Origin of the sequence: Leisingera sp. ANG-M1 (assembly GCF_000813745.1) — a bacterium.
Lineage (GTDB): Bacteria > Pseudomonadota > Alphaproteobacteria > Rhodobacterales > Rhodobacteraceae > Leisingera.
Genome location: NZ_JWLC01000030.1, coordinates 1 through 56,810, shown reverse-complemented (window position 1 = coordinate 56,810; position 56,810 = coordinate 1). Strand labels below are relative to the sequence as shown.

Sequence of the window (56,810 nt, the reverse complement as noted above, 5' to 3'; positions counted from 1 at the left end):
TGAATAAGTGGTCATTTTGAGCCCCAGTTTAAAATTCACATCGTTCTGCTGCCCCGTCCCTGCTTCAAGCAGAGGCGCATTTGGCACACCCATCCATAGGAAAAAGCAGAAGCATCGCGAAAATTCCTAGTTAGGAACCCGGCAAGCTGGTTTTCAGACCAGTCCAAGCTCCATCGCCAGCGCCAGAGCGCTTTCATTGGTGGGCATGCCCAGCTTGGATTTGGCCGACGTCAGATGCCTGGTCACCATCCGGTAGGAGATTCCCAGGTCGAACGCGATCTGTGCAAGCACCCGGCCTTGCTTCAGCAGCTTCAGAACCTCCAGCTCGCGCCCGGACAGCCGCAGCAGATCATGGGTCTGCTCATGCTCCACCAGGCTGAAATTTGCAGCCGAGAAGATTTTTGCCAGCATGCCGAAACTTTGTATCTGCGTCCGGGAGAAATCTGCAACGGCCTTCTCCCCGGACACCGTGAACACTGAAACCACCTGATTATCCGGAGAGCTGCTGGTGAAACTCAGCAGCGTGCGCACCTTACCCGCTGCCGCAGCATTGGCGAAATCCTCCAGAGCACCCCGGGCCCGGAACCGTTCCGGCTCTGGCATCTCCCAGAATGTCTGCGGGACTCCGGCCAAAGCATTTTGCGCAGATGGATCGTACTGGTACCAGCCTTCGTCAAAATAATGCTTCCAAAAATCCCTTGGATCAAAAGAGCTTAGGAGAAAGTCCTGTTTGTCTTTCTCCAACCTGCAGGACCCAACAGTCAGCGAGTTCGCGCCAAGGTGCAGAACCGCCTCATTCAGCATTTCCCACTTCTTGCCGGTATCCGTTTCCAGGGCCAAGCCTACTGCGAATGCCCCCGCGTCAAACAAGGCTCAGCTCCATCGCCAGCGCCAGAGCGCTTTCGTTGGTGGGCATGCCCAGCTTGGATTTGGCCGACGTCAGATGCCTGGTCACCATCCGGTAGGAGATCCCCAGATCGAACGCGATCTGGGCAAGCACCCGGCCTTGCTTCAGCAGTTGCAGGATTTCCAGCTCGCGTCCGGACAGCAGAAGCAAGCGGCGGGTTTTCTCGTGGCCAGCCATGTCGAAGCGCAAAGCAAAAAACAAGCCGGCCAAAGCCTTTAGGCTTCGCAGCTGTTCCTCGCCTACATCCGCAAGCTGCTGATCGCACGTGACGGTGAACCCAGAGACCACCTGATTGCCGGAGGAGGCAGATGTAAAACACAAAAGCGAACCGGCACCAAGCGTCTTCGCTGATCCAGCGAAGTCGTCCAGCTTGCGAAGCGCACGGAACCGCACCGGATCTTGAATGTCCCAAAACGTTTCCGGCATCCCCGCAACGGCGTTTTGCGCTGACGGGTCAACCTCATGCCAGGACTGCTCCATGTAATCGTCCCAGAATTGCCCCGTACCGAAAGAACCCAGGAAAAAGTCAGGGGTATCAGCGCCAATTCTGGACGTTCCGACTGTCAGCGAGCTTGCCCCCAGCCGATGCACCTCCTCCAGCAAAATTTCCCTTTTGCGAGCAGTATCCGGCTCCAGCGCCAAGCGCAGTGCGGTTTCGCTTTCCAAAGTGCAATAACGGTGCATCGGGGTAATCGGAAAATTTTGAAAAATGACAGTTAACAGAATGAAAGTCTCCACTAACTGGGTCATAAAATCAAGATTTCCATCGCTTCCAGGAAATCTGAAGATTGGGCATAAACCTTGCGCGGCAATTTCTCCGGCCCTGCAACCGGAAATATTCGCAGCAATTCCTCCAATATGTCTTTTTTCAATCCTAGCAGGTCTAAAAGCGGATCGTGGCAATGCCGCAGAGATCCGGGCAGACATCTGCCCTTGTGCCGCAACACGCGGCAACACGGCGAGGGAAGGTCAGATTGCCGGCCGCGACAGGCAAGCAGCCCAGGTTCGCTGACACCCGGCCGCGCTCACGTTTTCTGGTTTCCATTTCCCTGCAAAGCGCTGACCACGCGCTTCTGGAGCATGCGCCTGGAGAGCTCTAACGGCGAGGCGGGCGCTGCACATCATAACTGGAGTTCCCGGGGGCAAACCAGCGTCTTGCCCTGCGAACCATCAATCCTTGCCCCACAAGGACAACCTGCATCTTCCAATGGCAGGCAGCCGCGGGGTGCTTGCCGCAGCAGTTTGGCAGCCGTTTGTTATTTGAGCCTGAACCGCTGGATTTTTCCGGTCTCGGTTTTCGGCAAGGCTTTCGTAAACACCACAGAACGGGGGTACTTGTAGGGGGCGATTTCTGATTTCACATGGTCTTGCAGCAGCTTCACCAGGGCGTCGGACGGTGTCTGCGCCTCTGCCAGCACCACATGCGCCTGCACGATCTCACCGCGGGCCTCGTCCGGGGCGCCGATGACCGCGCATTCTGCGACAGCCTCATGCGACAGCAGAGCAGCCTCCACTTCCGGACCTGCGATATTGTAGCCCGCCGTGACAATCATGTCGTCATTGCGGGCGGCGAAATGCAAGTAGCCATCCGCGTCGCGCAGGAAACTGTCGCCGGTGATGTTCCAGCCATCCCGCACATATCCCGCCTGCCGCTCATCAGCCAAATACCGGCAGCCTGTCGGCCCCTTGACCGCCAGCCGCCCGACCTCACCGCGCGGCGCCTCATTGCCGTCCGAATCCAGCACCTTGACCTGATAGCCGCCGACCGGTTTGCCGGTGCAGGCGGGGCGGTGGTCACTGAAGCGGTTGGTGATGAAGATATGCAGCATCTCGGTGGCGCCGATCCCGTCCAGCATCGGCTTGCCCGTCTTCTGCATCCACTCGTCATAGACCGGCGCGGGCAGTGTCTCGCCCGCCGACACTGCCGCACGCAGCGAGGACAGATCCGCACCCTCCTCCATCGCCCGCAGCATCACCCGGTACGCCGTCGGCGCAGTGAAGCAGACGGTTGCCTTGTACTTCTCGATGATCTCGATGAGGTTCGGCGGCGTGGCGCTCTCCAGCAATGTCGCTGCTGCGCCGAACCGCAAGGGAAAGATCGCCAGCCCGCCCAGGCCAAAGGTGAAGGCCAAGGGGGGCGAGCCGACAAACACATCCTCGGGCTGCACATCCAGCACCTCGCGGGCATAGCCGTCAGCGATGATCAGCAGGTCGCGGTGGAAATGCATGGTTGCCTTGGGTGAACCGGTGGTGCCGGAAGTGAACCCCAACAGCGCCACATCATCGCGTCCGGTCTTCACCGCCTCATAGGTCACCGGCTTCTCCAACGCCAGCCGGTCCAGCTCGGCGTCATGGTTGGAGGTGCCGTCAAACCCCACAACCGTGTTCAGAAACTTCGACTCCTTGGCGCAGGCCACCAGTTCGTCCTTCAGGCGGGTGTCGCACAGCGCATGCGTAATCTCCGCCTTGTCGACAATCTTGGCCAGTTCCCCCTTGCGCAGCAGCGGCATGGTGTTGACCACCACCGCCCCCGCCTTGGTCGCCGCCAGCCAGCAGGCCACCATCGCCGGGTTGTTGGCCGAGCGGATCAACACCCGGTTGCCCGGCTTCACCCCCAGATCCTCGCTCAGCACATGCGCCAGCCTGTTGGTCCAGTCCGCCAACTCCTTGTAGGTGCGGTAGCGGCCGTTGCCGATCAGCGCCGTATGATCGCCAAAGCCCCTCTCCACCATCGCATCAGTCAGTTCGACTGCCGCGTTCAGGTATTCCGGATATTCAAACCCCTCCAGCAGGAATTCCGGCCACTGATCCGCAGGCGGCAGGTTGTCCCGGGCAAAGCTATCCACATGGGCCGAAGGTCCCAGCATCTCAATTCCCTCCCTGAAAGGCGCCCAGCGCCTGGCGCGCGATCACCACCCGCTGCACATCCGAGGCGCCCTCATAGATGCGCAAGGCCCGGATATCGCGGTAGAGCTCCTCCACCTTCTGGCCGCGCCGTACCCCGTCGCCGCCGTGCAGCTGCACCGCCTTATCGATGACGGCTTGCGCCTGGTCAGTCGAAAACAGCTTGGCCATCGCCGCCTCCCGGGTGACCCGCGCCGCCCCGGTATCCTTGGCCCAGGCCGCGCGGTAGACCAGCAGTGCCGCGGCATCCACATCCAGCGCCATATCCGCGATATGGCCCTGCACCATCTGCAGATCAAACAGCGGCGCGCCCTGCACCTGCCGCTTTGTCACCCGCTGCAGCGATTCATCCAGTGCCCGGCGGGCAAACCCCAAAGCCGCCGCTGCCACGGTGGAGCGGAACACATCCAGCACCGACATCGCAATCTTGAAACCCTGCCCCGGCTGTCCCAGCAGCGCTGATTTCGGGATCCGGCAATCGCTGAACCGCAAGGTCGCCAGCGGATGCGGCGCAATCGTCTCCAGCCGCTCGGCGACCTCGAACCCCGGCAGGCCCGCAGGCACCACAAAGGCACTCAGCCCCTTGGCCCCCGGCGCCTCGCCAGTGCGGGCAAACAGCGTGTAGACATCGGCAATCCCGCCATTGGAAATCCAGGTCTTCTCGCCGTTCAGCACATAATGGTCACCGACCTCCACCGCGGTCATAGTGGAATTCGCCACATCCGACCCCGACTGCGGCTCTGTCAGGGCAAAGGCGGAAATCGCCTTACCCGCCCGGGTCAGAGGCAGCCACTCCTGCTGCTGCGCCTCAGTCCCAAACAAAGAAATTGCCCCGGTGCCCAGCCCCTGCATGGCAAAGGCAAAATCCGCCAGCCCGTCATGGCGCGCCAGGGTTTCACGGATCAGGCAGAGCGTGCGCACATCCAGCCGCTCCCCTGCCTTCGCCCCGGAATGCTGCGTCCAGCCGCCTTCGCCCAGTGCTGCTACCAGAGCCCGGCAAGCGGCATCGGTGTCAGAGTGATCAATCCCCGCCAAGTGTGCTGCAGCCCAAGCTTCCAGCTCCTCTGCCAGCGCCCGGTGCCGGTCTTCAAAAAACGGCCAGCTCAGAAACGTCCTGTCCACCATGGCGCGGCCCTCCCAGTTTCATCTTTCCCAAAATACTCCCGCCGGAGGCTCCCGCGCCCTCCTCCGGCGCAGGCCCCAGCGGTGTCACACCTCAATCGCCTTCAAACACCGGTTTTTCCTTGCTCACAAAAGCATGGAACGCGCGTTCGAAGTCCGTAGTCTGCATGCAGATCGCCTGCGCCTGCGCCTCGGCCTCGATCGCCTGCTCAATCGACATCGACCATTCCTGCGCCAGCATGGTCTTGGTCATCATATGGCCGAAATTCGGGCCAGCCGCGATCCGCGCCGCCCAGCTCTGCGCCTCACCCGCCAGTTCATCCGCCGCAACCAGCTTGTTGTGAAAGCCCCAGGCGTGCCCCTCTTCGGCACTCATCGAGCGGCCCGTGTACAAAAGCTCCGCCGCCCTGCCCTGACCGATAATCCGGGGCAGAATGGCACAGGCCCCCATATCGCAGCCCGCCAGGCCAACCCGGGTAAACAGAAACGCGGTCTTGGCCTCCGGCGTGGCGATCCGGATATCCGACGCCATGGCAATGATCGCCCCAGCGCCCACGCAGACCCCGTCAATCGCAGCAATCACCGGCTTGCCGCAATTCACCATCGCCTTGACCAGATCCCCGGTCATCCGGGTGAAAGCCAAAAGCTCCTTCATGCTCATGCCGACCAGCGGCCCGATAATGTCATGCACATCGCCGCCCGAGCAGAAATTGCCGCCGTTGGAGGCAAAGACCACCGCCTTGACGCTGTCGTCATAGTGCAGATCGCGGAACCAGTCGCGCAGCTCCGCATAGCTCTCAAAGGTCAGCGGGTTCTTCCGTTCCGGCCGGTCCAGCGAGACTGTCGCCACACCATCCTCGACCCGGCACAGGAAATGCTTGGGCTCCCGGTTCACCTTCATGCCTTGCCGCCTTTCTCCAAACGCCGCGCCACCGTTTCCAGGCTTTCGGCAATCCCCTGCGCCTGATCCGCCGTCAGCCCGTCAAACGCCGCATCGATCCAGCCCTCATGCGCCTCGGCCTGGCGCGAGAACTCAGCCTGGCCCGCTGCCGTCAGCCGCACCAGATTGGCGCGCCTGTCGCCCTCGACCTTCTCGCGCTGCACATGGCCGTCCTCGACCAGCCGCTCAACGATGCCGGTCACATTGCCGTTCGACACTTTCAGAACCCCGGACAACTCACTCATCTTAAGGCCTTTTTTGTGCTGCATCAGGGCCGCCATCACATCAAACCGCGGCAGCGTGGTCGCAAAGTCCTTCCGCAGGTTCTCGCGCACTTCGCTCTCCACCGCCTTGGTGGCCTTCAGCACCTTCAGCCACAGCCGCAGCCGGTCTTTTGATGTCGTGCTCAAATCTCTCCTCCCGACACGCTCATCGCGTGCCCATTGACCGAGGCCGCGCCTTCGGATGCCAGAAATACCGCCGTCGCCGCCACTTCCTCCGGTGCGATCAGCCGCTGCATCGGATTGCCGCTAACCACCATTTTCAGCGCCTTCTCCCGCGGGATATCATGCCGGGCCATCAGCCCGGTGATCGCAGTCTCGGCCATTTCCGTATCGACAAACCCGGGACAGACCGCATTGCAGGTGATACCGCGCTTGGCCACGCTCTGCGCGACTGAACGCACCAGCCCCAGAACCCCGTGTTTAGAGGCCGCATAGGCCGGGATATAGGCGCCGCCCTGCAGAGATGCGGTTGAGGCGATGGCAATCAGCCGCCCGCCCGGCCCCATGCCTGCCCGCAGCGCCGCCCGGAAGGTCAGGAAGGTTCCCGTCATATTGACCGTCAGCGTATGCTGCCAGTCTTCCAAGGACACGTCCTCAATCCGGGCCGCCACGCCGGAGCCTGCATTGGCGACAACCACATCATAGGGCGTCTCAAACAGCGCTTCCACCTGCGCCTCATCGGTGACATCCGCCGTGCGGATCTCCAGACCCAGCCCTTCCGCTGCCGCTTCCAGCGGCGCCCGGCGGCGTCCAGCGATGGTGACCTGGTAGCCTTGCGCGGCAAAGGCTTGGGCTATTGCCTTGCCAATCCCTGTGCCGCCGCCTGTGACCAGAACCCTTCGTGTCATGCCCGGATTACCTCCGCTTCCCGGTCCGCCAGCCGCCAGGCCTGATCCCGGCCCGCATGATAGGGCAGCGGCCAGCCGCCGTGCCGGTCGCCGATCCGCGCCGCCTCATGCAGGGTCCAATAGGGATCGGCCAGATGCGGCCGGCCCACACAAACCAGATCTGCCCGCCCGGCCATCAGGATCGAATTGGCGTGATCCGCCTCATAGATGTTGCCCACCGCCATAGTGGCAATCCCGGCCTCATTGCGGATGCGGTCCGAGAACGGCGTCTGGAACATCCGCCCGTAAACCGGCTGCGCATCGGTTGAGGTCTGCCCGGCAGACACGTCGATGATATCCGCTCCCGCCGCGGTAAAGGCTTTGGCGATCTCCACCGCCTCCTCCGGGGTGACCCCCTCATCCCCCACCCAGTCATTGGCGGAAATCCTCACAGACATGGGTTTCTCCTCCGGCCAGGCCGCGCGCATCGCCTGGAAGACCTCCAGTGGATAGCGCAGACGGTTTTCCAGAGAGCCGCCGTACTCATCCGTCCGAATGTTCGATTTCGGCGAGATGAAGGAGGAAATCAGGTAGCCGTGCGCCGCGTGCAGTTCGATCATGTCAAAACCAGCACGCCCAGCCATTTCCGCCGCAGCCACGAACTCCGCCTTGATGGCATCCATTTCCGTCCGCGTGATCTCCCGCGGTGCCGGGTTGTTCGCCGACCAAGGGATCGCCGAGGCCGAAACCGTCTCCCAGTTCCCGTCCGGCAGCGGCGCGTCCATTTCCTCCCAGCCCAGCTGGGTCGACCCCTTGCGGCCCGAGTGGCCGATCTGGCAGCAAATCTTGGCTTCGGTCTCGGCGTGAACAAAATCCACCAGCCGTGTCCATGCTGCCTCATGCTCAGGCGCATAAAGCCCCGGGCAGCCTGGCGTGATCCGGCCTTCGGCACTGACACAGGTCATCTCGGTGTAAACCAGCCCGGCCCCGCCCTTGGCGCGTTCGCCGTAATGGATCAGGTGCCAGTCTGCCGGGCAGCCGTCCACGGCCTTGTACTGCGCCATGGGGGAGACCACTATGCGGTTCTGCAGCTCCATCCCGCGCAAGCGGAACGGGGCAAACATCGGCGGACGCACCGGCGCCTCCTCGGACGCGCCGGCTTTGTCCTGAAACCACTTCTCGGCGCTCTGCAGCCACTTTGCATCGCGCAGCCGCAGGTTTTCATGGGAAATCCGCTGCGACCGGGTCAGCAGCGAGTAATTGAACTGCACCGGATCCATATCCAGGTAGCGTTCGACCTCCTCGAACCACTCCAGCGAATTGCGCGCAGCGGATTGCAGCCGCAGCACATCCAGCCGCCGCTCCTCCTGATAGCGTTCAAACGCACGCTCCAATGTCGGCTCGGTGCTCACCAGCTCCGCCAGCGCAATGGCGCTGTCAAAGGCCAGCCGCGACCCCGACCCGATCGAGAAATGCGCAGTGGCCGAAGCATCGCCCAAAAGCACCACATTCTCGTGGTACCACTTCCCGCACAGCACCCGCGGGAAGTTGATCCACACCGCCGCCCCGCGCAGATGCGCCGCGTTGGACATCAGCCGGTGCCCGCCCAGGTGATCGGCAAAGATCTCTTCGCAGGTGCGGATGATCTCCTCCTTGCTCATCCCCTCAAAGCCCCAGGCCTCCCAGGTCTCGGCCGAGCATTCGACGATCACCGTCGCGGTGTCGGCATCGAACTGATAGGCGTGGATCCACATCCAGCCGTGCTTGGTCTTCTCGAAGATGAAGGTGAAGGCGTCGTCGAATTTCTGATGCGTGCCCAGCCAGATGAATTTGCAGGGCCGCACATCGATTTCCGGTTTGAAATGCTCCGCAAACTCATTGCGAACGCTGGAATTCAACCCGTCGCAGCCGACCACAAGATCATAGTCTTTCTGATATTCCGAAGCCGGTTTCGCAGCGGTTTCAAACTGCAGGTCGACGCCCAATTCACGCGCCCGGTCCTGCAGCAGCAAAAGCATCTGCTTGCGGCCGATGCCCGCAAAACCATGGCCGCCCGACACGGTGCGGGTGCCATTATGGACAACCGCGATGTCATCCCAATAGGCAAAATTCTCGCGGATCGCCGCGGCGCTTTGAGGATCATTGGCGCTCAGGTTCTCCAGCGCGTCATCCGACAGCACCACGCCCCAGCCAAAGGTATCATCGGACTTGTTGCGCTCGATCACCGTGACCTCGGCCTCCGGCTGGCGCAGCTTCATCGAAATCGCAAAGTACAGGCCCGCAGGCCCTCCTCCCAGACAGGCGATTTTCATGATCATCCTCTCCCGCTTTGCGCACGTCTCTGCAGATCAGGATAAGCAGGCTTCAAAAAACTTCAAGTATAAAGTTTTAAGCTTGAAGCAAATCAGCACAAGAACCCGGCACGGCCCCGCTCCGGCGCCGCTTGCACCCCTTGAAGACAAGAAAGCCCCGCGCCGCCCAGGCCCGGGGCCGGCACGTTACAAACGGCGGGTCACAGCCCGCGCAGATACTGCATCACCGCAGGGCGCACCGCCTGGTCACCGCGGTGGCGGGCGTCCGAGATGATCTTGCGCAGCTCACCCAAGTCGACACGCAACAGCAGCGATTTAACCGGGCCGATCGAGGCCGGGCGCATCGACAGCGTGCGGATCCCCATGGCCGCCAGGCAGACGGCCTCAACCGGGCGCCCTGCGTCCTCGCCGCAGAAGCTGAGCGGCGTGCCGGAGATCGCGCAGCGCTCCACGATGCGCTCGATAAAGCTCAGGAAGCTGACATTCAGCGTGTCATAGCGGCGGCGCACCCGCTCGTTCTCGCGGTCGGCGGCAAAGAAGAACTGCTTCAGGTCGTTGCCGCCAATCGAGATAAAGCTCACCTCGTCAAAGAACTTCTGCGGCGCATAGGCCAGCGACGGCGTCTCCAGCATCGCCCCCACCTTCAGTTCGGACGGAAGAGCATGGCCCAGGATACGCTCGCGCTCAATGGTCTTGTCCAGCTCCGCCTTGGCGGCCCTGTATTCCTCGAACTGGGCGACAAAGGGGAACATCACCGACAGCGGCCGCCCATCGGCCGCGCGCAGCAGCGCCTGCAGCTGCATCCGCATCACCCCGGGCTTGTCCAGGCCAACCCGGATCGCCCGCCAGCCCAACGCCGGGTTCGGCTCATCGGTCGGGGCCATATAGGGCAGCACCTTGTCCGAGCCGATGTCCAGCGTCCGGAACACCACAGGCTTGCCATGCGCCGCATCCAGCACCCGCTGGTAGAGCGCCACCAGCTCCGAACGTTTAGGCATTTGGTTCCGTACCAGGAACTGCAGCTCGGTGCGGAACAGCCCCACCCCTTCGGCGCCGGAACCGTCCAGCGACGGCAGATCCGCCATCAGGCCCGCATTCATCACCATGTTGATGCGCTGGCCGTCCGTGGTCACCGCAGGTGTGTTGCGGATCGAGGCATAGCGCTCCTGCGCCTGCGCATGCATCGCGATCTTGTCGCGGAAGGCGCCAACCACGGTCTCATCCGGGCGCAGATGCACCACCCCCTGATCGCCATCGACCATGATATGGTCGCCGTTCAACGCCTCGGTTGTGATCCGCTTGGCATGAACCACCAGCGGAATCGCCAGCGCCCGCGCCACAATCGCCGCATGGGAACCAACAGAACCCTCTTCCAGCACAATTCCGCGCAAGGACCGTCCGTATTCCAGCAAGTCGCCGGGGCCAATGTTGCGGGCAATCAGAATCGGGTTTTCCGGCAGTTCAGCACCGGTGTTGGCGCCCTGACCGGTCAGAATCCTCAGCAGCCGGTTGGACAGGTCATCCAGATCGCTCAGCCGCTCACGCAAATACGCATCCTGCACCTGGCTCATCCGGGTGCGGGCCTGGGACTGCTCCTTCTCCACCGCCGCCTCGGCGCTTAGGCCGCGGGCGATGTCCTCTTCCATCCGCCGCATCCAGCCCTTGGAATTGGCAAACATCCGGTAAGCTTCAAGGACTTGCAGCTGTTCCTTGTCGCCGTTGCGGGAAACCTCCAGCATCTTGTCGACGCCCACCCGCAGCTCCTCGACCGCGCCGTTCAGCCGCTCCAGCTCGCGAGCCGGATCATCGGCAATCGGGTTGGTCACAATCACCCGCGGCTCGTGCAGCCAGACATGGCCCTCGGCCGCGCCCTCCTGGGCCGAGCCGCCGTGGATCAGAACCGCTTGCTGGTGCAGCGGCGAGAGCGCAGCACCCTCGCCGACAAAGGCGCCCAGCTCGGTCATCTCAGCGATCACCATCGCCACCACTTCCAGCGCATAAACCGCATCCGCGGAAAACTCGCGCGCTTCCTTGGACTGCACGACCAGCACGCCCAGCATCTCGCCCAGCCGCTGCACCGGCACGCCAAGGAAGGAGGAAAACCGCTCCTCCCCCGTCTCAGGCATATAGCGGAAGCCCTTGGCATTGGGCGCATCCGGCGTATTCACCACCTTGCCGTATTTCGCCACCCGGCCCACCAGACCCTCGCCGATGCGCATCCGGGTCTGGTGCACCGATTCGAGATTCAGACCCTGGGTCGCGCACAGCTCCAGCGTCTCTTCATCGCGGAACAGATAGACCGAGCACACCTCGGTCCCCATGCTGTCGGCGATCAGATGGGTGATCTTGTCGAGCCGCGCCTGGCCGGCATCATCGCCCGCCATCGCCTCCCGCAAGCGAACCAGAAGCTTCCTGCTTTCGGATTCCGTCGTCTCAGCCATAGTCACCCTTTCCCGGGCAAAGTCCCTGTACGCCGCCGCCCTGCAGCCCTGGGCGGATACCGCCCAGAGTAGTGCGCCAGCGCTCTCTCCTCATCCACTTGTCCCACCCCGGCGGAAAAAGTCCAAGTGTTTTTGCAGTTTTGCCCGCAATCAGCCCGCCGTGCCGCAGCTTTGGGCAGAAACTTGCCCGCCGCCCGGCAGACACGACAAAGGCGCCTGAAAGGCGCCCTTGCAATTCACAGAAATCTCTTTTTCGGCGGGCGCTTACGCGGCCTTGTCCAGTTCGAACGCATCATGCAGCGCCTGCACGGCAAGCTCCATGTACTTGCGGTCGATCAGCACCGAGATCTTGATTTCCGAAGTGGTGATAACCTTGATGTTGATGCCCTCGTCCGACAGCACCTTGAACATCTTGGCAGCCACGCCCGACTGCGAGCGCATGCCGATGCCAACCACCGACACCTTGGCGACTTCGTTGTCGGCCAGCAGTTCGGCATAGTTGATTTCGCCCTTCTCCTTGATGCCGAGCAGCGCCTGCTCGGCACGTGCGACCTGGTCGGTCGGGCAGGAGAAAGTCATGTCGGTGCGGCCGTCTTCCGAGACGTCCTGCACGATCATATCGACATTCACGCCCGCATCCGACAGCGAGGTGAAGATGGTCGCCGCGATGCCGGGGCGGTCCGCTACCGACTGCACGGTCAGCTTGGCTTCGTCACGGGAATAGGCCACACCGGCCACAACATTGGATTCCATGATTTCCTCCTCGGCACAGACCAGCGTGCCGGCCTCGTCACTTTGTTCCTCGAAGCTGGACAGCACGCGCAGCTTCACCTTATAGCGCATCGCCAGTTCAACCGAGCGGGTCTGCAGCACTTTCGCACCCAGCGACGCCAGCTCCAGCATTTCTTCAAACGCGATCTTGTCCAGCTTGCGGGCCTTGTCGCAGATCCGCGGGTCGGTGGTATAGACGCCGTCCACGTCAGTGTAGATATCGCAGCGCTCAGCTTCAAACGCCGCCGCAAAAGCCACTGCAGTGGTGTCCGAGCCGCCCCGGCCCAGGGTGGTGATACGGCCTTCGGGGCTGATGCCCTGGAAACCTGCAACCACGGCCACCCGCATGCCTTCGGCAAACTTGGCGTTGATGTTTTCCGGCGGGATCTCCTCGATCCGGGCCTGGCTGTGCGCCGAGGTGGTCTTGAGCGGAACCTGCCAGCCCTGCCAGCTGCGTGCCGGGATATCCATCTCCTGCAGCGTCAGCGCCATCAGGCCTGCGGTCACGTTCTCGCCCGAAGACACCACGGCATCATATTCGCGCGCGTCATACAGCGGCGAGGTCTCGTCGACCCAGCCCACCAGCTCATTGGTCTTGCCGGACATCGCCGACACAATGACGATCACGTCATAGCCCTTGGCCACCTCAACGCCGACGCGTTTGGCGGCGCGGCGGATGCGGTCCAGGTTGGCGACTGACGTGCCGCCGAATTTCATCACAAGTACGGGCATATGGAACGGGTCTCCCTGCCTTGCGGGTTTCGATCCTGTGCCTCATAGGCGAGCCGCCCCCCAAGGGCAAGAGCGCGCAGGCCTTCAAGGAAAGGAAGCTGCGGCTTCGGCGCTAATTACAGCGCGGCAAACCGCCACAAGCCACCGCTTGCGCAATTTCCGCCAATCCGGCGGCTCAGCCGCGCCAGAACCGTACCGTGAGGATCGCGTAAACCGCCATCAGCTCCAGCCGCCCGATCAGCATCGCCGCGCTCAGGATCCACTTGGCCGGATCGTTCAGCGTCGAGAAATTGCCGGCCGGCCCGATGGTATCTCCCAGCCCGGGACCGATATTTGCCACCGTCGCCGCCGCCCCCGATACCGCGGTGATGAAATCCAGCCCGGTCAGCGCCAGCGCCCAGGCCACCACGCCCAGGGTCACAATGAAGAACATGAAGAAGGAAATCACCGAGCTCAGCACCTCGGCGTCGACCGGCCGCCCCTCGTAGCGGGTGATGAACACCCCATGCGGCGAGCGGATCCGCTGGATCTGGCCGCGGATCGAGGCAAAAAGCAGCTGGTAGCGGAAGATCTTCACCGAACAGGCGGTCGAACCCGCACAGCCGCCGATCAATCCGGTGAAGAAGAAGATCATCACCAGGAAGCTGCCCCACTGCATGTAGTCCGCACTGGCATAACCGGTGCCCGACATGATCGAGGTGATGTTGAACAGCGCCGAGCGGAACGACGCCTCTGCTCCCTGCGAATGGCTGTAGTACAGGACGCCCGCCGCGATCAGCACCAGCAGCCCCAAGGTCAGCATGAAGCCGCGGATCTGGCTGTCCCGCAGCATTGGCGTGCCGTGGCCGTTGATCAGCTGCACATACCGCACAAACGGCAGAGCCGCGAGGATCATGAAGATCGCAGCGGCATATTCCACCGGCCCGGCAAAGGCCCCGAAGGAGGCGTCGTAATTGGCGAAACCGCCGGTGGCGATTGTGGTCATCGAATGCACCAGCGCATCAAACGGACCCATGCCCATCACCATGTAGACCAGCATGCAGGCCATGGTCAGGGACACGTAGATCAGCGAGATCTGCTTGGCGATTGCCTGCGCCCGCGGCAGGATCTTGCCAAAGGTGTCAAAGCTTTCCGACTTAAAGATCTGCATGCCGCCGACCCGCAGCTCGGGCAGGAACACCATCGCAACAACAATGATGCCGATGCCGCCCAGCCATTGCAAGATGCCGCGCCACAAAAGCAGCCCGCGCGGCAGATCGTCCAGCCCCGAAATCACCGTGGATCCAGTTGTGGTCAGCCCCGACATCGCTTCGAAAAACGCGTCGACAAAGCGCAATTCGGTCGCCCCCAGCATCAGCGGGATCGCCCCGAACAAGGGCAGCGCCAGCCAGACGGTGGTGGTCAAAAGGAAGGTTTGGCGGATGCTCAGCCCCTCCTTGACGCCATTGGCGCAGCTCAGGGCCAGCAGGCCGCCCACCAGGATGGTGAAGACCGCGCTTTCAAGGAACACATGCCACTCGCCGCGGCCGTCCAGCAGGTCGACCACAAGCGGGAACAGCATCATTGCTCCCAGAATGACGACCAAAAGGCCAATGACATATCCAACCGGACGGAGATCCAACATGCGGCGCAGCGTTGGCCCTGCGCGCCGCAAGTGTCAAGACTGCGGGATCAGTCCCCGCTGCTGCTGGTGCCACCAGCGTTGCGCGCAGGCATCTGCGGCGGGCTGGAGGGCTTGCGCGGACGCTTGGCGGCAGCCTCCGGTTTGCCGTCCGGCTTGCCCTTTGCGGATGTTTCCTGCACAGGCGCCTTGGCCGCAGCAGGTTTCACCGCCTGGGCCTCCCGGGCAGCTGCCGGCCTGGCCGTTTCCGCCCGGCGCGCAGAAGCCCCCCGGAACTCCGCAGGCTTTTCCCCCGCCGCATTCCCGGCTGCTGTGCCCTGCTGCTGTGCAGGCTGCCCTGCCGCCTGGGCAGGCTTTGCGGGTTTAGCGGCCTCCTTGGCGGGCGCCGCGGGTCGCGGGGCTGCCGGGGCTGCCACCGGAAAAACCTCCTTGACCGGAACTGCCTGCGCTGCCGGTTTTGCAGCCGCACGCGCCGGAGCCTTGCGCGCAGCAGGTTTGCGGGGCGCCGGTTTGCGCGCCGCGGGTTTCTTGGCGGCAGCCTTGGCCGCTGCCGTCTTCCGGACCGGAGCCTTGTCCCGCGGCGCCGCCTTGGCCTCAGCTTCGGGAGCCTCCTGCTGCGCAGGTTCTTCCGCAGCCGCCGGAGCCGCCGCCGCCAGCATCCGCCGCTGCGCTTCCGCCAAGGACTGCACCAGCCGCATCTGTTCATACGGCGCCTGCAGCGCCGCCTCGGCCGCCTGGCGCCAAAGCTTCAGCTGCATGCCTGCCGCAAACCCCGCCCATTCATGCGCCCTGGCCGTCAGCCCGGCCATCTGGTGAAAGCTCGTCATCTGATACTCCTTAGGTCCTGCACTGGTCTTGCTCCGGACACCTGCTGCATTGTGCGGGCAAGAAACACGGGGAGCTGGCGCCGGTGGCTCGCCGGGCCGGATGCAGCGGAAAACGGGCCGTCAATAGCAGACACCTGCGCACAAGCTCCCTCCTCCCCCGGGAAACTTCCCTGGGGATTCGCCTAGCAGGCTAACATGCGTTTCTGCACAGCAGCGTGAAAAATGCGGCAATGCAGAAATTGCCGCAGTGCGAACGGAACCCTGCCCGGAATTCAGGCAGGCCTGCCCGTTTCCATTACCCCTGGTGGATCAGGGTCGAGAACAGTTTCGGGTCCAGGCTCATCGCCTTGAACAGCTCGCCCTGCGTCAGCACGCTGACCGCATCGTGGCTGTGCAAGCTTTCCTGATGGCTCGCAATCACCCGGAAATCGCCGATCCGCGCGTCTGCCTGCAGCGCCTCGCAGAACAGCCGTGCCGCGTCCTCGACAAAGATCGGGTTGGCGGCGTTGAGCTCGGCAAAGGCCTGCTCGTCCTCGCGCTTCACCATCACTTGGGTCTCGGTCGGCACCGCCTTGCGGCAAAGGTCGATCAGATCCTCGAACCAGAGCTTGGCACCGCCCGGCACCGCCTGCACAGAAATCCGCGCAACCGAGCGCTGCGAATGCGGCGTCGCCAGCTGGCCGCGCGCCTGGCGGGCGTGTTCCGACAGCTCCAGCGAGCACGGGCAGGTCGAGGAATAGACATAGTCCAGATGCATGATCTTCTCACGCACCCCGTCATGGTCCACTAGCTCCAGCGCAAAGTCGTAATACTGATAGCCGCTCAGCCCCGAGCGCAGGCTCTCCACCCGCGCCGGGAAGGAGAACCGCATCTGAATGCGCGCATCCGGGCTGTCCAGATCGCTCAGGTAATCATCCAGCGCCGCTGCCATCACCTCATAGCTGAAGGTACGCTCGGCGTGCTTGTAGAAGGTGCGCATGATCCGGGACATGTTGATGCCCTTCTTGCCCGCGTCCAAGGACACCGTTCCGGTCACGCTGGTCTCCAGCGTCAGATCGCCGTCGTCGCGGGTGTGAAAGCGGATCGGCAGCCGGAAGTTCGAGATCCCCACATGCTGGATCTGCTCCTGCGCGCCGCGGATCAGGCTGGTCGGCCCGTTCTGCAGGTCGGGCAGCGTCGCGCGGTAGGCTTCGTCCGACTTGAAATCCTCGGGGTAGTGCCGCGACAGATCCGGGTAGTTACCCACCTCGCGGCCAGGCAGCAGCCGCGCCACCGCCGGATCCAGCTGGGCAATCTCGGTCTCGGTCACAGTGCCGGCCCAGGCCCGCAGCACATCCAGCGCGGCGGCCGCAGCCTCGCGGTCCGGAGCCTCTGCGGCGTCACGGGTGTGAATGTTCATCGGCGTTTCCCCCAAGTCATACGGGCCCCATATAGGGTCCGGCAGGCCTTCCCCATATACTGTTACGCGGCAAAATTCAAAACGGATCCGCCATATGCGGCAGGAATCGCCCCTTAACGGACCCCCAGCGCCTCTGCAAGCGCTCTCAGCCGGCGCGAGCGCGACTTGTAATGCGCCGTGATCAGCACATAAGGCCGCGGCATTTCCAGCGCCGGGCCTTTCAGCCTGTGCAACCGGCCGGTCCCGATTTCACCTGAAACCACCTGTTCCGGCAGCAAAGCAACGCCCAGCCCCGCCTGCACCAGCGACACCGCGGAGGGCACCGACGGCGCGACAGCCGCCGCTGGGTCCTTGCGAGGTATCCCGTGCTGGACAAAATACTGCCGCCAGCCGGGAACCGAGGTGATGGTCGCACCCCAATTCACCTCCACCAGCGGCGCCGTCTGCAGATCGGCGTCGGGTTCGCTGCCCACCGGCACTAGATGATCGGTGAACAGTTCCTGCGTCCGGTAATCCGGATGCTCGCCGCCATAAGACAGCCGGGCATCGATCCCCGCCGCCTCCAGCTCGATGGTGTCATCCTCGATCCTGAGCTGCACCGGCACATCGGGCCGCGCGGCAGCAAAGGCTTTCAGCCGCTCCGGCAGCCATAGCTGCGCCAGCGCCGGAGTTGCCGAGACCACCAGCGGCCGCCGCTTGCCGCCTTCGGTCAGCGCCTGGGTGAAACTGGCAATCTCAGCCAGCGCCATCGCCGCCTTCTGGTAATAGTCCCGCCCCGCATCTGTCAGCCGCACCTGATTGGCCCGGCGGGTGAACAGCTTGAGCCCCAGCCAGTCCTCCAGGTTCTTCACCTGCATCGACACGGCGGCCGAGCTTACCCCCATCTCCGCCCCCGCAGCCGAGAAGCTCCCGGTGCGGGCAGCGCATTCAAAGGCGCGCAGGGCGTTCAAAGGGGGCAGTTTCATACCCGCACACTGCAAGATTTTCTTATGCTCGCCAAGATATTTTGTAGTGGTCAGATCCCCGCCCAGCGCGCAGGTTTCTTGAGAAGACCCGAGGCAAAACCAAGGACAACAAAATGCACGACATACTGGATCTGGAGCGCTACCCCCTCGACCGCCCCGGCAGCGCCGAATGGCAGGCGCTGGTGGACCGCTGCCGCAAGGAGCTGGCCGAAGACGGCATGTTCAGCCTGGATGGATTGATGAAGGCGGAGGTCGCCCAGGGTGCCGCCGATGCGCTGAAGCCCAAATTCGAGACCGAAAGCTTCCGCCACGAGCGCGAGCACAACATCTATTTCAAGGACGAGATCGACGGCCTCGCCCCGGAGCACCCTGCCCTGCAGCGATTCAAGACGTCAAACCTGACGCTCTGTGCCGATCAGTTCGCAGGTTCCCCGGTGCTGCAGCTTTATGAATGGCCGCCCTTTGTCGAATTCCTGGCTGCCACCATGGGCAAGGAACAGCTCTATATCATGCAGGACCCGCTGGCGCGGGTGAACGTGATGTCCTACGGCGAGGAGCAGGCGCTGAACTGGCACTTCGACCGCTCGGAATTCACCACCACAATGCTGCTGCAAGCCCCCGATCAGGGCGGCGAGTTCATCTACAGCCCCGAGCTGCGCAGCGACGACGATCCAAACTACGACGGTGTCGAGCGGCTCTTGAACGGCGAAGACCCCAATATGCGTTCGGTGACCCTGTCGCCCGGCACCCTGAACATCTTCCGCGGCAAGAACTCACCGCACCGGGTCGGCACTGTCAAAGGCGAAAAACACCGGGTGATTGCGGTGTTCTCCTTCTACGACCGGCCCGGCGTGATGTTCTCTGCCGAAGAGCAGATCGGCTTCTACGGGCGTGCCGCATGACCGAGCTGGCTGTATTCAAAGACGAGCGCAAACGCACCTTCCTCAACGCGGAAGGGGCAGACAAACCGCTGAAATCGCCGCTTGGCCAGGACGTGCTGGACCGCGCCCGCGCCTTCCGCCTGCAGCGGCTGCGCGATGAGATGGCACGGCAGGATGTAGCAGGCCTCTTGCTCTACGATCCAGTCAACATCCGCTATGCGTTTGACTGCTCCAACATGTCGATCTGGACCGCCCACAACCCGATCCGCTACGCGCTGATCCTGAACGGCGGTCCCGGCATCATGTTCGAATTCAAGGGCTGCGAGCATCTGAACGACGGCCTGCCGGGGGTGGATGAAATCCGCAACGCCATTGGCTGGATGTTCATGTGCGCCGGCGACAAGGCCACCGAGCGCCTCGCCCCCTGGGCCGCCGAGATCGCGGATCTGGTCAAGCAACACGGCGGCGGCAACATGCGCCTCGGCGTCGACCGGATGGAGCCCGAGGGCGTTCATGCGCTGTCGGAGCACGGCATCCAGGTGCTGGACGGCGGCCAGATTACTGAGACCGCCCGCGCCATCAAATCCGCGGATGAGATCGAACTGATGCGCTGGACCATCCGCGTCTGCGAGGCTGGCATGGCGCGGATCTATGAGCACTCAGTCCCCGGCGTGACCGAACAGGAGCTGTGGGCGCATCTGCACTTCGAAAACGCCCGCTCGGGCGGTGAGTGGCTAGAGACCAAGCTGCTGACCTGCGGCCCGAACACCAACCCCTGGTACAAGGAATGCTCCGCCCGCGAATGCCGCGAGGGAGAGATGATCTCCTTTGATACCGACATGATCGGGCCTTACGGCTATTGCGCGGATCTGTCGCGCAGCTGGACCTGCGGTTATGTGCCGATGAGTGACACCCAAAAACGGCTGTATTCCGCGGCGCGCGAGCAGATCGACCACAACATGGCGCTGCTGCAGCCCGGGCTGAGTTTCGCGGAATTCGACGCTAAAAGCTGGCAGATCCCGGAACCCTATCAGCCTTACCGCTACTCCTTGGCGGCCCATGGCGTCGGCATGGCGGATGAATGGCCGGTTGTGCCGCTGCATGTCGACTTCGACGGCGCCCATGGCGGGCAGTTCGAAGAGAACATGGTGATCTGCATCGAAAGCCTGATTGGCGAGAAGGGATCCGAGTCGGTCAAGCTGGAGACCCAGGTGCTGGTCACCGCCGACGGGCCGGTGCGGCTGGACAGTTTCCCCTGGGAAATGTGATTTCATGAAAAGAGAGAGGGGGCTGTCTGCCCCCTCTTGAGCCTGCGGCTCAATTCACCCCCGAGGATATTTTCAGCCAGAAGAATACTGGATCCTCTGGCTCGGGCCGGATCAAGCCTGTGAGGCCTCCAAAGCCGCGGTCAGGTCACCGATCAGGTCGTCGGCGTCTTCCAGGCCGACCGAGAAGCGCACCAGGCCGGGGGTGATGCCCAGCTCGTCCTTCTGCTCATCGCTCAGGCGCTGGTGGGTGGTGGTTGCCGGGTGGGTAGCGATGGATTTGGCGTCGCCCAGGTTGTTGGAGATCACTGGGATGGTCATCGCGTTCAGGAACTTGAACGCCGCCTCCTTGCCGCCTTTCAGGTCCAGCGAGAACACGGTGCCGCCCTTGCCGTCCAGCTGGGTCTGCACCAGCGCGTTCTGCGCGTGGCCCGGCAGCCCCGGGTAGATCAGCCGCTCCAGCGCCGGGTGGCCCTCCAGAGTTTCGGCAATCTTCAGGGCGCTGTTGGCCTGCGCGTTCACGCGCAGGGTCATGGTTTCCATGCCCTTCAGCATCACCCAGGCATTGAACGGGCTCAAGCTGCCGCCAGTGTGCTTCATATAAGGCTCAAGCGTGCCGCGGATGAAGTCCTTGGTGCCCAGCACCACACCGCCCAGCGCCCGGCCCTGGCCGTCGATATGCTTGGTGGCGGAGTAGATCACCACATCGGCGCCCTGCTCGATCGCCTTGGAAAACACAGGGGTCGAGAACACATTGTCGATCACCACGGTAGCGCCGACGGAATGGGCGATCTCGGACACCGCCTGGATGTCGATCACTTCCAGTGTCGGATTGGACATCGATTCAAAGAACACCGCCTTGGTGTCCGGGCGCATGGCAGCCCGCCACTGGTCCAGGTCGGTGCCGTCGACAAAGGTCACCTCGACACCAAAGCGGGCCAGAATGTTTTCCAGGATGTAGAGACAGGAGCCGAACAGCGCCTTGGCGGAAACCACATGGTCGCCCGCCTTCACCAGCGAAGTCAGCGCGCCGTTGACCGCAGCCATGCCGGACGCGGTGGCAAAGGCGTCCTCGGCCCCTTCCAGCGCCGCAATGCGCTGCTCGAACATCGCCACGGTCGGGTTGCCGTAGCGGGCATAGATGAACTCATCCGGGCCGGTCTGGATAAAACGGGCCTCTGCCTGCTCTGCATTCTCGTAGACAAAGCCCTGGGTCAGGAATATCGACTCGCTCACCTCGTTGTACTGGCTGCGGCGGGTGCCGCCATGGACCAGCTTGGTGCGCTTTCTCCAGTTCTCGCTCATCTTCGGTCTCCTCGCGCCCGCGGCGCATAAAAAAACTCCCGTCCGGCCAAGCGAAAGGGAGTCCTTCTCGTCCTGACCTCTTTAGCGGCTTGTTTATCGTGGCCCGCAATCCGGTTACAAATCACTCACGCCCAAGGCGGCAACCCTCGGGAATTCAAGACCTGGAGAAAGCGATTCAGTGATCGTCGTCCCCAGCAGGACCTTTGCCACGGTCCCCGTGTATTTTCCTTCCAGCTTGGGTATGCCCGAACAACATGAAGGACTGATCGGAAATACGGCAAAAAAGCCCCGCAAGGCAAGACCGAAGACGGCTTTGAGCGCCAAAACTGCTGCCGAACAAGAAAACCTGGTTCTAAACATCAGCCCGCGCCCTCGGTTCGGCAGGACCGAAACCTGTCCCGCTCGCGGGCGCAAAGCAGCCGCGCGCCGCGCCTGCCGGAAGAGCAGTTCCCAAGGTCCTTTGTGCACAGAACGCAGCCAGAATCTGGCCTGAGTGCGAATAATTCGAAAACCCGGCAGCAAGCCCGTCAGCCGCTTTGGCCAAGTGCCAGATCTTCGGCCGGGAGAGAAACGCTCATAGATGGGAAGGGCACCGCCGCGCCCAGGTCCGGGCTTGCGGCAGAGCCGGCCAGCGCTGCGATCCGCCCCAGCGGCGACACGAAATCAAAGGTCTGATTCTGCATTTCGACTGTGACCACCGGCGTATAAGGCCCGCCAAGAAACCCAAGGTTCGGATCATAGCTGTAGCTGAACGAAAGTGTTCCGATAGTTGCGTCCCTTGGCATTGATCCGCGGATCAGGTCCCAGATTTCAATTGCTGTGGCGCTTGCAGCAGAACCGCTGCAGGTTACGGTGCCTGCATCCAGGCAGATGTCCGGGCCTGCCCGGCAGGAGGTGCCGAACCCCGCCAAAGTGCCACTGCCGGCCGGAGCGCGTTCGTGAACCTCCGGGACGCCCTCGCAGACAGGCGGACGCACCGCGGCGACCCTGGCGGCAACATTCATCGCCCGCTCAGCAACCACATAATGAAACGCCATGCGCCCGAAATCGATGATCGACATGATCAGCAAAAGAAAGACGGGCAATGTTATGCCCAGCTCCACCAGCACGCCCCCGTTTTGATCCTTGCGGAACCGGGACAGAAGGAGTTTGAGCCTGGTCCGCTTTCTCATGTGCCAAACACCCTGCTTTGATCGGTAATAACTGTATTGATCGCGGGCCGGCTTCCGCCGGTGAGCGTGAAAACCCCTGCAAACGGGAAGGTCATCGTCAAGCGGGCCCGGACTTCTACAACCGGTGAAGGCGAGACCCGGTAGCTGCCGGCCTGGCAGGTCAGGCTGGGCGCCACGGAGGTCACGATCAAGCTGGAGGGAAACAGCGTATCCCCCTGAATGCTGTCCCGCACGATTGCGGTCAACTGCGGTGCGTATCCGGAAACGGAACCGCCGGACGCGCAAATGTCCTGCGGCGCAACCCGGGCCAGATAGCGGGCCGCGTCACGGACGCCCGAAATGGCCGCCTGATAGGACCACATCATCCGCCCGCCCTCTATGATGACCGCGAAGATCAGCAGCATCACCGGCAGCATCAAGGCAAACTCGACAAGGATTGCGCCGCTCTCCTGCCTGCGGAAAGAAGCCCAGCCAGTCAATCTGTCCTGTGGCTCCCGCATCCTGATCACCGGTACAACTGGACGACATCGCGGAAAATGCCCGCATCGCCGGTGCCCGCGCCGCCGCCGCCCGCGCTGCCCAGCACCTCGCCCCAGATATCCAGCGTCGGCGGTGAAGCGCCGTCATCCCCTACCGGCTCGGTCAGGAACACCCGCACAAACTCTTCGACCGGCACACCGCTGGCCGAGCCGCTGACCGGATTGGCTGTGCAATCGATACCAGCCGCAATCACCACACGCCGGTTCACATCCACGCTCTGATGCGGCGAGCAGATCGGGCGCCCGGTTTCAGACAGTCCGGACAGGATATCCCCGCTGCCGCCAGGTCCGCCTGCGGCATTGATTTCCGCCAAATAGTACTCGAACCGGGTGACTGCACCGGGGTGCGGGTCCACACCGCCGTAGTTGGTGTCGACATACGCGATCCGCCCTGCTGTCCAGTTGCCATCGCCAAAACGCGAGCATGCGCCGCTTTCAAAGCAATCGTCCCGCGGCAGGCCCAATGTATCAGGCGACTGCCTGTCCTGGTTTCCGATGCAGCTGCCCTTTTTCCCTTTGGGAACAATCCCCTTGATGACGTTTGGCGCCGCCGGGTAGTCCGGGTCGTTCCGCTTGCCGTTCATGATGGCCTTGTAAATATCGAAGCGGACATTGAAGATCGCATCCCGGATCCCGACCTTCTGGCCCGGCTCGATATCGACGCCGCGCTGACTGAAGCATTGGGTGATGCTGCCTTCTGCACCCAGCAGGCAGGCATCCAGCTGAGCCCCGTTCAAACCGGCACAAGGGCCGTCCTCATCCACCCGGACCTTGTTGGGATCGAGAAAACCGAAATCGCCCGGCCCCCAAGCCGCCCCGTTGCCGCCGGAGCGCAGAAGGATCATTTCTCCAACACTGGCATCCGCGGAAAACCCCGGCGGAACACAGAACATCAACGGAGTGATATCGCAGGCATATTGCGTAAACCCGGCCACGGAAGACGCCCGCGCCAACTCGTTCGGCCGCTGGCGGCCTGTCAGTGCCGAAAAGGCTGCGCCGAATGTCGCGCCCACTGTGCTGGGAGTTGCTTCGGCACGCACAAAAATGGCTTCCTCCGGATCGGTTGTGACTGCAGTGATCGCAACTGTGTCGTCGTCCGGAAGTTCGGAATAGAACGTGAGGGTGTAGTCAGTATCGCCGTTCAGCACGCTGCCGCCGCTGCCGAAAGTTTTGCGGTCGCTGATCAGATTCCTGGCCGCCGAGCGGGCCCGGGTGATTGCATCCTGCCTGCCGTCCAGCTCGCCTGCGGCCGCTAGCGCCACATTGTCCGTATAAGCTTGCAGCTCGCTGCGGGTAATCCCCACGCGCCCCAGATCAAAAGACATTGCCGCAATCCCAAGGAGCACCACAAAACTCAGCCCCCAGGTCACCAGCATGGTGCCGCTGTTATCGGTGGAAAACTGCCTGAACTTGTTCCTCAGATCCATCAATCCGCTACGCTCCTGACGGCAGGGCCGCATACCAAGGACCCAGCCTGCCCTCAGGCTAAGCGGTTGGAACGCCGCCCAGCATCCTCTCAAGCGGCCAAAAATTCTCCTCAGAATTGTATTTATTAACCCCGGCTCTGGGTCTTCCGGTAGCCCCTGGCCATCTGATGCACCGCCGGAAACCGCAGAATTGCCAGCCCAGTGCAGTGGCAACCCGAACGTAAAAGCTCAATTGCGAGCGAGAAACGCCGTAACCATAAGGTCAGCTGCAGCAGCGCTGAGCGCCATCGGGATGTCATGCATGATGGCCAGCCGGGTCAGCGCCTGCAGATCGACATCATAGCCATGCGACGCCATCGGATCGGCAAAGAAGATCACCCCATCCAGCTCGCCGGTGGCCACAAGCGCGCCGAGCTGCTGGTCGCCGCCTCTTGATCCGCGCTGCAGCCGCCGGACATTCAACTCCGGGCAGGCCTCCGACACCAGGGCGCCGGTGCCGCCGGTGCAGATTAGCTTGTGCCCGGCCAGAGCCGTTCTGTGGCGCAGAACCCAGGCGCGCAGATGCGCCTTGCGGTCATCATGGGCCACCAGCGCAAACCGCCGCGGCGCCGTAGACAGAGCCTGCGCGCTCGCAGTCAGTGCCAGGATTGAGCGCACCTGATCGGTAAAGCTCGCCCCGGCCTGGAACGCCCCGGCAAAGGCCGCCGTGCCCACTGTGAACCCCTGCGCACCGGACTGTGCGACCGCGCTGATCCGCTCCTTGCTGTCAATGCTGCCGGCCACGATCACCGGCTTGGCCACCGCCTGCGCGACCTGCTGCATCAGCGCCGGCACATCGCCGGAAAACCGGTAGGCCAGCAGGTCCAGCCCGTGCACATGCTCCAGATCGGCCAGCGCGCGGGCCGAGGCAGCGATATCGCCGGCCGGTCCCTCCAGCACGCTGGGATGGCCGGTGATGCGGCCGGGGAACGGATAGTAGCGCAGCGGATGGTCGCGGATCACCTCAGTCACAGCCGCCGCCCGTGTGCCGCCGAGCAGGCAATCCACATCCAAGCCGACGGCAGCCCGCGCCGAGGCCAGTTCGCTGTCCTCATCCAGGCTGACCACCTCCAGATAGGATCTTCCGCCCGCCGCCCGGATGGTTTGCGCCAGCCCGCGCAGGTCTTCCAGCGGCAAGCCGACATCCTTGAACCCGATATGGCGCGCGCCAGCTTCCAGCGCTTCTTCCAGCCGCGCGTGGGCATCCGGGATTGTGCGGTCGTTCTCCGTCAGCATCAGAATGAAGTTGAAAGCCATTGCTTAGTCCTTCCTTGCAGCTGTGCAGGCCCAAGCCGCATACGCGCCCGCAGTATTCAAGCGTTTCCGGTTTGGCGGAAGTATGCAAGGGCGGGCGCGTTTAACAATGCCGGAATTACCGGCAGGCGGCGCAAAGCGGATGACAGAACGGAACCCGCTGCCTTTCGCGTTTAGAAACGCATTCAGGATCTCCCCATGCTTCCTGAACCCACGCAAGGCGCGGCGTGTTAACTCTGGCTGAAGGACTCCGGCGCGTCTTCCTCCAGAAAGCGCGGACCCGGCCCATTGGCTCCGATCACGTCGTCCGGGTTGAACAAATGGCAGGTGTCCATGGACAGGCAGCCGCAGCCGATACAGCTGGCCATACCGTCGCGCAGCCGCTGCAGGCGGGCGATGCGGTCGTCAAGTTCGGCAGTCCACCGGCTTGAAAGCGTTTCCCAATGCCTGGCGGTGACCTTGGCCTCAGCCGGCAGAAACGCCATCGCCTGGCCAATTTCCCGCAAGGGTATGCCTGCCCGCTGAGCTACCTGGATAACAGCGATCTTCCGCAGAACCGTAGGCGGGTAGCGGCGGTGGTTGACGTCGTTCCTCTCCGAAGAGATCAGCCCCTTGCGCTCGTAGAAATGGACCGCAGACACCGCGATGCCGCTGCGTTCAGCAACCTCGCCAACCGTCAGCCCGCCTATGCGTTTCATGCTCCGCCCTCCCGATTTTGCGTTTGACCTCAACTTAAGTTGAGGAGTTAGCAACGCAAGGGCAAGACCGAATCTGCCCTTTGGAGAACCTGATGTCGAAACAGAAACCCGCCTACCTCGTTGCCAGCTCGTTTATGCCTGCGGGCCACGGCACGCTTGAACCTTATGGCAAAGCCACCCATCCGCTGCTGGAGAAATGGGGCGGCGAGCTCGTCATTGCAGGAGAGACCGGCCAGGCCATGGATCTCTTTGAGGGCGAATGGAAAGAGAATGCCCGCTTTACCCTGTTCCGCTTCCCTTCGATGGAAGCGCTTCAGGGGTTTTGGCACTCGGAGGAGTATCAGGCAGCCAAACATCTGAGGACGGATGTGATCCCGCCGAACTTCACCTTTGCGGTTGAGGGGTTCGACGCCGAAGAATGGGCGGAACAGAACGCTGACCACGCCTATGTGGCGCAGAACTGAGCTCTGACGGAAAGAGGAAGACAGCCTATGACCGCATCTTTCGAGCAGACTGCAGAAGCCCGCTGGCGCGATATTCTGACCGGTAACTATGCCGCCGTATCCGCGGTCCTGGCGGGCGGCATTGCCCTGCATGCCGTCAACATCACGATCACCGCCACCATGCTGCCCTCCATTGTGGCAGAGATCGGCGGCCAGCAGCTTTATGCCTGGAACGCCACGCTGGCGACGCTGGCCGCTATCCTCAGCGCCGCGCTGACAGGCAGACTGTTGCGGCAAACCGGACCGCGGCTGGGCTTTGCCCTCTCTGGTCTGATCTTCGCCGGCGGCAGCCTGCTGGCAGCGCTGGCCGCAAACATGCCGGTCATGCTGCTGGGGCGCATCATTCAGGGCGCGGGCGGCGGGATCCTGTTCACCCTGTGCTATTCGATGATTGTTTTCGTCTACCCCGAGCGTCTCTGGCCCCGAGCGATGGCGCTGCTGTCCGGCACCTGGGGCATCATGATGCTGCTCGGCCCGGCGGTCGGCGGCATCTTCGCCGAGTTCGGCAGCTGGCGCCTGGGGTTCGGGGTCATGCTGCCGGTCACCGGCCTTTTCGTGCTGATGACCATGCTGCTGCTGCCGCGCAGGAGCAAGGAGCAGACACAGTCCGAACCAGTGGCTTTTGGTCAGCTGGCGCTGCTGGCTGGTTCGGTTCTGGCGGTTTCGCTGGGCGGTCTGGCTCCGGCCCCCGCCTGGGCTGCCGTCTCGGTATTGCTGTCCGTTCTCATGATCCTTGCGCTGATGCGGCAAGAGCGGAAAGGCCGGGTACGGCTGTTCCCGCGGGGGGCAATGACGCCCGGCACACCGTTGTTTCTGGCAATCGCGGTCATGGCTTTGCTGATTTTCTGCGTGAATGCCGAGTTCTTCATGCCAATGTATTTGCAGCGTCTGCACGCAATGGGACCGCTGATGGCGGGCTACATTGCGGCGCTGGTATCAATCGGCTGGGCCGGGTCCGAAGTCTATTCCGCCCGCTTCACTGGCCGTAGAATGCTCCGGGCTGTTCTGGCGGGTCCGGTGCTGATGCTGGCGGCCTGCACTGCGCTGGCCGTGTTCACCCCGATGTCCGGCAGCGCCGGCCCGGCTCTGACACTTCTGCTGTCGCTTGCGCTGATCGCGCTGGGGATTGGCATCGGCATCGGCTGGCCGCACCTCAATACCTTCATCCTGCAATTCACCAGCGAAGGTGAACGCGATCTGGCGGCCTCGGCCCTGTCGACCATTCAGATGTTTGCTGTGGCCTTCGGCACCGCGGTGGCCGGGCTGACCGGCAATCTGACGGGCTTCAAGGAGACCGGCAATCCCGCGGCCATCGCCAACTCCGCCATCTGGCTGTTCGCAACCTTTGCAGCGGTGGCTCTGCTGGCCGTTCTTGCCAGCCGCGCCCTGACTGCCACTCAGCAGGAGTGACTTTGGGCTTGGCCTTAAGAAACAGCGAACCGGGTTTCCAGGCCGCCCCCTTGGAAGCCCGGTTCGGCGCAGTGATCCGGGCGGGATCAGGCGGATATGCCTCCGCCCGGAAACATCCTCCGGCTTACTTCAGTCCAGTAAACGCCAAGCGCCCCCCGGAGATGCAGCAGCGTCCCTTTCTTCAAGGATAGGGGCAATGCCGCCTGGCCTGATATCGTGGTGCGCCGCGGTTGTTACCGGTGCTCTGCCGGAACCCAGTCTTCGGCCGCGCTGTTCCAGAACCTGTTTGGATTGTCCTCATCCAGCCCCCGGATATGAAGCGTCCGCACACATGGCTCCACGAACACCACCGGCTCTTCGTAGGGATGGGAGGAGTAAACCGTTTCAAGAACCTTCACGGCTCTGGCCTCGCTGCCCGGCAAAAAGAACGACAGTTCCACGCAAGCGACTTCGGCAACCCTTCCCGTCGCCGCATTGCGCCCGCTGCCCAGCGATCTGAACCGTTGAACCCCCGGCGCGGTCCGGAACGTAACGCGATCATAGTCGCCGTATTTCAAGTCATCTTCGGCCAAAACCGCATCTATGATCCTTTGAACGCGGGTCTCAGGCACCTGCACGATGATCCGCAACCCTTTTTCGGGAACAAACCTGTCGTGTTTGAGCTCGGGCAGTGTCATTGGTCTCTCCGGTTGTTTCCCTCACAGTAGCCAAGTCTGGCAATGCAGCGGCAGGAAACGCTTCGATGCCGGCCGAACTCTCAGGCCCGGGCAGCATAGGAACGCCGCAAGGTCAGCCGCCCGGACAACGCGGGTGAGCTATCAAGGCAAATCCGGGCAGGAAAATGCATCCGCTTGCCATCGCCATTTCGGGGCCATCGAAAGGTCGGCTGCAGGGCGGATGCGCCGCGGGTTCCGGGCAGGTCGAGGCAGCTGTGCGCGCAATCACATGGATGTGTTTCACCTGCCCTCTTGCCCGCCGCCCTGCCCCTATGGTCCTTTGGGCGCAAACCGCAGCGGAGGCAGCAGATGCAAGATCCGGTTCAGCTTTACTACTGGCCCACCCCCAACGGCTGGAAAGTCTCCATCGCGCTGGAGGAAATGGGCCTGCCATACGAAACCACCCTGATCGACATCGGCAAGGGGGACCAGTTTGCACCGGAATTCCTGCAGATTTCCCCCAACAACCGGATGCCCGCAATCACCGACCCGGACGGCCCAGGCGGCGCGCCGGTCTCCCTGTTCGAAAGCGGCGCCATCCTGCAGTATCTCGCCCGCAAGACAAGGCACTTCTACGGTGCTGACGAGCGCGCCCGGCTGACCGTGGACCAATGGCTGATGTGGCAGATGGGCGGTGTCGGCCCGATGGCCGGCCAGGCGCACCACTTCCTGAAATACGCGCCGGAAGAGATCCCCTATGCCCAGGACCGCTACCGCAATGAGGTGGCCCGGCTCTATGGCGTGCTGGACCGGCAGCTGGCAAAGAACGAGTACGTTGCAGGCCCAGACTATTCGATTGCCGATATGGCGATCTGGCCCTGGGCGTCACTCTGGGAAGGCCAGCAGCAGACGCTGGAGGACAAACCGCACCTGGCCCGCTGGCTGGATCTGATGTGGTCCCGCCCCGGCGTGGTGGCGGGCCGGGCGCTGCATGCGGATCTTCGGGCGGACCGCTCGGACACCAAGGCGCAGCAGGTGCTGTTCGGCAAGTGAACGGATACGGCGCCGCGGGCGCCGGGCCTTCGGCCAGGGTATTTTCAACCAGAAAGAAGCGGAACCGCAGCACGCCGCAGGCGGGCTGCCGGGCCCAAGGCTTTTTCTCTCATCTGTGATGAGAGGCAAAGGCGCGGGAGCCCTCCGCTGGCTGCGGCATGGGCCTGCGGCTTACTCCGCCGGGCCGGCCTCTTCCTCCGCACCGTACTTCTGGAACAGCTGTCCCTGGAACATGAAGAAGGCAAACATCGCCACCGGCAGGCCGAAGGTCTTGAAATAAACCCAGGTTTCCTCGCTCTGGAAACGCCAGATCAGCTCATTTGCTACCGCCAGGGCAAAGAAAAAGAAACACAGCCGCCGGGTCAGGATCATCCAGCCCTCCTGCTGCAGCGGCATCACCTCTTCCATCACCACCTTCAGCCAGCTCTGCCCGCGCAAAAGGCCAATGCCCAGCAAACCGCCGAACAGCAGATAAAGCACCGTAGGCTTCATCTTGATGAAACGCTCGTCGTTGAACCAGACCGACATGCCGCCAAACAGCACCACCAGCACCAGCGTGACAAACTGCATCTTCGACAGGTGTCCGGTCAGCTTCCACAAGGCCATGGTCGAGGCCACCATCAGCGGGATGAAGGCGGCGGTGATGACGATGAAGCCCTTGTACTCGTTGCCGCCGATCAGAAAGACCTCGTCCTTCAGTTTCAGATAGCCAATGAAAAACAGCACGATGGGGCCGAATTCCAGCACCATCTTCAGGGTCGGGTTGATCTTCTTCGCCGCCATCGGGCCTCCGGTCTTCTCTGCTCGCGGTCTCAGCCGCCCATTTCCACTATCACGGCCCCCAGCGCGATCAAAGCCATCAGAGCGATCCGGCGCGGGCCCACGGTTTCCTTCAGCACCAGCCAGCCAATGAGGGCGGCAAAAACGGTGGAGGTCTCCCGCAGAACCGCTGCCTCGCCCACTTTGTCGAGCCGCGTGGCCAGCATGATGGCGCCAAAGGAGGCAAAGGCCACCAGCCCGCCGAAGACCCCTTTCAGCATCAAGGGACCAGGCGCGGGCGGCTCCGCCATCCTCCGCCAGCGGGCCAGCGCAATGAAAGGAAACACCAGCCCGTCGATCATGAAGAACCACGCCAGGAACGTGAACGGATCCGCGGTCGCCCGGATGCCGTAGGCGTCATATGTGGTGTAGCCTGCCACAAACAACCCGGTGATGAAGGCAAACAGCAGCGCAACTCCAAAGGTGTCGCGGTTGGTCTCAAGAAAGACGAAGTTGTAGGCCGCAAGACCAAAGATCCCGGCCAGCAGAACCGCCACCCCCAGCCATTGCAGCGGCGTGAAGACCTCGCCAAATAGGAAGTAGGAGCCGATCACCGTGAACAAGGGCCCGGTGCCGCGCACAACAGGGTAGACCACCGTATAGCTGCCCTTGGTATAGGCCATCGCCTGGAACAGCTTGTAGAACACATGGATGGCCCAGGCGGCGGCAAAGATCACCCACATATGCGGCTCGGGCCAGGGCACCACGAAGAAGGCAAAGGGCGCCGCCATCACGCAATAGGAGAAGTCGATCGCCCCGCGCGACAGCCAAGGGTCGTGGCGCCCCTTTTGCAGTGCGCCGAAGACCGCATGCAGGAAGGCGGCCCAGACAGCCAGGAACAGCGCCGCCTGATGCCCGGCCTCGGTGCCTTCCAGGGAGATCAGCCAATCACTCACAACAGGGCCTTTGCTCAGGCCGGCAGAGCCGGGGGTTTTCCACCCCCGGACCCCCGGAGGATATTTTCAGCCAGAAGAAGAGATCAGGATTTTTCCAGGCCGGTAAGGGCCGCGGCAAACTCTTCCGGATCGAAGGGGGCGAGGTCGTCGATCTGCTCGCCGACGCCGATGGCGTGGATCGGCAGGCCGAATTTGTCGGCCAGCGCCACCAGCACCCCGCCCTTGGCAGTACCGTCGAGCTTAGTCATCACCAGGCCGGAGACATCCGCCAGCTGCTGGAAGGTGCCAACCTGGCTCAGCGCGTTCTGCCCGGTAGTGGCATCCAGCACCAGAAGGGTGTTGTGGGGGGCGGTTTCGTCTTTTTTGCGGATCACGCGGACGATCTTGGCCAGTTCCTCCATCAGGTCGGCGCGGTTCTGCAAACGGCCCGCAGTGTCGATCATCAGAAGGTCGGCGCCTTCCTCCTGAGCTTTGGTCATCGCATCAAACGCCAGCGAGGCCGGATCGGAGCCTTCGGGTGCAGTCAGCACCGGCACCCCGGCGCGGTCGCCCCAGACCTGCAGCTGCTCCACCGCGGCGGCCCGGAAGGTGTCGCCCGCCGCAATCACCACCTTTTTGCCGGCGCCCTTGAACTGGCTTGCCAGCTTGCCGATGGTGGTGGTCTTGCCGGAGCCGTTGACGCCGACCACCAGAACCACCTGCGGGCGTTTGGCATAGATCGGCAGCGGTTTGGCCACCGGCTCCATGATGCGGGCCACTTCCTGCGCCAGCAATTCCTTGATCTCGCGGCTGGATACTTTCTTGCCCATCCGCCCCTCGGCCAGATTGGCGGTAACCCGCAGCGCCGTGTCCACGCCCATGTCGGCAGCGATCAGCAGCTCTTCCAGCTGCTCCAGCATGTCGTCGTCCAGCGCCCGGCGCGGCTCGGCAGCCGTGCCGCGGCCCATCAGGCGGCCCAGCAGCCCGGGCTTTTTCTCCGGCTCCGGTGCGGGCTGGGGCGCAGGCGCAGGTTCGGCGGCAGGCGCTGGCTCTGGTGCGGGCTCAGGTGCAGCCTGCCGGACCGGTTCGGGCTCAGGCTGCGGAACCGGAGCCGGTTCAGGCTGCGCCGCGGGTTCCGGCGCGGCAGTTGCCGCAGACGGTTCTGCCGGGGCGGCCTGCGGGTCCGCCGCACCGCCGTCCGCGCCATCCTCGACAATTGCGTCGAGCCCCTTCTCGAGCTTCGACGAGGATTTGAACAGCCGTTCCTTGAGCTTTGAGAAAAACGCCATACTGATCTCCGCAAAGGGGTTTGCCCCTCACCTAATGCGGATTTGCGCCGAGTGCAAAGCACCGGCGCCATCAGCGCCGCAAAAAATGCAGGCTGCGTTCAGGCTTGGCCACAGGCCGGGCGCTCTGGCACAATGGCGCCATGCGCCTGATACTGACGATTCCCCTTCTTGGCCTGCTGGCCTTGCCCGGCCCGGCAGCGGCGGGCGAGCCGCTCAACGCCGAGCAGTTCGATCGCTACACGCAAGGCCGCACGCTGTTCTACGGCTTTGGCGGCGCCATGTACGGGGTGGAGCGCTATTTGCCCGGACGGCGGGTGATCTGGTCCTTTCTCGACGGCAAATGCCAGGAGGGCAGCTGGTACGAGGACAACGGGCAGATCTGTTTCCTTTACCAGGACCGCGCCGACCCGCAGTGCTGGAGCTTTGAGCTGACCCCGGGCGGGCTGACGGCCCGGTTCGAAAACGACCCGGCCGCCACCGAATTGTATGAAGCCGAGGAGATCGGCGAGGAAATGCTGTGCTACGGCCCTGACGTTGGAGCCTAAGGCCGCTGTTGCGCAGTGAGTATTTAGTAAACCAGAAAGAAGCTGGAAACGCTTCCCTAGAACAACGAGCCTTGGTTGCCGCCGGTGTCCTGAGCTGGCTTGGAGGCCGTTTTTTTAGGTACCGCGGCTGTGTCCGGTGCGCCCAGATCCAAGGTACCGTCTGCAAATTCAATCTGCAGCGGGCCTGCCTTGGCAGCGGCGGTCTTTGAGGTGAGGATCTCCTCGCCCGAGCGCACAACGGCATAGCCGCGCTGCAGGGTAGCCTTGTAGCTGAGGATCTCCAGCTGGCGGCCTGCAGCGGCCAGCCCCTGGCGCTGCCGCTCAAGCCGTTGGGACTGGGCCGCGTCCAGCCGTTGCGCCAGCCGGCTGAGCGCGTCTTTCTGCACTGTCACCTCGCGTTCGATCGGGCGCAGGGTCAGGCGGGAGGAGAGGTTCTTCAGCCGGTCGCCGCGCGACTGCACCAGCGTGCGCAGGGTCGCAGGGCGCAAGGAGGCCGCGGTTTCGCTGAGCCGCAAACGGCGGCGCTGCACGCCTTGGATCAGCGCATTGGGCAGCCGGTCCGAAATCCGGTCCAGCCGCTGGCGCGGGGTTTCCAAAAGCGTGTCGGGTTTTGGCAGCGCCCGCGACAGATCGCCCAGCCGCTGACGGCGCAGCTGCACGGCCTGGCCTGCCGCACGGGTCAGCCGCGCACCCTGGTTTTCCGCCCAGGCCATCAGCTCCAGCCGCACTGGCACCGCCAGCTCGGCCGCCGCCGTCGGGGTCGGCGCCCGGCGGTCGGAGGTGAAATCGATCAGTGTGGTATCCGTCTCATGCCCGACGGCAGAGATCAGCGGGATTTGCGAGGCAGCGGCAGCGCGGGCCACGATCTCCTCGTTGAAGCCCCACAGATCCTCGATCGAGCCGCCGCCGCGGGCGACGATGATCAGATCCGGGCGCGGCAGCGCGCCGCCGGGGGTAAGGCGGTTGAAGCCGTCGATGGCGCGGGCCACTTCCGGCGCGCAGTTCTGCCCTTGGACAGCTACCGGCCAGACCAGAACCTTGCGCGGGAAGCGGTCGCGCAGCCGGTGCAGAATATCGCGGATCACCGCACCCGAAGGTGAAGTCACCACGCCGATGATCTGCGGCAGATACGGCAGCGGTTTCTTGCGTTCAGGGGCAAACAGCCCTTCGGCTTCCAGCTGCTTCTTGCGCTTCTCCAAGAGCGCCATCAGCGCGCCCTGCCCCGCAACCGCCACCTCATCCACGTTCATGTTGTATTTGGACTGGGCGCCAAAGGCCGTCAGGCGGCCAGTGACCACAACTTCCAGCCCTTCTTCCGGCACTACCGACAAGCCGGAGACCTGCCCCTTCCAAGTGGTGCAGGCCAGCACCGAGCGGTCATCCTTGATGTCGTAATAGAGATGCCCGGAGCGTGCCTTGAACACCCGGCCCACCTCGCCCTTTACACGGATGCGGCCAAAGGTGCCCTCCAGCGTGCGCTTCACCTCGCCGGAGATTTCCGAGACGGTGAATTCGGGGGCGTTCTGCCCCGGCTGAGGGTCATCAAAAAGATCGGACATCGGGGGCTGCTCTCCTGCGGCGCGCGGCGGGTCTTGTTTTGTCCGCAGCATAGTTGGCCGCCGCGCCAAGGCCAATCCCGGAAAGGCTCAATCGCCGCCGCAGCCGCCGCAGCCTCCTCCGCCACTCTGATGCAGCTTGCTTCTTGGCCCCAGGGCGATGACGTAGGCAATAAATAGAACGACGGCAAAGCCGAAGAATACCTCCAACCCGGTAGCCACTGCGGCAACAACACAGCTGGCGATTGCTGCCCAAAACAGGATTTCCTGCCGTCTTTCCCTTTTTGCCGGCCAATAGTCCCCGGGCGCTGCCACACCGAACTCCTGCTCATAAAGCGCAAGCGTTTCCAGATAGCGGGGATTGTCATGATGCCTGAGAGGGGACGGGATATGGTGCAGCTTGCGCCCCAGCACCTCCGGGCAAAAGTGGTCCCAGTAATCTTCGGTCAATGTGAGGTGCAGGTGCCAGACTGCGTCGATGACCGGCGAAGGAATGGCGCCGCGGCCTGACGCCAAACAGAGATAGGCGAACCTCAAATATTCATTGATGGCCACAGCGGTGACCCGCCGGTCCCAGCCGGTCTTTTTCCTGACGTAGTCATGAAAGGAGCTGCCGTCCTGCAACGTCAGGAACCGGTAATCCCTGATCCGCGCCCACAGCTCCGGGTTGGTCAAATTGCCCATAAAACAATGCATCTCTTGCTTGTCCGGCCCTCAATCACTAGACCGCGCCCAAGGCTTAGCAAGTGGAGAGCGACGTGAACATCCTTATCCTTGGCAGCGGCGGGCGCGAACATGCGCTGGCCTGGGCGGTGATGCAGAACCCCAAATGCGACAAGCTGATCGTGGCGCCGGGCAATGCCGGGATTGCGCAGATCGCCGATTGCGCCGCGTTCGACATCGAGGACGGCGGCGCGGTGGCTGCCTTTGCCGAGGAAAACGCCATTGATTTCGTGATCGTCGGCCCCGAAGCGCCGCTGGCCGCAGGCGTGGCCGACCGGCTGCGCGAAGCCGGGCTTTTGGTGTTCGGGCCTTCGGAAGCGGCGGCCAAGCTGGAGGCCTCCAAGAGCTTCACCAAGGAAATCTGCGACGCGGCCAAGGCCCCGACCGCAGGCTACGGCCATTTCATCGACGCTGATGCCGCCAAGGCGCATGTGCGCGAACACGGCGCTCCGACTGTGGTCAAGGCCGATGGTCTGGCAGCCGGCAAGGGCGTGATCATTGCGATGACCGAGGACGAAGCCATCGCCGCCATCGATGACATGTTCGGCGGTGCATTCGGCGGGGCCGGCGCCGAGGTGGTGATCGAGGAATTCATGGAAGGCGAAGAGGCCTCGCTGTTTGTGCTGGTAGACGGCGAGGACGTGCTGGCGATCGGCTCTGCCCAGGACCACAAGCGGGTGGGCGAAGGCGACACCGGCCTCAACACCGGCGGCATGGGCGCCTATTCGCCGGCACCGGTGCTGTCAGCCGAGATCGAAGCCCGCGCGATGGAAGAGATCGTGAAACCCACCATGCGGGTGATGGCCGAGCGCGGCATGCCGTATCAGGGGGTGCTTTACGCCGGCCTGATGATCAAAGACGGGCAGCCGCGGCTGGTGGAATACAACGTCCGCTTTGGCGACCCGGAATGCCAGGTGCTGATGATGCGCCTGGGTGCCCAGGCGCTGGATCTTATGCATGCCGCCGCCGAAGGCCGGCTGGCAGAAGCGCAGGTAAACTGGGCCGATGACCACGCAATCACCGTTGTGATGGCGGCTGCGGGCTATCCTGGATCTTATGAGAAAGGGTCCGAGATCAAGGGGCTGGACGCGCTGCCCGAGGACAGCAGCAACATGGTGTTCCACGCGGGCACCAAGGCGGAGGACGGCAAGGTGCTGGCGGTTGGCGGCCGGGTACTGAACGTGACCGCGCGCGGTGAAACCCTGCAAGAGGCCCGCGACCGGGCTTATGCGATGGTTGACGGGGTGGACTGGCCGCAAGGCTTCTTCCGCCGCGACATCGGCTGGCGCGCGCTGAAGTAAGCAGCCGCGGGCGGGGCGCTCCCGCCTGCGGCCGGCCAATCGAAGATTGACCGCTGCAGTTGGGCACAGCCGGGCGCCTAAGCGCCCGGCGGCCCCGAAAGATCACAACGTCCGGGCAGAGCTGCCTTGCCTTGGCGGCCGCAACTGTCCAGCTGCGGGCCCGCTCCAGGCCAGCAGCAATATCCAGCAGCATTCCTAGCAAGAAGCCAGAGTCCGGCCCCGGCCGCTAAAAAGGAGCCACCCGCCCTCACCCGGCAGCGGAGCGGCTTGGCGGCAAGTGTTCAGCCTGCGGTGCAGAGCTTACTGGAAAGCCGCCAGATCGCTCAGCATCAGGAACCGGCGCCGGAATTGATCCAGCATTTCCGGTTCCAGAAGATCTGCCGGATGCGTGGTTCCAAACGCTGCAAAAGTGCGGTCCTTCATCTCGTTGAGCTGGCGTTCAATATCCAGCTGGCCAAAGCCGGACGGCAGGCTGAGTGCCGTTTCGAAAACCGTCTTCAGGGGCGGTGAGCCGATGATGTTGTACCAATGGGCGTCCTCGCTGCCGCCCGAATCCGCAACGCTTTGCAGTTCCCGCTCAAACGCCAGCGCCAGCCGCATGTTCTGGTCGGTTTCCCCGATTTCGATCTCGAACTGCCGGGTGGTGTAAAGATCGGCCAGCTCTTCCGCGAACCCCTCCGGGTACACCCGCCCGGTCTCGCCCTTGTTGAAGGAAAAGGCATAGGCCATGGCCTGCATGCTTTTGTCCCGGTGCAGGTTGGCATAGGAAATGCTGGACGACAGATCCGAATCCAGGGTCCGGATCATGACGTCCAGTTCCGTGTCGCGGTGGCCAAGCCCGAAAATGTCCAGCGAAGCTTCGAACAGGCTCAGATCCAGGACGAGATCCGTGGCGCTTTCCAGCTCGTCCAGCCTGGGAGTGATTTCATCGGAAAAGACCTGCATCTTGCTGACATGCGCGGGCCATTCGTTCTGGAACGCTTCGGCGAAATCATAGAAGGCCAGGTTCTCTTCCTGGTTCACAAAAGATGCCGGGTCGGAAAGATCCGATTCCAGAACCTGCCGCAAGTAATCCTCGCCCGGATTGCCAAGCGAGAACTGCTCCAGCGAAGCCTCAAGCAGGGCGGAATTTCCCAGCAGCTCTTCCGGGTCCGTTATTCCGTTGATGTCCGGCCAGCCGAAGCCAAACGCCTCTGACACGGCAAGATAGCGCGTGTCTTCCAGCTGATTGACAAAGGAATCCGGATCGGTGGTATCCGAATTCAGCACCCGCCGCAGGAAATCCGGGCTGGTCCGTTCCAAGTCGAACGTGTCAATGACCGCCTGCAGAAGCGTCTCATCCTCCAAGAGGTCATCGGCGCTGGCCAGCCCCTCGGTGTGTTTGTTGAACTCGCCGACCAGGGCCTGGATGTCGTTCTCATACTCCCGCGGGGCGCCGAAATTGAACTGGCGGGAAAAATCCGCAAAGCGCGGGTCCGACAGTTTGTTGGCGAAGGATTCCGGATCGTTCAGGTCGGATTCCAGCACCTTCTGCAGGAAGAACTGGTTATTCTCCATCCCTTCCAGCCCGGCATTGCTGAGCGCCTTGCGCAGCAGCGTGCCGTTTGACAGAAGTTCATCCGGCGAGGCGATGCCCGCAAATTCGTCGCCGGCCCGGGCACTGGGAAGCTTGGGGCCATCGTCGCTGCCAAAGCCGAAGGTTTCAGCCAGCGCCTGGTACCTGCTGTCATTCAGGCGGCTTACAAAGGACAGCGGATCATCCACATCGGATTCGAGCACTTTCTTGATGAAGGCCCGGTTGCCGATGTCCTCGTCCAGACCGAAAGCGCCAAGGGTCACAGTCAGCAGGTTGTAGTCATCCAGCAGCTGATCCGGCGTTTGGATGCTGGTGATGCGCTGGGTAAAGTCCTGGAGCGTCCGGTCAAGCACCGGGGATTGTTCGAAAACCTCCATCTGCTTTTCCTGGGTCCGCTGCAGAAAAGTCCATCCGGCGATCCCGGTTCCGAATACATAAGGGGTAAAGCTCACGCGCCTGTCTCCTGTAAAGCCGGTCCAGGCAAAGTGCCGCCCGGTTCTGCCCGTTCGGGGGAGAATAGGCTGAAGATGGTGAATAAATCTGAAACACAGGGCACGTCCGCAGCAAACCGCGCGTCCGGCGCCGCGCTGCGGCCAGGGCTGCGGCGGTGCTCCTGCCTGTTCCAGCCACGCCTTGCGGAGCGGCCTCTCAGTTGGGCCTGGCGCCGCGCTGACGCGCGGCGCGGACAGCGCTCAGTTGCAGGCCAGGCTGTCCTGCAGCCCTCTGTCCGGCGGGAACGGACCAATATCGCGGCTGCTGATTCTGCCATCTTCCAGCCGGGAGGCGATAACCCTGTCCCAACCGGCGCTGACCGTGATCAGCTCCGGCCCCTGGCCGCAATCGCGGATGCCGGAAGTGATGAATTCCTCGCCGATCCGGTGATTGGTCAGCCCCGCCTTACTGGCAACCTCGGCCAGTTCACCATCCTTGTAGCGCCAGATCCTCAGCGTCTTAGCCAGATGCGGGCGGTCGATATAGGCGATCTCCACATGCCCGTCGCCGTCCAGATCCGCCGCGCCGATGGGGGCCAGCCAGCGGTTCCGGGTGCCGATCGGCGGTGTTGCCGCAAGCAGCTCTGCGCGGCGGCTGTAGACCTCCAGCCTGGCGCCGTCAGCTACAGAGCTGTGCACCGCGATCACCTCAGGCAGGCCATCCCCGTCCAGGTCCGCCAAGCGCGGTGCGGTATCCTCGAACACATGCCCCTGCGGCAGGGCGGCCTCGGCCGGGCAGGTAATACGGCTGCTGCCAGGCCGGTACACATGGATTGTCAGCGCTTTCGCATCCTTCAGCCCGCCCAGGACACCGTGGCCATATTCGCCGGTCGCGCCCGCATAGGCTGCGAACATCCTGAGCTCCGCATTCCGCGGCGCCCAGAACTCATGCCGGCCGCCTGCGGTCCGGTTGGCAAAGGCGGCCTCCGCACTGCGTCCCGGCAGGCCGCGCTCAGGGTAGCTGGCTTCACACGCAGACGCTGCCTGCGCCGCCAGCCACAGGCACCCCGCCAGCCCGGCGCTGCGGACCCGGGCGGCCCCCACACGCAGGGGCCGGCGCAGCGCCCTGTTCCGCATCAGATCTGCTTTTCAGGCATATGCACAACCAGGCCGTCCAGCGCGTCGCTCACCTTGATCTGGCAGGTCAGGCGCGAGCGGGCCGGATCGGGCTCATAGGCAAAGTCCAGCATGTCCTCTTCCATGTCGTCCTTGGCCGGCAGCTTCTCGACCCAGTCCGGCGCGATGTACACGTGGCAGGTCGAGCAGGCGCAGGCGCCGCCGCAATCGGCTTCGATGCCGGGGATGTTGTTGTCGCGCGCGCCTTCCATCACGGTCAGCCCGTTGGCGACATCCACGACGTGCTCGGTGCCGTTGTGCTCGATGTAAGTGATCTTTGCCATTGTCAGCTCTCTTCCCTTTTCCGGTACTTGGGCGACTGTGTAGCCAAGCGCCTGCGCCGGTGCCAGCCCCAATTGCGACCCGATGCTGACGCTGCTGGACTTTCCCGCACTATGTTCTACATTTGTTCACGTCAGATAATTCTCATCCGCGGAGCCGTTTTCCTCATGCCAGCCCCTGCCGCTGCCGCGCCCTGCACTCCTCAGCATGCTCCCGGCCCCTGGCCGCGCCCGCCCCACTGCCTGCCCGCCGCCCGGCTGCTGGAGCCGCCGGAGAACGCCCGCATCACCGTCGCCGGGCTGGTGATCCTGCGCCAGCGCCCGGGCACCGCCAAGGGCGTGATCTTCGTCACGCTGGAGGACGAGACCGGCGTGGTCAACGTGATCGTCTGGCGCAAAATCTACGAGGCCTTCCGCCGCGCGGTGATCTCGGGCCGGCTGCTGCGCGTCACCGGGCGGCTGCAGCGCTCCCACTCCGTCACCCATGTGATCGCCGAGACGGTCGAGGACATCTCCCCCATGCTTGATCTCCTGCTGGCAGAACAAAGCCGCCAGCACGATCCGGCCTTTGCGCCAGGCCCGGAACTCGGCTAGGCTGCCGCCAAAGCAACGGCGCCCGGACCGGCAGGAAACACTCGCAGGGGCGCTGACAGAGGCAACCGGGCATGAAGCCACCGAAATCCCCCCTCAGCCGGCGCTTTGCGCCCGCACTGCTGCTGGCAGCCCTGGCGGCACTGCCTGCCTGTGTCCAGCCGCAGCCCGGCAGCAGCGTCCAGCGCGAGGGCCGCTATGCCCCGCCCGGCGCGCCGCCCGGCAGCTGCTGGAGCAAACACACCACACCAGCGGTGATTGAAACCGTCACCAGCCAGGTGCTTGCGGAACCGGCGCAGCTGGACAGCAGCGGCCAGGTTGTCCGCCCGGCAGCCTTCCGCACCGAGACCAGCCAGCAGATCGTGCAGCCGCGCCAGGACCATTGGTTCGAAATCCCCTGCCCGGCCTCGATGACCCCGGATTTCATCCGCACGATCCAGCGGGCGCTGGCGGCCCGGGGCCTCTACCGCGGTCCCATTCATGGGCAGATGGACAAAGCCACCCGCAAGGCCGTGCAGCGCTACCAGGCACCGCAGGGGCTGGACAGCGGCACCCTGTCGCTGGCCTCCGCCCGCAAGCTGGGGCTGGTTGCCGTGGCCGGCTGAACCAAACGGTTCAGCTGCCCGGTTCCCCGCGGCTCAGCCCTCTGCTAAGGTCCGGCCAGACTGGGCCACAGACGCGAAAGAATTGCACATGCTGAAAATCCGCCTGCCCGATACCGGCTTTCTCTCCGGCGCTTCTGGTCCGTTGCGGCGGATGCTGGAAAGCCAGGCCACCGAGGTGCGCCTGCGACAGGGCGAGGTGCTGTTCGAGCAGGGCGACCCTGGCGACGCGCTGTACGCCATTACTGAAGGCGCATTGGAATTCTCGGTGCTCTCAGCCTCGGGCCGCAAACTGTCGCTCGACATGATGCGCCCCGGCGCGGTGTTCGGCGAGATCACCCTCTTTGACCCCGGCGAGCGCACCGCAACTGCCATCGCTGCCGAGCCCAGCCGGGTGCTGCGCCTGCGCAGCGGCGATGTGCTGGAGCAGATCCGCCGCCATCCCGACCTTGCCGCCGACCTTCTGCGGCTGGCGGGCCAGCGGATGCGCTGGATGAACACCCAGCTCAACGAGCAGGTGTTCCTGCCGATGCCGGTGCGGCTGGCGCGCAAGCTGCTGTACCTGTCGCCCGAGGCCAGCGACGGGCGCGTTGCCCTATCTCAGGCCGAGCTCGCCGAGTTCGTCGGCGCCACCCGCGAAGCCGTCTCCAAAACCCTTGCCGCCTGGAAACGCAGCGGCCTGGTCAGCATCAGCCGCGGCGGCGTGCAAATCCTGGACCGCGAAGAGCTGGCGGTACTGGCAGAACCCGACTCCATCTGATCTTCAGGCCCGGAAATCTGCAGGAAAATCCGCGTTCTGTAATCCGGGTTACAGAAGCCGGCCTGGATCCCGGCGATAACCGCGGCATAGACGGCCGTTATCCGTTCCATCCCAACGGCCGCCTGTCCAACAAGAGCCATGTGCCCGCCAGCACATGGCTCTTCCCTTTTGCGGCCTCACCGCCCGCTGCGGCCGGGTGTGCCCGAATTCTGCAAGCATTCCGGGCCGTGCCCCGCCAGCCGCACCAGAATCGCGCTGCGGGTTGCAAACCCTTGGTCCCTGCCAGGCACACAACGACTTCAAGACCACGAAAAAAGGCCGGGCAAACACCCGGCCTTCCGTTTTGCGCAGCGATAGTCGCCGCCGCTTATTCGCTCAGGTTCAGCGCCACAAAACGCGGCTCACCGCCGCGGCGCACCAGCAGCAGCAAGGACTTGCGGCCCGCCTCCTTGGCTTCCGACACCCGGGCCTCCAGCTCGCTGATGGAGGAAACCTTCTGCTGCCCCGCCTCGGTGATCACATCCCCGGCGCGCAGCCCCTTCTCCCAGGCTTCCGAGGTTTCGTCGACGGACAGGATTGCCAGCCCCTCGATCCCTTCGGCCACGTTCAGCTCGCCGCGCAGCTGGTCGTTCAGGACGCCAACCGACAACCCCAGCAGCTCTTTTTCGGAAACATCCGGCTGACCGCCTTCGCTGCTCTCCGGACCGGAGGCGACACGTTCCGCATCCTCGCGGCGGCCCAGAGTCACCCGCAGGGTCTCGGTCTTGCCTTCGCGATAGACCACCAGCCGCACCGTCTTGCCGACATCGGCATTGCCGACTTGGCGCACCAGAGCGCGGGTGTCCTTCACGTCGACCCCGTCAAAGCTGACAATCACATCGCCGGCCAGCACGCCCGCTTCTTTGGCAGGGCCCTCAGGCACATCGGTGACCAGCGCGCCGCGGGCTTTCTCAAGACCGATCGCCTCGGCCAGATCCGCATCCACATCCTGGATCTTCACACCCAGCCAGCCGCGCCGGGTCTCGCCGAATTCCTTCAGCTGATCGACCACTTTGACCACCACATTGGAGGCCATCGAGAAACCGATGCCGATCGAACCGCCATTGGGCGACAGAATCGCAGTGTTCACCCCGACCACATCGCCGTCCATGTTGAACAGCGGCCCGCCCGAGTTGCCCCGGTTGATCGCCGCATCGGTCTGGATGTAGTCGTCATAAGAGCCCGAAAGCTCGCGGTTGCGGGCCGACACGATGCCGGCCGAGACCGAAAACCCCTGTCCCAGCGGGTTGCCCATCGCCACCACCCAGTCCCCGACACGGGCGGTGTCGCTGTCGCCGAATTTCACGAACTTCAGCGGCATCGGCGCCTCGACCTTCAACAGCGCAATATCGGTGTTGGGATCGGTGCCGATCACCTTGGCGGGCAGCAGCTCCTTGGGCTGGCCTTCACCGGGGAAGAACTCGATCTCGATCTCATCGGCGCCTTCGATCACATGGTTGTTGGTGACGATATAGCCATCCTCGGAGATCACAAAACCCGAGCCCAGCGCCGAAGACCGGCGCGGCCGGTCGCCGTTGCCATTGTTGCGGTCCTGAAATTCGCGGAAGAAATCCTCGAACGGCGAGCCCTCCGGGACGATGCCCTGCGGGCCGGTGCGCCCCTCCACCACGGTGGTGGTGGTGATGTTGACCACCGAGGGGCTCACCTCTTCGGCGAGCGGCGCCAGGCTCTCGGGCCGCGCCGTCGCAGAGACCGCCTGCACCAGCAGAACCGCCATGCTCAGCACCGCAAGCCACATCAGGCGCATCATCGCGCTGCTGCCGCTTGCCTGGCGGGAAATTGCAATTGCCTGTGGCTGCACGGAACTACTCCTTGTCATCTTTTCATTCTTCTAATTTTCTCCTCCGCCCGGGCGGGCGCTGAGGCCGGTAATGCCGGAAGGAGTCTTGTTGAATCCAATGTAGGAACTTCCGCCCGTGCCGCAACAAATGTTGCAAGGAATAAAGCCCCTGTGACCCGGTTTCATTTGCACAGCGGCAGGCGCGCTCCCTGCTGGGGGCATCCTAGCAGGGAACGATTACGTTTTCGCTGAAAATCTACGGGGAAAAGCGCGCCTCAAATCCCGAACCGGAAGGCCAGCCAGACCAGGATCAGCCCCAGCGCCAGCGCCGCCAGCCCGGCATTGCGGCGCTCAGCCTCGGTTAGCGTGCGCAGGATTTCCAGCAGCCGCTCCACAAGCGAAGGGGCCAGTGCGTACACCAGCCCCTCTGCAATCAGTACCAGCCCGAGGGCCAGGAGGATGAACCCCATTACTGCGTGACCGCCTTGCCGTCCGAGGACTTCAGGTAGTTGAAGAACTCGTTGTCCGGCGACAGCACCAGCGAGGAATTTCCGGCCAAGAGCGAATTCGCATAGGCGTTCAGCGAGCGGTAGAACTCGAAGAACTCCGCGTCGCGGCCATAGGCCGAAGCAAAGATCGCGTTACGCTCGGCGTCGGCTTCACCGCGGATCACCTCGGCTTCGCGCTCTGCCTCGGAGACCAGCTCGACCTCGGTCCGGTCTGCCTGGGCACGCACGCGCTGCGCCGCCTCTTCACCGCGGGCGATCTCGTCCGCCGCTTCCCGCTCACGCTCGGCGCGCATCCGGGCAAAGGTGGCTTCCAGGTTGGCCTGCGGCAAGTCGGTGCGCTTCAGGCGCACGTCGATCACCTCAAGACCCAGCTGGCGGGCCTGGGCAATCGCGCCATTGCGGATACGCAGCATCAGCGCAAAACGGTCCGACGACAGGATGTCGTTAGAGGACACCGAACCCAGAACCTCACGGGTCTGCGCCCGCATGATCTTGTCCAGACGCAGCTCGGCACCGCCGATACCGCCGCCGCCGACTGCCTGACGGAAAGTTTCCACGTCAGAGATCCGGTAGCGTGCAAAGGCATCCACGATCAGGCGGCGGTCATCCAGAGGGGTGACCTCCAGCGGGCCGACCTCAACACTGAGGATGCGGTCGTCATAGCGCACCACGTTGTCCACCACCGGCAGCTTGAACGCCAGGCCCGGGGTTTCCTGCACATCAACCACCCGGCCAAAGCGCAGCACCAGCGCCTTCTGGCGCTCGTCCACGATAAAGATCGAGGACAGCAGCGCGATGACCAGAACCACCAGAAGCGGCAGAAGAAGAGTCGTTTTCCGCATCAGTTGCCCCCCTGCGGTTTGCGCAGCTCGTTGAGCGGCAGATAGGGCACGACGCCCTGGCCGTTGCCGCCGCCGGTTTCATCCAGGATGATCTTGTCCACGCGGCCAAGAACCTCTTCCATGGTTTCCAGGTACAGGCGCTTGCGGGTCACTTCCGGCGCTTTCTGGTATTCCTCCAGAACGGCGGTAAAGCGGCTTGCCTCACCCTGCGCTTCGTTCACCACCTGTGCGCGGTAGGCCTCGGCCTCTTCCAGCGTCTGCGCGGCCTGGCCGCGGGCGCCAGCCAGCTTGCGGTTGGCATAGGCATCAGCCTGTTTCTCCAGACGGTCGCGCTCCTGGCCCGCCGACTGCACTTCGCGGAAGGCATCTTTCACCGGCTCCGGCGGGTCGGCACCGTCAAAGTTCACCCGGATGATGTTCACGCCGCTGTTGTAGCTGTCGAGCGTGGTCTGAATCAGTTCTTCCAGACGGGCAGTGATCGCACCGCGGTCGCGGTTCAGGATCGGCGCCAGCTCGGATTGCGCGATAATCTCGCGCATCGCCGATTCCGACACCGCGTTGATGGTGGTGCGCGGGTCAGCCAGGTTGAACAGGTATTTCGCCGGGTCCGAGATATTCCAGACCACCTGGAAATCCACGTCGATGATGTTCTCATCGCCGGTCAGCATCAGGCCTGCATCGCCGCCGCGCGAACCGGCGCCGATGTTTTCGGTCTGCTCCACGCGGACCGGGATCACTTCATAGGTAACCAGCGGCCAGGGGGCAAAGTTCAGGCCCGGCTGGCCGGTCTCCAGATACTCACCCAGGAACAGCTCTACCGACTGTTCTTCCGGCTTGACGGTGTAGAAGCTGGAAAAGCCCCACAGCACCGCGGCTGCAACAGCGCCCAGCGCCAAAGTGCCCTTGGTGAACAGCGGCGCGCCGCCGCCTCCGCCGCCGCGCCCGCCGCGGCCGCCGCCGGAACCGCCGCGCCCGCCCATCAGGACGCGCAGCTGCTCCTGGCCTTTCTTCACCAGTTCATCAATCTCGGGGATCTGGTTGTCGTCCGGCTTGCGGCCGCCGCCGCCATTGTTGCCGCCGCCATTATTGCCCCGGTTGCCTCCGCCGCCAGAGGAGCCACCGCCCCCCCATGGGCCACCGCTATTGCCCGCCATTTGTCTCCTATCCGTTTGCTGCCGCCCATGATGCATGACGATGGGCGGCATAAGTTCTGGTTCTTGCCGGAACGTTCGATCAGGTCGAGCGCACCGGAGTCTTCAGCGTTACCAACTCTTCCGACATTGTCGGGTGCACCGCAACCGTGCGGTCGAAATCTTCCTTGGTTGCACCCATTTTTACTGCGATTCCGGCCAGCTGGATCATTTCTCCGGCTCCGGGTGCGACAATATGGCAGCCCAGCACCTTGCGGGTCGCCTTGCTGACCACCAGCTTCATCAGCACTTTCTGGGCCCGGCCCGCAAAGCTCTGCTGCATCGGCTTGAAGGAGGTGGCATAAACCTCAACCGGCTCCTGTGCCGCCGCCTCTTCTTCGCTGAGGCCCACGGTGCCCATCTCGGGCTGGGTAAAGATCGCCGTCGGGATCAGGTCGTGGTCCGGGCTGGTGGGGTTGCCTTTGAACACGGTCTCGACAAAGGCCATGCCCTCGCGGATCGCCACCGGCGTCAGGTTCACCCGGTCGGTCACGTCGCCCACTGCAAAGACCGAAGGAACGGCCGTCTGGCTGTAGGCATCGACCACGATAGCGCCGCCTTTGCCGCGCTCGATGCCGATCTCTTCAAGCCCGAGGTTGTTCGCATTCGGAGCCCGTCCGGTGGCGTACATCACCTTGTCGAACAGATGGGTATTGCCGTGGGTGTCGGTCACCCGGATCTTACCGCCCTCTTCGCGCATCTCGGTGACATTGGTGTTCAGCTGCAGGTTTACACCTGCCTCTGCCATGCCTTCGGCCACCACATTGCGGGCTTCCTCGTCAAAGCCGCGCAGGATCTGCGGACCGCGATAGAACTGAGTGGTCTTCACACCCAGCCCGTTCATGATGCCCGCAAACTCGGACGCGATATAGCCGCCGCCGACGATCAGGATCGACTCCGGCAGTTCATCCAGGTGGAAAATCTCGTTCGAGGTGATCGCCAGCTCCGAGCCCGGGAACTCCGGCACAGTCGGCCAGCCGCCGGTGGCGATCAGAATGTGCTTGGCGGTCTTGCGGGTGCCGTCGGCCAGTTCGACCGTATGGGCATCGGCCAGCTTGGCGCGCTGGTCAAAGCTTTCGACCCCGTTGTTTTTCAGGATGTTGCGATAGATGCCTTCCAGCCGGTCCAGCTCTGCATGCAGCTTGCCCTTGAAGGTGTCCCAGCTGAAGTCGCCCGCCTTGATATCCCAGCCATAAGCCTGTGCATCTTCGACCATGCCCGAGTATTCGGAAGCGAAAACCATCAGCTTCTTCGGCACGCAGCCGCGGATCACGCAGGTGCCGCCATAGCGGTCTTCCTCGGCCAGCGCCACCTTGACGCCTTCCTGCGCCGCCACGCGGGCTGCGCGCACCCCGCCCGAGCCGCCGCCGATGACAAACAGATCGTAATCAAAGCTCATGAATTTCCGCCCTTTGCAGTTCTTGTGCTGGTATCCCACAACCGGAGACCAAACGCCATATGCCCAAGTGGGCGTTCCTGCGCCGCTTTCAACCTTCGGCGCTGATTTCACGCAGGTTTGTGAGGCGGAAAACTCTCATTTCGGTTAAAGCGCGCCCCGCAGCAATGCTGCCGGGGCGCTGCCCGGCGGCGGGCGGAACCGGATTGCCCGCCGCCACTGTAAAAGCGAGCCTCCGGCGCGGCGCAGAGACGGCCCGCCGAACGATACCTTAAAGCAGCTTAATCCTGGAGGTCGGTGAACAGGTTGTCGTTCTCAACAAAATCCAGCTTGTCCTTCTCGACGGTGCCCTCGTTGATATCGCGCACCTCGACCCGCCCGTCGCCATAGCCGATCACCACGGTGTCGCAGATGTCGATGAACAGCCCGTTCTCGACCACGCCGGGGATCTGGTTCAGCACCAGCGCCAATTGGCGGCAATTGCCGATACGGTTCAAATGCAGATCCAGGATGTAATTGCCCTCGTCGGTCACAAACGGCGCATCGCCGTTCATCCGCAGAGTGGTGCTGCGGCCCATCACATCCATCGATACCAGGGTCTCCTCCAGCAGCGCCTGGCTGCTCTGCCAGCCAAAGGGCAGCACCTCCACCGGCAGCGGAAAGGCCCCCAGCCGCTCCACCGATTTGCTGGCATCGGCAATCACCACCATCTGGTCCGAGGCGGTGGCAACAATTTTCTCCTGCAGATGCGCGCCGCCGCCCCCTTTGATCAGGTTCAGATCAGCATCGAACTCATCCGCACCGTCGATGGTCATGTCCAGCCATTTGACCTCGTCCAGCGACACCACGTTGATGCCGACGTCCCGCGCCAGCGCCGCGGTGCGCGACGACGTCGGCACCGCTGTGATCCGCAGCCCGTCGCGGTTCACCATCTCACCCAGGCAGCGCACCAGCCAGGCCGCGGTGGAGCCTGTCCCCAGGCCGACCCGCATTCCGTCCTCAACCAGCTCGGCCGCGCGCTTGGCTGCAACGAATTTCGCCTTGTCGATCGGCGACAGTTCTCCGGACATCAGGGGTCTCCATGCAAAAGCTTTTGCAAAACTTATAGGCGGTTCGCACGCGCCGCGCGAGGGGCTCGCAACGGTTTTACCGGGGCTGGCTGGAAATCCGTCCGCCCCGGGCTATAGCTCATTTTGCTAGGGGACACTTATTCATGCTGAACTTCGATGAAGAGACGACCCGCCTGCTCGAGGACGCTTACCAGGGTGCCGATGTTTCGCGACGGCGGCGGGCCACATTTGATGCGCTGGCTCCTGAAGCCGGCGAGCACATCCTGGACCTGGGCTGCGGCAACGGGCTTTTGACGCTGGAACTGTCCCGCGCTGTCGGGCCAGGCGGCCATGTGACCGGGCTGGACGCCAGCCCGCAGATGCTGGCTGCGGCACGCCAGCGCATCAACGGCCGGGACAATGTGACGCTGGTTGAAGGCCACGCTGCCCGCCTGCCGTTCGGCAAAGCCAGCTTCGACAAGGCCGCAGCGCTGCAGCTGTTCGAGTATCTGACAGACCGCCGCCCTGCCCTGCGCGCTCTGCACCAGGTGCTAAAGCCCGGTGGGCTCTTGGTTGTGGGTGACATCCACTGGGACACCCTGGCCTGGCACAGCGACAACACCCGGCGCATGGAGCGGATGCTCGAGGCCTGGGGCCGCCACATGGCCGAGCGCGCCCTGCCGGCACTGCTGCCCTCCGAACTGCGCACCTGCGGCTATCGGCCCGGCGGCATCCACCCGGTCACCATATGCGACACAGCTCTGCGCCCGGACGGGCTGGCAGCAATGATGATCCAGCTGATCCGGGCCTTTGCCGTGGACATCGGCGCCGCCGACGCAGACGACGCAGAGGCCTGGGTGCACGAACAGCAGGAACTGGCAGAAGAAGGCCGCTTCTTCCTGTCGCTGACGCATTTTGTCTGCACGGCCCGGCGGATCTGACCCGGCGCCCCGTTTCCCGGTGCACGCCCCGGGGCTGCGGCAGCGCTCCCGCGCCTTTGAGCCTCATCAAAGATGAGCCGCAAAGCCTTGGGCATGGCAGCCCGCCTGCGGCGCGCTGCGCCCCCGCTTCTTTCCGGTCCCAAATACTCATTCCGCCAGCCGCCGCGGCCGGCGCCGTCCGGGGCTGGCGGGCCCGTGCCTCCACCCGGAAACGGTATGCGACCGCCGGCAGAGAATACCTCTGGCAAGCGGTCCGTTTGCAGCCTAAGAAACATGCATCACAAAGGCGGGTTTCCTATTGGAAACGCCGGAAATGAACACACGCCGCGACGCTTTGCGACATAAAATTGCGCCATGACTCAGGACTACCGCCTCCACTACGCCCCCGACAACGCCTCGCTGATCATCCGCTTGGTGCTGGAGGAGCTTGGCCAGAGCTATGAAACGGTGCTGGTCGACCGGGCCGCAGACGCCCAGCGCAGCCCGGCGTATCTGGCGCTCAATCCCAACGGGCTGATCCCGGTGCTGGAAACCCCCGCCGGCCCGATGTTCGAGACTTCCGCCATTCTCCTGTGGCTGGCGGACCGGCATGGCGCCATGGCACCCGCCGCGGATGCGCCGGAGCGGGCCGCCTTCCTGAAATGGCTGTTCTTTGCCTCCAACACGCTGCACGCCGATCTGCGGATGCTGTTCTACCCCGAGAAATACATCGGCGCCGGTACCGAACAGCAGGACCAGCTGCGCAAGGTCCTGCGCCAGCGGCTGCACCAGCATCTGACCAACCTTGACCGCGCCGCCGCCGACCGTCCTGCCTGGCTGGGCGCGCCGGTGCCGTCGGTGCTGGACTATTACCTTGCCTGCCAGATGCGCTGGATGGCGCTATACCCGGCGAACACCAGCAAATCCTGGTTCGTCATGGCCCAGTACCCGCACCTCCAGCGCCTCTGCTCCGCGCTGGAGCACCGCCCCGCCGTTTCTGTTGCCCGCGAGGCCGAGGGCCTCGGCGCGACCCCGTTCACTTCCCCCGTCTATGCCAATCCCCCAGAAGGATCAGCCACCTAATGTTCCTCTCCGTCTTCGACATGTTCAAGGTGGGCATCGGCCCCTCCTCCTCGCACACCATGGGCCCGATGGTCGCCGCCGCGCGCTTCCTCGACATGATGCGCGCGTCGCCCTTCGAGTTCCACGGCCTGCGCGCCTCGCTGCACGGCTCGCTCGCCTTCACCGGCTTCGGCCACGCCACCGACCGCGCCACCATCCTGGGCCTCGGCGGCTTTGTCGCCCATGACTATGATGACGAAAAGGCCGAGGCCTTCCTGGCGGAGCTGAACAAGACCCACACCATGCACCCCGAAGGGCTGGGCGAGCTGCACTTCGACCCCAAGGCCGACATGATCTTTGACTACGATCATGCGCTGCCGGGCCATTCCAACGGCATGATCCTGATGGCCACCGATGCCCAGGGCGACGTGATCCTGAAACAGGTGTTCTACTCGATCGGCGGCGGCTTTGTTGTCACCGAGGAAGAATTGGCCGCAGGCAAGGCGACCGACGAAGGCGACCCGGTGCCGTTCCCGTTCAAATCCGCAGCCGAGATGCTGGAGATGGCCAAATCCAGCGGCAAGTCCATCGCGGACATGAAACGCGCCAACGAGATTGCCCGCGGCTGCGAGGACAGCCTCGCCAAGGGCACCGCCCGCATCTGGCAGGTGATGAACGACTGCATCAACCGCGGGCTGGAGCGCGACGGCATCCTGCCCGGCGGCCTCAAGGTGCGCCGCCGCGCCAAGGGCATCTATGACGCGCTGATGGCAGAACGCGGCATGAACCTGACCGCGCCGCACACCATCAACGACTGGATGAGCGTCTATGCGATGGCAGTGAACGAGGAAAACGCGGCCGGCGGCCAGGTTGTGACCGCCCCCACCAACGGCGCCGCAGGCACCCTGCCGGCGGTGATCCGCTACTACCTCGACCACGTGCCGGGCGCGTCTGAATCCCATGTCGAGGATTTCCTGCTGACCGCCGCCGCCATTGCCGGCTTGGTGAAATACAACGCGTCGATTTCCGGCGCCGAGGCTGGCTGCCAGGCTGAGGTCGGCTCGGCCTCCGCCATGTCCGCCGCAGGCCTCTGCGCGGTGATGGGCGGCACGCCGGAACAGGTGGAGAACGCTGCCGAGATCGCGCTGGAGCATCACCTCGGCATGACCTGCGACCCGGTCAAAGGCCTGGTGCAGGTCCCCTGCATCGAGCGCAACGGCCTAGCCGCGATCAAGGCGGTCTCCGCGGCTTCCCTGGCACTCCGTGGCGACGGCCAGCACTTCGTGCCGCTGGACGCCTGCATCGAAACCATGCGCCAGACCGGCGCCGACATGCACGACAAGTACAAAGAAACCTCGCTCGGCGGCCTCGCCGTGAACGTGCCGAACTGCTGACGCAAAGATGTTCCGTCTTTCCTGGGCCGTGTCACGCAGTGGCACGGCCCACGCCTGACCTTCCCGTCTTGCCGGAGGCAAGCTTTCAGCATGACGAAGGCGCATTCGCGCCCTCCCAAGGTCAGGCCCGGGCCTTGTGCTGCAAGACGGCAGCAAGAAAACGCACCAAATCCTTTGCCGGATGCCGGCGTTCCCCTCCATTCCCCGCAACTCCAGCTTGCGCCGCACACCGCGCAGGCCTAGCGTGGCGCCATGACACAGGACCGCCCCCTCCTCGGCATCGCCCTGATGCTGGGCTTCTGCGTGACCATCCCGGTCTGCGACGCCATCGCCAAGCTGCTGGGCGCCCATATCCCCGTCGGGCAGATCGTCTTTGCCCGCTTCGGGTTCCAGGCCGCGCTGCTGGTCCCCCTTGCCTGGTTGCTCGGGCTTTCCCTGAAAATGCCCCGCCATGTGCTGCCCTACGTGCTGCTTCGCACCCTGCTGCAAATGGGCGGCGTCGGCGCCATGTTCACCGCCTTCAAATACCTGCCGCTGGCAGATGCGGTGGCGATTGCCTTTGTGATGCCCTTCATCATGCTGCTCCTGGGCAAATACGTGCTGAACGAGGACGTCGGGCTGCGCCGCCTCGGCGCCTGCGTCGTCGGCTTCACCGGCACCCTGCTGGTGATTCAGCCCAGTTTTGCCGCGGTGGGGTGGAACGCGCTTTGGCCCGTCCTGGTGGCGGTGATCTTTGCCCTCTTCATGCTGGTGACCCGCAAGATCGCCAAGGAGACCGAGCCGGTCCCGCTGCAGGCGGTCTGCGGCCTCCTGGCCAGCTTCTTTATGCTGCCGATGCTGTGGTTCGGCGACAGCGCCGGGTTTGATGGCCTCAACTTCAACGCCCCGCCCAGCCATACCTGGTGGCTGCTGACCGCCACCGGCGTGCTCGGCACCATTGCGCACCTCTTGATGACCTGGAGCCTGCGCTACGCCCCCACCGCAACGCTTGCCTCGATGCAATACCTCGAGATCCCGGTGGCGGTGTTCTTCGGCTGGCTGATCTTTTCAGAACTCCCCAACACGCTTGCCGCGTTCGGCATCCTGCTGACCATCAGCGCGGGTCTTTATGCTGTGCTGCGCGAGCGCAGGGCCTCGGAAACCGAAGAACGCATCAACCCCGCCTGAAGCCCCCGGTCAATCCCGCCTAGGGCCGGCGCCCGTTAATCCCGCCTGAGCGCGTTCATCACATCCCGCAGCAGCCGCCGCGGCACAATCACCAGCAGGCCAAGCCCTTCCGGCTCCAGCCGCACCGGCCCCGTTGCCCGGTTTGAGGTGCCGATCCGCCCCATCGGCGACATGCGCAAACCGTCAATCGGCCATTCCAGCCCCTCTGACCGCCCCGCTGCCGGCTGCATCGGAAACAGCGAGATCACCTCGCCTGCCTTTGCGGGCAGCGCCACCGGATGAGTCAGGTGAAAGATCACCTCGGTCTCCCCCACCAGCACGCAAGGCGCATCATGCCCCTGCACCAGAGTATTGAAGGCCGCCAGCTGGTGATCCACCCGCGCGCCCAGAAACCCCACCGCCAGCACCACCGGCGCCGCAATTGAACGCAGCGCCTTGTCGAAATCAGTGCTGTCCTGCTCCGCCACAGGGTGCAGGCTCTCGGGTGGCAGCTGCACCCGAACGGCCTCGCTTAACGAGTCGAAATCCCCGATCACCGCCTGCGGCACATGCCCCGCCGCCAGCGCCGCCGCCGCGCCGCCGTCAGCCGCCACCAGCACCGGTGCCAGCGCCAAAGCCTCCTCCAGCGCCCCCAAAGCGATTTCTCCACCGCCCACCAGGGTGATTGGTTCGATTTCATCAACAATCTTCGCGTTCATGGGCGCCATTCCTGCCAGTTTTGGAAACAGGTCACAATGTGAACACAAAATGATACGATCAATTGCACGGATTCGAGCAAAATTGGTCCTTCTAGCCAATATGGTGAACGACAGCGAATGTGACGAAGACGAGCGAGCTGATGGTACATAACAACAAAGTCTTGACCGTATCCTATGGAACCTTTTCCTGCACATTGGAAGGGTTTGAGGATTCCTTCGGCACAATGAAAGCGATTGCCGAGTATTTCCGCGACCTTGCGGCCGATGACCGGTACTTCGGTGCCGAGCCGCCGCAACCCGATGCGGACATGCTGGCACGCATTGCCCAGCGCGAGATTGCCCGCCAGGTCGAGGCCCGCACCAGCGAAGGCGGCATCCACCTGCGCGCCGCCACCCCGGCGCTTGGCGCCGCCGCGGCCGAAACCCCGGCGCCTGCTCCCGCACCCGCGGCTGCCCCGGCAGCCGCGCCGGCTGCTGAACAGCCCGCCCCCGCAGTTGAAGCGCCCGCCGCTCAGCCCGCAGCAGAAGCCCCCGCAGCACCGGCCATGGAAGCTGAGGCTCCGGCACCGGAAGCTGTTGCAGAAGAGATCGCTGAACCGGCAGCCGCCCCCGCCGAAGAGGTCGCCGCCGAGGTTACCCCGGCCCCGGAACCTGTGGCCGAGACTGAAGTTGCTGAGACCGAAACTGTTGCCGAAGACATCCAGGAAGCGCCCGCCGAGGCGGTAGAGCCGGAAGCGGTTGCAAAAGAAGCACCCGAAGCCGAAGCCGAAGCCGAAGCCGAAGCCGAAGACACCATCGCGGCTGTGCTGGAAACCGCAAGCGACGACACTCCCGCCGAGGCCGAAGCCCCGGAAGTTGAACTGCTTGAGGTCAACGAGGCCGAGGCAGAGGCAGAGGCCGGAGCCGGGGAAGAACCCGTAGCGGAAGAGATCCAGCCCGAGCCCGCAGCAGCGGACGCCGGCGAGGACACCGTGCCCGCCGCCGACAGCATTGCTGCCAAGCTGCAGCGCATCCGCGCAGTGGTCGCTCAGGCGCCCGAAGAGGATTTCAGCGAAGACGAGCACGCCGACGACGTGCTGGAAAACGCCGCCGAGGAAATCTCATCCGCGCTGCTGGCTGATGACGGCGAAGGCGAGCCGGATTTCGACGACGAGGGCGACGACGAGATCGCCAAGGCGCTGGACCGTCTGGACCTGGGCGCACCCGCCGCCGCGCAACCAGCCGAAGCCGATGCCGAGGCCGCCCTGGGCGATCCGGATGAAGCCTTTGACGACAGCCTGTTCAAAAATCTGCAGGCCGCCGCCGAAGATGACTCCACCGGTGATGAAGACCGCGGGGAAAGCATTGCAGATCCCGAGCCCGAGGAAGCCGCCGCGCCGCAACGACCGCCGGTGCGCGTCCGCATTGCCAAGGTCAAGCGCAGCGATTTTGAAAGAGCTGTTGCGACGGGCCGGCTGCAGGAAGCTGCGGACGGTGCCCAGGAAGCTGCAGACAGCGCCAAGGATGACCAGGCCGAAGACGCGCTTTCGCAGGAGGACGAAGCCGACCTGATGCGCGAGCTGGCCGAAGTCGAGGCTGAAATCCTCGCCGCGTCGGAACAGCCCGAAGAAACCGCGGCCGATGCTGCCGGGGAAGCCCCCGGGGCCGCCCCGCAAGCCGCCGCCGGCCTTGCCGACAGCGATGTCACCCGGCTGATGGCTGCGGCCGATGAAAAGCTGGAGGATCCTGACGCCGCTTCCTCGCGTGAGGCCTACAGCCAGCTGCGGGCCGCGGTTGCCGCCACCAAGGCCGATGGCCCGGCTGGTACCACCGGCAGCGACGAGGCCAAACCCTACCGCGACGATCTGGCCAGCGTGGTGCGCCCGCGCCGCCCGGAAACCCGCCCCGCCGCCTCCACCCGCCCTGCAAGCCCGGCATCGCGCCCGGCCCCGCTGAAGCTGGTGGCGGCCCAGCGCATTGATGAA

General features: G+C 63.7%; 53 protein-coding genes and 1 riboswitch (1 of these 54 running past the window's edge). Of the genes, 15 read left to right on the top strand and 38 right to left on the bottom strand.

Going from position 1 to position 56,810, the window contains the following annotated elements; genetic code table 11:
* The 15 genes from RA19_RS25975 to RA19_RS23520 all read right to left on the bottom strand — a co-directional run.
* Positions 1-15, bottom strand: partial view of a calcium-binding protein gene (locus tag RA19_RS25975; RefSeq protein WP_193748323.1) — the 5' end (the start) only. The gene continues 2,034 nt to the left of window position 1, outside the view; 15 of the gene's 2,049 nt are visible here — the first part of the coding sequence; the start codon lies at positions 13-15; the stop codon falls past the left edge of the window.
* Between the two features lie 138 nt (positions 16-153).
* On the bottom strand, positions 154-603 hold the full coding sequence (locus RA19_RS23585; RefSeq protein WP_342586095.1) for a helix-turn-helix transcriptional regulator: 450 nt from the start codon (positions 601-603) through the stop codon (positions 154-156).
* A gap of 259 nt (positions 604-862) precedes the next feature.
* A complete protein-coding gene (locus RA19_RS23580) occupies positions 863-1,834 on the bottom strand; it encodes a response regulator transcription factor (protein ID WP_082020661.1) in 972 nt (323 codons plus the stop codon).
* Positions 1,835-2,163: 329 nt separating this feature from the next.
* A complete protein-coding gene (locus tag RA19_RS23575) occupies positions 2,164-3,774 on the bottom strand; it encodes an AMP-binding protein (RefSeq protein ID WP_039167661.1) in 1,611 nt (536 codons plus the stop codon).
* 1 nt (position 3,775) lies between these two features.
* Entirely contained in the window at positions 3,776-4,936 is a 1,161-nt protein-coding gene (locus RA19_RS23570; protein ID WP_039167658.1) for an acyl-CoA dehydrogenase family protein, read from the bottom strand.
* 91 nt (positions 4,937-5,027) lie between these two features.
* The gene (locus tag RA19_RS23565; RefSeq protein WP_039167656.1) at positions 5,028-5,834 is read right to left on the bottom strand and encodes an enoyl-CoA hydratase family protein; all 807 of its coding nucleotides are present in this window, start codon (positions 5,832-5,834) and stop codon (positions 5,028-5,030) included.
* Positions 5,831-6,283: a MarR family winged helix-turn-helix transcriptional regulator gene (locus RA19_RS23560; RefSeq protein ID WP_039167654.1), complete on the bottom strand. Its 453-nt coding sequence runs from the start codon at positions 6,281-6,283 to the stop codon at positions 5,831-5,833. The genes RA19_RS23565 and RA19_RS23560 overlap by 4 nt, the downstream gene beginning before the upstream one ends.
* Entirely contained in the window at positions 6,280-7,005 is a 726-nt protein-coding gene (locus RA19_RS23555) for an SDR family NAD(P)-dependent oxidoreductase (RefSeq protein WP_039167652.1), read from the bottom strand. The genes RA19_RS23560 and RA19_RS23555 overlap by 4 nt, the downstream gene beginning before the upstream one ends.
* Positions 7,002-9,296, bottom strand: a complete 2,295-nt coding sequence (locus RA19_RS23550) for a bifunctional salicylyl-CoA 5-hydroxylase/oxidoreductase (RefSeq protein ID WP_039167823.1) — start codon at positions 9,294-9,296, stop codon at positions 7,002-7,004. Before RA19_RS23550 ends, RA19_RS23555 begins: the two co-directional genes overlap by 4 nt.
* 200 nt (positions 9,297-9,496) lie before the next feature.
* Positions 9,497-11,737, bottom strand: coding sequence for a phosphoenolpyruvate--protein phosphotransferase (ptsP, locus tag RA19_RS23545; RefSeq protein ID WP_039167650.1), 2,241 nt, complete (start codon positions 11,735-11,737; stop codon positions 9,497-9,499).
* A 264-nt stretch (positions 11,738-12,001) separates the two neighbouring features.
* The gene (locus tag RA19_RS23540) at positions 12,002-13,240 is read right to left on the bottom strand and encodes an aspartate kinase (protein ID WP_039167648.1); all 1,239 of its coding nucleotides are present in this window, start codon (positions 13,238-13,240) and stop codon (positions 12,002-12,004) included.
* A 175-nt stretch (positions 13,241-13,415) separates the two neighbouring features.
* Positions 13,416-14,864: a TrkH family potassium uptake protein gene (locus RA19_RS23535; protein WP_039167646.1), complete on the bottom strand. Its 1,449-nt coding sequence runs from the start codon at positions 14,862-14,864 to the stop codon at positions 13,416-13,418.
* 47 nt (positions 14,865-14,911) lie between these two features.
* Positions 14,912-15,688: a hypothetical protein gene (locus RA19_RS23530; protein WP_152615857.1), complete on the bottom strand. Its 777-nt coding sequence runs from the start codon at positions 15,686-15,688 to the stop codon at positions 14,912-14,914.
* Between the two features lie 295 nt (positions 15,689-15,983).
* A complete protein-coding gene (gene folE2, locus RA19_RS23525) occupies positions 15,984-17,087 on the bottom strand; it encodes a GTP cyclohydrolase FolE2 (RefSeq protein ID WP_039167643.1) in 1,104 nt (367 codons plus the stop codon).
* A 113-nt stretch (positions 17,088-17,200) separates the two neighbouring features.
* Positions 17,201-18,052 carry a LysR family transcriptional regulator gene (locus RA19_RS23520; RefSeq protein ID WP_082020660.1) on the bottom strand — a complete coding sequence of 284 codons (852 nt, stop codon included), beginning with the start codon at positions 18,050-18,052 and terminating at the stop codon, positions 17,201-17,203.
* A gap of 113 nt (positions 18,053-18,165) precedes the next feature.
* Here RA19_RS23520 and RA19_RS23515 point away from each other — a divergent pair, with 113 nt between their 5' ends.
* Both RA19_RS23515 and RA19_RS23510 read left to right on the top strand, forming a co-directional pair.
* Positions 18,166-18,954: a HalD/BesD family halogenase gene (locus RA19_RS23515; RefSeq protein WP_039167639.1), complete on the top strand. Its 789-nt coding sequence runs from the start codon at positions 18,166-18,168 to the stop codon at positions 18,952-18,954.
* On the top strand, positions 18,951-20,201 hold the full coding sequence (locus tag RA19_RS23510) for a M24 family metallopeptidase (RefSeq protein ID WP_039167635.1): 1,251 nt from the start codon (positions 18,951-18,953) through the stop codon (positions 20,199-20,201). Before RA19_RS23515 ends, RA19_RS23510 begins: the two co-directional genes overlap by 4 nt.
* 111 nt (positions 20,202-20,312) lie before the next feature.
* Here the strand turns inward: RA19_RS23510 and metZ are convergent, their stop codons facing one another.
* The 7 genes from metZ to soxR all read right to left on the bottom strand — a co-directional run bounded on the left by metZ (position 20,313) and on the right by soxR (position 26,632).
* Positions 20,313-21,503, bottom strand: a complete 1,191-nt coding sequence (gene metZ, locus RA19_RS23505; protein ID WP_039167632.1) for an O-succinylhomoserine sulfhydrylase — start codon at positions 21,501-21,503, stop codon at positions 20,313-20,315.
* A 60-nt stretch (positions 21,504-21,563) separates the two neighbouring features.
* A riboswitch (SAM riboswitch) is annotated at positions 21,564-21,642 on the bottom strand.
* On the bottom strand, positions 21,618-21,863 hold the full coding sequence (locus RA19_RS26730; protein WP_152615856.1) for a hypothetical protein: 246 nt from the start codon (positions 21,861-21,863) through the stop codon (positions 21,618-21,620). It overlaps the preceding riboswitch by 25 nt.
* Before the next feature lie 167 nt (positions 21,864-22,030).
* Positions 22,031-22,675 (bottom strand): TadE/TadG family type IV pilus assembly protein, encoded by a 645-nt coding sequence (locus RA19_RS23500; protein WP_039167629.1) that lies wholly within the window; start codon positions 22,673-22,675, stop codon positions 22,031-22,033.
* Positions 22,672-23,175 carry a TadE/TadG family type IV pilus assembly protein gene (locus RA19_RS23495; RefSeq protein WP_039167621.1) on the bottom strand — a complete coding sequence of 168 codons (504 nt, stop codon included), beginning with the start codon at positions 23,173-23,175 and terminating at the stop codon, positions 22,672-22,674. The genes RA19_RS23500 and RA19_RS23495 overlap by 4 nt, the downstream gene beginning before the upstream one ends.
* A gap of 5 nt (positions 23,176-23,180) precedes the next feature.
* Positions 23,181-24,641 (bottom strand): TadE/TadG family type IV pilus assembly protein, encoded by a 1,461-nt coding sequence (locus RA19_RS23490; RefSeq protein WP_039167619.1) that lies wholly within the window; start codon positions 24,639-24,641, stop codon positions 23,181-23,183.
* A 228-nt stretch (positions 24,642-24,869) separates the two neighbouring features.
* A complete protein-coding gene (locus RA19_RS23485) occupies positions 24,870-25,937 on the bottom strand; it encodes a methylglyoxal synthase (RefSeq protein ID WP_039167617.1) in 1,068 nt (355 codons plus the stop codon).
* A gap of 227 nt (positions 25,938-26,164) precedes the next feature.
* Positions 26,165-26,632 carry a redox-sensitive transcriptional activator SoxR gene (soxR, locus tag RA19_RS23480; RefSeq protein ID WP_039167611.1) on the bottom strand — a complete coding sequence of 156 codons (468 nt, stop codon included), beginning with the start codon at positions 26,630-26,632 and terminating at the stop codon, positions 26,165-26,167.
* Positions 26,633-26,724: 92 nt separating this feature from the next.
* Here soxR and RA19_RS23475 point away from each other — a divergent pair, with 92 nt between their 5' ends.
* Together RA19_RS23475 and RA19_RS23470 are read left to right on the top strand one after the other, a co-directional pair.
* Positions 26,725-27,096, top strand: a complete 372-nt coding sequence (locus tag RA19_RS23475) for a DUF1330 domain-containing protein (RefSeq protein ID WP_082020659.1) — start codon at positions 26,725-26,727, stop codon at positions 27,094-27,096.
* Positions 27,097-27,123: 27 nt separating this feature from the next.
* A complete protein-coding gene (locus RA19_RS23470) occupies positions 27,124-28,545 on the top strand; it encodes an MFS transporter (RefSeq protein WP_039167609.1) in 1,422 nt (473 codons plus the stop codon).
* 233 nt (positions 28,546-28,778) lie between these two features.
* On the opposite strand, the gene RA19_RS23465 is transcribed toward RA19_RS23470, so the two are convergent.
* The gene (locus tag RA19_RS23465) at positions 28,779-29,222 is read right to left on the bottom strand and encodes a hypothetical protein (protein ID WP_039167607.1); all 444 of its coding nucleotides are present in this window, start codon (positions 29,220-29,222) and stop codon (positions 28,779-28,781) included.
* Positions 29,223-29,570: 348 nt separating this feature from the next.
* Between RA19_RS23465 and RA19_RS23460 the strand changes: the two genes are divergently transcribed.
* A complete protein-coding gene (locus RA19_RS23460) occupies positions 29,571-30,254 on the top strand; it encodes a glutathione S-transferase N-terminal domain-containing protein (protein ID WP_039167605.1) in 684 nt (227 codons plus the stop codon).
* A gap of 171 nt (positions 30,255-30,425) precedes the next feature.
* On the opposite strand, the gene RA19_RS23455 is transcribed toward RA19_RS23460, so the two are convergent.
* The 3 genes from RA19_RS23455 to ftsY all read right to left on the bottom strand — a co-directional run bounded on the left by RA19_RS23455 (position 30,426) and on the right by ftsY (position 33,237).
* On the bottom strand, positions 30,426-31,037 hold the full coding sequence (locus tag RA19_RS23455) for an inner membrane-spanning protein YciB (RefSeq protein ID WP_039167603.1): 612 nt from the start codon (positions 31,035-31,037) through the stop codon (positions 30,426-30,428).
* 29 nt (positions 31,038-31,066) lie between these two features.
* Complete coding sequence (locus tag RA19_RS23450; protein ID WP_039167600.1) at positions 31,067-31,969, bottom strand: DMT family transporter; 903 nt, start codon at positions 31,967-31,969, stop codon at positions 31,067-31,069.
* Between the two features lie 83 nt (positions 31,970-32,052).
* A complete protein-coding gene (gene ftsY, locus RA19_RS23445) occupies positions 32,053-33,237 on the bottom strand; it encodes a signal recognition particle-docking protein FtsY (RefSeq protein WP_039167599.1) in 1,185 nt (394 codons plus the stop codon).
* Between the two features lie 140 nt (positions 33,238-33,377).
* Here ftsY and RA19_RS23440 point away from each other — a divergent pair, with 140 nt between their 5' ends.
* Positions 33,378-33,782, top strand: a complete 405-nt coding sequence (locus tag RA19_RS23440) for a hypothetical protein (RefSeq protein WP_039167811.1) — start codon at positions 33,378-33,380, stop codon at positions 33,780-33,782.
* A 56-nt stretch (positions 33,783-33,838) separates the two neighbouring features.
* Here the strand turns inward: RA19_RS23440 and xseA are convergent, their stop codons facing one another.
* Complete coding sequence (gene xseA, locus RA19_RS23435) at positions 33,839-35,341, bottom strand: exodeoxyribonuclease VII large subunit (protein ID WP_039167597.1); 1,503 nt, start codon at positions 35,339-35,341, stop codon at positions 33,839-33,841.
* An 87-nt stretch (positions 35,342-35,428) separates the two neighbouring features.
* Positions 35,429-36,022 (bottom strand): glycine-rich domain-containing protein, encoded by a 594-nt coding sequence (locus RA19_RS25970; RefSeq protein ID WP_052262016.1) that lies wholly within the window; start codon positions 36,020-36,022, stop codon positions 35,429-35,431.
* A gap of 74 nt (positions 36,023-36,096) precedes the next feature.
* Between RA19_RS25970 and purD the strand changes: the two genes are divergently transcribed.
* Complete coding sequence (purD, locus tag RA19_RS23425) at positions 36,097-37,362, top strand: phosphoribosylamine--glycine ligase (RefSeq protein WP_039167594.1); 1,266 nt, start codon at positions 36,097-36,099, stop codon at positions 37,360-37,362.
* A gap of 300 nt (positions 37,363-37,662) precedes the next feature.
* Here purD and RA19_RS23420 read toward each other — a convergent pair whose 3' ends face one another.
* The 3 genes from RA19_RS23420 to RA19_RS23410 form a co-directional block, all read right to left on the bottom strand.
* Positions 37,663-39,390, bottom strand: coding sequence for a DUF1217 domain-containing protein (locus RA19_RS23420; RefSeq protein WP_039167590.1), 1,728 nt, complete (start codon positions 39,388-39,390; stop codon positions 37,663-37,665).
* A 240-nt stretch (positions 39,391-39,630) separates the two neighbouring features.
* The gene (locus RA19_RS26315; protein WP_082020658.1) at positions 39,631-40,506 is read right to left on the bottom strand and encodes an FG-GAP repeat domain-containing protein; all 876 of its coding nucleotides are present in this window, start codon (positions 40,504-40,506) and stop codon (positions 39,631-39,633) included.
* The gene (locus tag RA19_RS23410; RefSeq protein ID WP_039167587.1) at positions 40,506-40,829 is read right to left on the bottom strand and encodes a 2Fe-2S iron-sulfur cluster-binding protein; all 324 of its coding nucleotides are present in this window, start codon (positions 40,827-40,829) and stop codon (positions 40,506-40,508) included. Before RA19_RS23410 ends, RA19_RS26315 begins: the two co-directional genes overlap by 1 nt.
* Before the next feature lie 165 nt (positions 40,830-40,994).
* Between RA19_RS23410 and RA19_RS23405 the strand changes: the two genes are divergently transcribed.
* The 3 genes from RA19_RS23405 (at position 40,995) to RA19_RS23395 (ending at position 42,779) form a co-directional block, all read left to right on the top strand.
* A complete protein-coding gene (locus RA19_RS23405; RefSeq protein ID WP_039167583.1) occupies positions 40,995-41,420 on the top strand; it encodes an OB-fold nucleic acid binding domain-containing protein in 426 nt (141 codons plus the stop codon).
* Between the two features lie 71 nt (positions 41,421-41,491).
* A complete protein-coding gene (locus RA19_RS23400) occupies positions 41,492-42,022 on the top strand; it encodes a peptidoglycan-binding domain-containing protein (RefSeq protein WP_039167575.1) in 531 nt (176 codons plus the stop codon).
* A gap of 88 nt (positions 42,023-42,110) precedes the next feature.
* Complete coding sequence (locus RA19_RS23395) at positions 42,111-42,779, top strand: Crp/Fnr family transcriptional regulator (RefSeq protein ID WP_039167557.1); 669 nt, start codon at positions 42,111-42,113, stop codon at positions 42,777-42,779.
* 367 nt (positions 42,780-43,146) lie between these two features.
* Here the strand turns inward: RA19_RS23395 and RA19_RS23390 are convergent, their stop codons facing one another.
* From RA19_RS23390 to rpiA, 6 genes are all read right to left on the bottom strand, one after another.
* Positions 43,147-44,640 (bottom strand): Do family serine endopeptidase, encoded by a 1,494-nt coding sequence (locus RA19_RS23390; protein ID WP_039167552.1) that lies wholly within the window; start codon positions 44,638-44,640, stop codon positions 43,147-43,149.
* Between the two features lie 254 nt (positions 44,641-44,894).
* Positions 44,895-45,089 carry a DUF2065 family protein gene (locus tag RA19_RS23385; protein ID WP_039167551.1) on the bottom strand — a complete coding sequence of 65 codons (195 nt, stop codon included), beginning with the start codon at positions 45,087-45,089 and terminating at the stop codon, positions 44,895-44,897.
* A complete protein-coding gene (gene hflC, locus RA19_RS23380; RefSeq protein ID WP_039167550.1) occupies positions 45,089-45,970 on the bottom strand; it encodes a protease modulator HflC in 882 nt (293 codons plus the stop codon). The genes RA19_RS23385 and hflC overlap by 1 nt, the downstream gene beginning before the upstream one ends.
* The gene (gene hflK, locus RA19_RS23375) at positions 45,970-47,124 is read right to left on the bottom strand and encodes an FtsH protease activity modulator HflK (protein ID WP_039167543.1); all 1,155 of its coding nucleotides are present in this window, start codon (positions 47,122-47,124) and stop codon (positions 45,970-45,972) included. The genes hflC and hflK overlap by 1 nt, the downstream gene beginning before the upstream one ends.
* A gap of 79 nt (positions 47,125-47,203) precedes the next feature.
* Positions 47,204-48,559 (bottom strand): glutathione-disulfide reductase, encoded by a 1,356-nt coding sequence (gene gor, locus RA19_RS23370; protein ID WP_039167537.1) that lies wholly within the window; start codon positions 48,557-48,559, stop codon positions 47,204-47,206.
* A gap of 278 nt (positions 48,560-48,837) precedes the next feature.
* The gene (rpiA, locus tag RA19_RS23365; RefSeq protein ID WP_039167534.1) at positions 48,838-49,626 is read right to left on the bottom strand and encodes a ribose-5-phosphate isomerase RpiA; all 789 of its coding nucleotides are present in this window, start codon (positions 49,624-49,626) and stop codon (positions 48,838-48,840) included.
* A gap of 143 nt (positions 49,627-49,769) precedes the next feature.
* Here rpiA and RA19_RS23360 point away from each other — a divergent pair, with 143 nt between their 5' ends.
* From RA19_RS23360 to RA19_RS23345, 4 genes are all read left to right on the top strand, one after another.
* A complete protein-coding gene (locus RA19_RS23360; RefSeq protein ID WP_039167530.1) occupies positions 49,770-50,546 on the top strand; it encodes a methyltransferase domain-containing protein in 777 nt (258 codons plus the stop codon).
* A gap of 354 nt (positions 50,547-50,900) precedes the next feature.
* Positions 50,901-51,608 (top strand): glutathione S-transferase family protein, encoded by a 708-nt coding sequence (locus RA19_RS23355; protein WP_039167529.1) that lies wholly within the window; start codon positions 50,901-50,903, stop codon positions 51,606-51,608.
* Positions 51,608-52,981 (top strand): L-serine ammonia-lyase, encoded by a 1,374-nt coding sequence (locus tag RA19_RS23350; RefSeq protein ID WP_039167527.1) that lies wholly within the window; start codon positions 51,608-51,610, stop codon positions 52,979-52,981. The genes RA19_RS23355 and RA19_RS23350 overlap by 1 nt, the downstream gene beginning before the upstream one ends.
* Positions 52,982-53,233: 252 nt before the next feature.
* Positions 53,234-54,148, top strand: coding sequence for a DMT family transporter (locus RA19_RS23345; protein ID WP_039167526.1), 915 nt, complete (start codon positions 53,234-53,236; stop codon positions 54,146-54,148).
* Positions 54,149-54,183: 35 nt separating this feature from the next.
* Here RA19_RS23345 and RA19_RS23340 read toward each other — a convergent pair whose 3' ends face one another.
* Positions 54,184-54,846 (bottom strand): thiamine diphosphokinase, encoded by a 663-nt coding sequence (locus tag RA19_RS23340; protein WP_039167525.1) that lies wholly within the window; start codon positions 54,844-54,846, stop codon positions 54,184-54,186.
* Between the two features lie 119 nt (positions 54,847-54,965).
* Between RA19_RS23340 and RA19_RS23335 the strand changes: the two genes are divergently transcribed.
* Positions 54,966-56,810, top strand: a 1,845-nt coding sequence (locus RA19_RS23335; protein ID WP_152615854.1) for a chemotaxis protein CheA, incomplete at its 3' end; no start/stop codon positions are given.

Coding starts and splice junctions, on each gene's coding strand:
- RA19_RS23400 (WP_039167575.1), top strand. CDS start 41,492: ATGAAGCCACCGAAATCCCCCCTCAGCCGGCGCTTTGCGCCCGCACTG.
- RA19_RS23465 (WP_039167607.1), bottom strand. CDS start 29,222: ATGACACTGCCCGAGCTCAAACACGACAGGTTTGTTCCCGAAAAAGGG.
- RA19_RS23475 (WP_082020659.1), top strand. CDS start 26,725: ATGTCGAAACAGAAACCCGCCTACCTCGTTGCCAGCTCGTTTATGCCT.
- RA19_RS23550 (WP_039167823.1), bottom strand. CDS start 9,296: ATGAAAATCGCCTGTCTGGGAGGAGGGCCTGCGGGCCTGTACTTTGCG.
- RA19_RS23515 (WP_039167639.1), top strand. CDS start 18,166: ATGCACGACATACTGGATCTGGAGCGCTACCCCCTCGACCGCCCCGGC.
- gor (WP_039167537.1), bottom strand. CDS start 48,559: ATGAGCTTTGATTACGATCTGTTTGTCATCGGCGGCGGCTCGGGCGGG.
- RA19_RS23535 (WP_039167646.1), bottom strand. CDS start 14,864: ATGTTGGATCTCCGTCCGGTTGGATATGTCATTGGCCTTTTGGTCGTC.
- RA19_RS23495 (WP_039167621.1), bottom strand. CDS start 23,175: ATGCGGGAGCCACAGGACAGATTGACTGGCTGGGCTTCTTTCCGCAGG.
- RA19_RS23350 (WP_039167527.1), top strand. CDS start 51,608: ATGTTCCTCTCCGTCTTCGACATGTTCAAGGTGGGCATCGGCCCCTCC.
- RA19_RS23405 (WP_039167583.1), top strand. CDS start 40,995: ATGCCAGCCCCTGCCGCTGCCGCGCCCTGCACTCCTCAGCATGCTCCC.
- RA19_RS23345 (WP_039167526.1), top strand. CDS start 53,234: ATGACACAGGACCGCCCCCTCCTCGGCATCGCCCTGATGCTGGGCTTC.
- RA19_RS23580 (WP_082020661.1), bottom strand. CDS start 1,834: ATGTCTGCCCGGATCTCTGCGGCATTGCCACGATCCGCTTTTAGACCT.
- RA19_RS23585 (WP_342586095.1), bottom strand. CDS start 603: ATGCCAGAGCCGGAACGGTTCCGGGCCCGGGGTGCTCTGGAGGATTTC.
- RA19_RS23340 (WP_039167525.1), bottom strand. CDS start 54,846: ATGAACGCGAAGATTGTTGATGAAATCGAACCAATCACCCTGGTGGGC.
- rpiA (WP_039167534.1), bottom strand. CDS start 49,626: ATGTCCGGAGAACTGTCGCCGATCGACAAGGCGAAATTCGTTGCAGCC.
- hflC (WP_039167550.1), bottom strand. CDS start 45,970: ATGCGGAAAACGACTCTTCTTCTGCCGCTTCTGGTGGTTCTGGTCATC.
- RA19_RS23565 (WP_039167656.1), bottom strand. CDS start 5,834: ATGAAGGTGAACCGGGAGCCCAAGCATTTCCTGTGCCGGGTCGAGGAT.
- RA19_RS25970 (WP_052262016.1), bottom strand. CDS start 36,022: ATGGGCAATTTGACCAACCCGGAGCTGTGGGCGCGGATCAGGGATTAC.
- soxR (WP_039167611.1), bottom strand. CDS start 26,632: ATGAAACGCATAGGCGGGCTGACGGTTGGCGAGGTTGCTGAACGCAGC.
- RA19_RS23460 (WP_039167605.1), top strand. CDS start 29,571: ATGCAAGATCCGGTTCAGCTTTACTACTGGCCCACCCCCAACGGCTGG.
- RA19_RS23385 (WP_039167551.1), bottom strand. CDS start 45,089: ATGGGGTTCATCCTCCTGGCCCTCGGGCTGGTACTGATTGCAGAGGGG.
- RA19_RS23500 (WP_039167629.1), bottom strand. CDS start 22,675: ATGAGAAAGCGGACCAGGCTCAAACTCCTTCTGTCCCGGTTCCGCAAG.
- RA19_RS23470 (WP_039167609.1), top strand. CDS start 27,124: ATGACCGCATCTTTCGAGCAGACTGCAGAAGCCCGCTGGCGCGATATT.
- RA19_RS23510 (WP_039167635.1), top strand. CDS start 18,951: ATGACCGAGCTGGCTGTATTCAAAGACGAGCGCAAACGCACCTTCCTC.
- xseA (WP_039167597.1), bottom strand. CDS start 35,341: ATGTCCGATCTTTTTGATGACCCTCAGCCGGGGCAGAACGCCCCCGAA.
- folE2 (WP_039167643.1), bottom strand. CDS start 17,087: ATGAACATTCACACCCGTGACGCCGCAGAGGCTCCGGACCGCGAGGCT.
- RA19_RS26730 (WP_152615856.1), bottom strand. CDS start 21,863: ATGTTTAGAACCAGGTTTTCTTGTTCGGCAGCAGTTTTGGCGCTCAAA.
- RA19_RS23555 (WP_039167652.1), bottom strand. CDS start 7,005: ATGACACGAAGGGTTCTGGTCACAGGCGGCGGCACAGGGATTGGCAAG.
- RA19_RS23575 (WP_039167661.1), bottom strand. CDS start 3,774: ATGCTGGGACCTTCGGCCCATGTGGATAGCTTTGCCCGGGACAACCTG.
- RA19_RS23455 (WP_039167603.1), bottom strand. CDS start 31,037: ATGGCGGCGAAGAAGATCAACCCGACCCTGAAGATGGTGCTGGAATTC.
- RA19_RS23410 (WP_039167587.1), bottom strand. CDS start 40,829: ATGGCAAAGATCACTTACATCGAGCACAACGGCACCGAGCACGTCGTG.
- ftsY (WP_039167599.1), bottom strand. CDS start 33,237: ATGGCGTTTTTCTCAAAGCTCAAGGAACGGCTGTTCAAATCCTCGTCG.
- RA19_RS26315 (WP_082020658.1), bottom strand. CDS start 40,506: ATGCGGAACAGGGCGCTGCGCCGGCCCCTGCGTGTGGGGGCCGCCCGG.
- RA19_RS23520 (WP_082020660.1), bottom strand. CDS start 18,052: ATGAAACTGCCCCCTTTGAACGCCCTGCGCGCCTTTGAATGCGCTGCC.
- metZ (WP_039167632.1), bottom strand. CDS start 21,503: ATGAGCGAGAACTGGAGAAAGCGCACCAAGCTGGTCCATGGCGGCACC.
- hflK (WP_039167543.1), bottom strand. CDS start 47,124: ATGGCGGGCAATAGCGGTGGCCCATGGGGGGGCGGTGGCTCCTCTGGC.
- RA19_RS23490 (WP_039167619.1), bottom strand. CDS start 24,641: ATGGATCTGAGGAACAAGTTCAGGCAGTTTTCCACCGATAACAGCGGC.
- RA19_RS23440 (WP_039167811.1), top strand. CDS start 33,378: ATGCGCCTGATACTGACGATTCCCCTTCTTGGCCTGCTGGCCTTGCCC.
- RA19_RS23355 (WP_039167529.1), top strand. CDS start 50,901: ATGACTCAGGACTACCGCCTCCACTACGCCCCCGACAACGCCTCGCTG.
- ptsP (WP_039167650.1), bottom strand. CDS start 11,737: ATGGCTGAGACGACGGAATCCGAAAGCAGGAAGCTTCTGGTTCGCTTG.
- RA19_RS23360 (WP_039167530.1), top strand. CDS start 49,770: ATGCTGAACTTCGATGAAGAGACGACCCGCCTGCTCGAGGACGCTTAC.
- RA19_RS23540 (WP_039167648.1), bottom strand. CDS start 13,240: ATGCCCGTACTTGTGATGAAATTCGGCGGCACGTCAGTCGCCAACCTG.
- RA19_RS23530 (WP_152615857.1), bottom strand. CDS start 15,688: ATGACGAGCTTTCACCAGATGGCCGGGCTGACGGCCAGGGCGCATGAA.
- RA19_RS23570 (WP_039167658.1), bottom strand. CDS start 4,936: ATGGTGGACAGGACGTTTCTGAGCTGGCCGTTTTTTGAAGACCGGCAC.
- RA19_RS23485 (WP_039167617.1), bottom strand. CDS start 25,937: ATGGCTTTCAACTTCATTCTGATGCTGACGGAGAACGACCGCACAATC.
- RA19_RS23395 (WP_039167557.1), top strand. CDS start 42,111: ATGCTGAAAATCCGCCTGCCCGATACCGGCTTTCTCTCCGGCGCTTCT.